A 57,671-nucleotide genomic window follows, 5' to 3' on the forward strand; every position below is an offset into this window, starting at 1 on the left:
ATGATACCAAAATCAAAAAATTTCAACGGCTTGCCCTGAAATGTATTTATTTTCCACATTTTAAGGCTTGTTTCCTACAGTTTTCGATATGCTAGAAGGATTATAGTGGCACTTTGGTATTTTGTTGCCTACGACTTTGCACGGAGAAGAGTCTTGTAACCGTAGATGGCACCAAAAAAATCATTCATCAGGTTTCTCAAACAGAGCAGGGTACTTCTCTCTTAATGCTATTTCACGCTCTGGATCTAATTTTGCATTGTAAAGTGTTTTCACTTTAGAAAGCTGGTCAATTGTTAGATTTTTAGCTCCTATAAGGTCTGTTCCTTCTAGATTAGCATCTGCTAGATCAGCATTTGCTAGATCAACATTCGATAGATTGGCCCATCTAAAATAAGTTCTTTCAAGGTGAGTTCCATTGAGATAAGCTCCTATAAGGTCAGGGAAATCAAGAAAAACACCTTCAAGATGAGCTCCTTTTCTATTCAACAGGGTGTGTATTTTTGTGTCTGTAACCTGTATCTTGTATCGGGTACCCCTGGCCGAAATTCACGGATTAAGTATTCCTATATAGGTATCCAAGAGAATTCAGGCAAACAAGAGTAATGCTTTTTCTCTTAAGTTTAAACTTGAAGGTATAGTCTCAGCAAGGGCTGAAGGTAAAAGAAACAACTGATTAAAATTATCATTTAAATCTTTAAAAATAATTTATTGGAAAAATTCTCGGTAGATATTGAAGCGAAGATCGAAAAATAATATGTGAATGAACTACTATTATCTCTTTTTCCGGCTTTATTATATCCATCTGACTAATATGATATCATCAATATCTCTGGAATACTACCTAAATAACATTAGTTCAATAAGATAACTATTTATAGTAAGTTCTTGTACTTACTATCAAAGTACAATCAAAAAAAACTTTCAGTGGGGAAGAAAAATGAGTGGGAGATATATGAAAAAGAATGAGATATATTTCGGGCAGTTTGACAGCAAAATAGGCTATGATGGTGCTGTAATTCACGGAGGAAACAGCATTGAAGGCCGAATAATGAGAGGTATGGGCTTACTTGGATATTTCCTGTACTTGTTTCTAGCATCACTGCCAATAGCTTACGTGCTGATAAAAATATCCTCAATGGTCTTTGGGAAAATAATGTAAATATGTGTTTCTACGCAAAAACTCTCGATCGGTGGATTAGAGCGAGATTGTGGAGGAAACAATAAAAATGACTTAATTGAAAAATATTTGGGAAGAGCAAAATCAGTAAAAAAAATCTGGACCCGAGTTTCATTGGTGTACTAACATCGTTTTTGGTTGCAGTGGTATCATGCATGGTTATATCCTGAACAAGGAAATGCCTGACTGATCTACCAGGACTAGATATGACCCTCAAGGTTATGCTGGAGATTGGATTGTAAAGCTTATCGATTCCACATCACCTTTATCTGATCTCCAACTTAACATTTTTTTATGTCTTTTATGGAGTATCCATTCTTTGAATTTGTCCTTATGTTCAGCCCAGATATTGTTAAGAGCATTATCGTTTTGTTCATCATTGTTCTGTTGATTTGATTCCTCAGTCAAAGAGAAAGAAATGTCTATCTTATTTGGCTCGTCAAACATGGTGCTTGTGTCGCTTATTCTCCAGCCTTCACACGCGGAGGCCCTGAGTTCGAATCTCAGCGGGCCCACTTTTGTTTTTTGGCTTTATCTTCCTTATTTTTCGATTCAAAGAATATATTGAGCTTTTTTCTAATGCTTCTTATTCTTGCTTCGAGGTCGGGTTTATCTCAGGGTTGTTTAACTTTAAGTTCACAGTTAACCTCTTTTTAAAGAACAATTAAATAAACAGAATTATCGTTTTACTAAGGAGAAAAACAATAATGACTGAAAGAACTGAAAAAGAAAAAGCAACCCAGAGTTTATTATATAATGCAAGCTATGATAAAGAGCTGATCGATGAACGAGCTTATTGTAAAGCACTTTGCTACGAATATAATCGGCTTCATCCAGCAAAAATTGGGGAAAGGACAACTTTAATTCAGAAACTTTTTGGCAAAACCAGCGGTTCTTTTCTTATTGAGCCGCCATTTATATGCGACTATGGCTACAACATAGAAATAGGTAACAATTTCTATGCAAATCACAACTGTATTATCCTTGACGGAGCAAAGATTGTTTTTGGGGATAATGTAATGATCGCTCCACACTGTGGCTTCTATACAGCTGGACATCCGCTTGATGCAGAACGTCGTAATGCAGGACTGGAGTATGCTTATCCAATTAAAGTCGGCAACAATGTATGGGTAGGCGGGAATGTTGTTGTACTACCTGGGGTAACTATAGGAGATAATACTGTCATCGGCGCTGGAAGTGTTGTGACAAAAAATATTCCGTCTGGCGTTGTTGCCTTTGGGAATCCTTGCAGGGTTATTCGTGAGATTATCGATGAGGATAAGAAGTTTTAATCCTTGTTTTTGTTGGCCTGACTCTTGAATTTAAATATAGATCGAAAATATGTGCATTAAATAGGATATTTTCCGTCTCTGCTTCTATACAGCCTTCACACGGCGGAGATCCTGAATCCGAATCTCAGCGAGCCCATTTTTTGGTATTATTTTCCTTATTTTCTGATTTAGAGACTTTGTATACTTCTTTTTCTAATGCTTCAACTCTTGCTTCAAGGTCGGATTACCTAAAGTTTCATACTTTTATGTTTATTAATGCCAAATAGGGGTTATGAAACCTCTAAATAACTTAATATTTAGGTCAAGGAAAAATTAGTGAGAAGATACCTTCCAAGCTTCCCTCAAAAGCTTTACTGAGTCCTTTCTTCTAAAGGGATTTGACTTCTTCTAAAGGGATTTGACTGTTAGATATTACTTAAAAATTATATATTAGTTTATATAATATAAAATAACATAATCACGAAAAGTGAGTATTTATGAGAAGAATAATTAAAAACGCAAAAATCTATACGATGTCAGAGTTCGGAATATTGGAAAATTCAGATATACTTATCGAAGATAATAAAATAGTGGAGATGGGCAGGATAAATGGGGAAGCAGACGATATAATTGATGCAAATGGTAAACTTGTTTTCCCAGGCTTCATAGATGCACACTCACATGTCGGAATTTATGAGGATTCTATGGGTTTTGAAGGTGCAGACGCTAATGAAGATACTGATCCTGTTATGCCTCAACTCAGAGCAATTGATGGAATAAATCCCTGTGATATTTCTTTCAGCGAAGCCTTAAGAGCCGGGATTACTGCAACAGCAACAGGTCCGGGAAGTGCTAATGTTATTGGTGGACAGTTTGCTGCAATAAAAACCTATGGTACAAGAATAGACAATATGATAATTAAAGCACCTGTTGCAATGAAAGTTGCTTTTGGGGAGAATCCCAAAAGGGTTTATAAAGAGATAAATAAAACTCCAACAACTCGAATAGCAACAGCAGCTATGTTAAGAGAGGTCCTTTTTAAGACAGCTGAATATATGTCTAAAAAAGAGAAATCTGCTGCAAAAAATGAAGATGGACCTGAATTCAACATTAGATTTGAAAGCCTGATTCCGGTCTTGAAAGGGAAAATTCCGTTAAAAGCTCACGCGCACAGGGCTGACGATATATATACTGCAATTAGAATCGCCAAAGAGTTCAACCTGAATCTTACATTAGAGCATGTAACTGACGGATACTTGATGCTTGATGAGCTTAAAAAAGAAAAATATCCATGTATAGTTGGACCTAATCTCGCTGGAAGATCAAAGATAGAGCTTAAGAACTTAAGTTTTAAAAACCCAGGGATGTTATCAAAGAATGGCATAATGGTTGCAATTATGACAGACCACCCTGTAATTCCAATTCAGTATCTTGTTTTGTGTGCTGCTCTATCTGTTAAAGACGGAATGGATGAATATGAAGCTCTTAAAGCAATAACCATAAATCCTGCCAAAATACTGGGCATAGATGACAGGGTTGGCAGTATTGAAAAGGGCAAGGACGCTGATATCGTCATTATGGATGGTCACCCGTTTGATACATTTTCTACCACTCACATGGTATTAGTAAATGGTGAAATCGCTTATAAGGCAGAGAAATAAAATGGATAGACGGAAAGTTAAGTATCAAAAATAACTAAGCAGTTGAGTAATCACTTTCCTCTTTCTCCTTTAATTTTTGTGAGGTAAAGTTGCTTTTGTTGACGAGTTAAATATCAAGGGCTTACTACTGACGCAAATTGCAATTAAAATTAGCTTGCGATGCAATAGTTAAATTGAGTCTTCGACAGAGGTCCTGAGTTCGAATCTCAGCGAGCCCACTTTTTTTATCTTTATTTTCGTTTTTAAGTGTTTATTAAGTTTCTCTGATGTCTTCCTTTCTCCGGCATGTTCGTGAATCACTTCAGTATTAATAAATATAATTTGTAACGATTTATCCTTGAAAAAATATTTATATATTTACACAGCCATGTTATTAGTGGGAGGTCTAAAATGATATTCGAAAAAGGATATACGGTTAGAAAAGTGAATACTTCACATGGCCTGGATATGTATATCTCCAGATTTGGAGAGATTGTAAGCATTATGCCATACAACCCAAGAGCTAATATTTCTAACCTGATTAAGAGAATAGAATCAATCAATTATTAAAAGTCGAGAATGCGAAGTTAGAAAAAACTTCCGCTACCTCTTTTTTTCTTCAGGTGCTTTTACAGTCTTTTGATTCACTATATTTGAATTTGCAGGAAATAATTATTATGTGGTTAAGAACCTTTTCATCCGGCTCTGCTATATTCATTTCTTTTTATGCATAAGAAAGCAGTTCATATTAAACTTAGATCCAGAAAAATAATACAGAACCTCTCTCACATCAGATGGTCTATCAATTACTACATCACGTATTCCCCAACCATTAAATAGTAGAAGGCTCTGAGTCGAATTTCAGCGGGCCTATTTTTCAATTAATTATTTCTTTAACTTATTTTTCCAGATTCTAAGAATATATATATCTTTTTTCCAGCTTTTCAATCTTCTTTCAGCATCAAATTTTTTTTCTGATTGTGTAACTTTAATGTGTACTTTTAAAATCATAAATCACTATAAAGACCGTGGTCCAAGTTGAATAACTAGTAAAATTAAACTTCATGTTAAGTTTTGAAGAGCATATAAACACACTAATATTTTTAATATCTATCACTCTATAAATATTAATTAAATATTTATCTTTAGAGGTTATTTTTAACTGAAACAGACTTAAATTAGTGAAGACTTTAGAACAAATATCCTAAGTCCAAATTTATTGATAATGATATTGGTATGAAGAATAAACACTGACCAGGGATAAAAGATGAAAAATAAAATTATACCAGCAATACCGATTGCAACTTTTTCGATTCCACTCCCATCTATGACAATGTCCAGTAAAGCACACAGAGGATATACCATCATAAAATCTTTTGGAATAACGGCACTTGCGATATTGATACTGGCGGGCGTCGCAGGTGCAGCTCCATTTGCATATGTGACGAGTGAGGGGAACTACACAAATAATGGCACCGTCTCTGTAATTGACACTGCCACAGATACTGTTACAGCTATAATTCCTATGGCAGGTTGTTCCTGGGGGATTGTAGCCACATCAGATGATACAAAAGTCTATGTGGCGGACTCGGGATTACTCAGCAGTAATGTCTCGGTAATTGACACATCGACAAATACGGTTAATGCCACAGTAAATGTAGGAGTTTGTCCCTGGGGAATTGCAGTTAACCCGGCAGGAACAAGGGTATATGTGACTATTCATAATAGTACCAATGTCTCAGTAATTGACACAGCCACAAATAGTGTAACAGACACGTTAAGTGTTGGAATTGATCCTTGCGGAATTGCAGTCTCGCCAGATGGAAAAAAAATCTATGTTACAAACGGACGCAATAACACTACTTCTGTTATTGACACGGCCACAAAGAATATTACAGCCGTTGTAAGAGTAGGAAAAGGTCCCTGGGATGTTGCAGTCAGTCCAGATGGAACAAAAGTATATGTAGCAAACGAAAACGACAGTACTGTCTCTGTAATTGACACGGCTACAAATAACGTTATAGCCACTGTAAATGTAGGAAACTATCCTTATTCAATTTCAGTTAACCCGGCGGGAACAAAGGCATATGTGGTTAACCAGGACGATAATACCGTTTCTGTAATTGACACAGCAACTAACAATGTTATAGCTACAGTTCCTGTAGGAGTTAAGCCTATTGGAGTTGCAGTAACCTCGGATGGAAAAAAAGCATATGTGACAAACTATGTCAGCAATAATGTCTCTGTAATTGACACTACCACAAATACCGTTACAGCCACAGTAAATGTAGAAAACGGTCCTTGTGGAATTGTCGGGCATTTTATAGATCCAGTAACAAAATCCAATTCTACTATGGGATCAAACAGTACTCCTTTCTTAAACCCTGTAACTCAAACTGAGAATCAGACAGATAATGCAGGAATGAAAGAAAAAAGCTCTCCTTTCATGAGCCCGATTTTAGTACTTGCAGTAGTATTAGGGACATTTAAGTATGTAAGAAAGACAAAATAATAATTGCACCAATTAGTTTCGATTTATTATGTCTCTCTTTGATAGAAGAACTTCCTAATTTATTAAAAATTGAAGGATTTCACTAAAATAGCAACATTTTACCCTAAAATGTTGCTATTTTCCCTGTTTCAAGGCTTATTTCCTTTTTTTCATATTTTACATGAGTTATCTTTTCTATGACATGTTCATTAATTGCTTCAGTATCAATAACTAGGATATGTAACGATTGATACTTGAAAAAAATATTTATATATTTCAACCACCATGTTATTAGTGGGAGGTCCAAAATGATATTCGAAAAAGGATATACGGTTAGAAAAGTGAATACTTCACATGGCCTTGATATGTATATCTCCAGATTTGGAGAAATTGTAAGTATTCTGCCATACAATCCAAAAGCTAATATTTCTAACCTGATTAAGAGAATAGAATCAATGAATTATTAAATACCGAGAGTGCGAAGTTAGCAAAACTTCCGCTACCTCTTTTTTCTTCATGTTTTTCTATAACTTTTTTATTGTCAATGTAAACCTGCAGGAAATAATTATTGTATGGAGTTTGATCCTTTTTGTCCGACTCTGTTTTACCCAGCTCTTTTTATGCATAAGGAAGCAGTCCATATTAAACTTAGATCCAGGAGAATAACAGGTTAGACATCAATTCGCCTCCTGACCATACTTGCAGATTTTAGACTTTCCGATCACCGACCAAAGTAACCGAAAAGTCCAATATTAATTGGATTCTTTGGCAAAAAACTTATCATCTTATTTTTCAAATTTATTGGAAAGTTTGCAAATTTAAAAATTATCAGGAGCCTGGAAAAATAATGATGTTTTTTGAGTTTACTCTGGTTTTTATTCAGTATTTTATTCGGCTTTTTTACTCGCCTTGAATCGAAACCAATTTTGGAACTTACCTGTGTAATATTACCTGGCTCTGTCTTGAAGAGATTTCTGCCCGGATCTTTCCCGCATCATTCCAGAGGGGCATAAATTTCGGTCAATATCTCTTCAGGCTGAACTTCTCGAGGATCGTTAAGATATACTTCACGGACGGGACCGGTAATTATTTTCCCGTTTTCTGTAATCCAGGAAAATAGTTTTTCATAAGTGAGGGTGCAGTCCTCATAAGGGCCCTTATGAACATCTTTGCCATTTTCCCTCCCGGAAGTTCATATACCTTAATTTCATCATCCCCGGTAATTTCAACAAATTCAGAGATAGGAAATACAACTTCAATATCGGCATTTCCCTCTTCGTCAGCTTTCTGGGCTTCTTCAACTGTAATCTCATGACAGAGAAAAGCAGGATAGGGGGTAATCGGAATATTTTTGCTGAAAGCAAACTCACAAATTCTGGAAAACATCACCGGAATTTCCCGGTAAGAGCCTTTCCTGCGCATACCAAGTACAGGTTGGGGACCAAGTTCGACAACAGTAATCTCGGAAATCAAAAGCCTCCTTAATTTTTTGAAGTATATTAAAGAACTTTGATATAAAGTTAAGGATATTGAACTTTTCAATTAACAGCAGAGATTCTAACTGATAATCTCAGCGGACTTACTTTTATTTTTTGCATTTATCTTCTTCATGTTCTTGTTTTAAGAGTGCATAAATTTTTTTCCCAACGAAAACTCATAAACTGAGCCCAAAAATCAAAATGTTTCTATAAAACCCCGTATCAAATAATCAATAGGTTTCTGATCAAGTAAAACAGTTCTGAGAATTTGCCGATTTAAGAGTAAAATTGATTTAGAATTGGTATATATTTTGAGAGATTAACATATAGTAAATTAAAAAAATATAGAAGGCAAATTTTTAGTTTGAAACCCCTTTATTTCCAGTGGAAAAACCCATATTCTTTTTCTCTTCGATATATTTAGGAATATAAAAAAGAAGATATACATAAATAAATTATCAATGTTCAAAATTTGATATATAATAACAGGTTAAACATTAATTGTTTCCAAGAACACGAAAAAATAAAGTCTGAATGGAAATTTTGGTAAGGCTTCCTCAACTGTAGTCTCATTGCATGGAAGAGATCTTCAATTCGGATTTCAGTAAGCCTATCAGCTTTGTTTTGTGATTTTATTCCACAATACATCTTTAAATACATCTTTATTTAGAATTTTCATTATGAGCGTTTGGGAATATAGTTAACAAAAATAGAAGTTTATGAGAGGACATCAAATTAGAATTTTGATTTTAAAAAATCATCCAGCTATCCTCATATCCTGATAAATGTCACGTAGACAAATCCGGCGGTCATCAGCAGGAAAAATATCAACCCTGCCAGGCTCAGCAGTTTGAGAAAAGGCCCTGGGCGTTCTTCGGCTGGCACGTTACTGCCGTTCATCACCCGATAATTGATATATGCCAGAATTGGCGAAGTAATAAAGCTGACAATGGCAGCAAAGCTTAACAGTTGCAGAAGGTTATCGACAAAGTACAGCACGATTATGCTGGCTGCCACTACCGACAGCAAGATCCAGAGCTGAAAAATTTGCTTGAAATGGCTGGCACAACTTTTGCTGAGCAACGTACAGCTTGCCGCCAGCGAACGCGGATAACCGTCAATACAGGTCAAGGTGGTGCTGAACATTGTGGAAAAAGCGGCCGTTAGAATAAGGGGCTTAGACCACTCACCAATACTGGCTGAGTACAAACTGACAAGCTGCTGGCTGAAGCCTGTGCTTCCACTGACAACTTCCTGGCCGGAACCGTACATTATCAGTTTACCTAGAGCCACAAAGGCCACAGCCATGACCACGGCCATAACATAACCCAGATAAAAGTCAATGGATGTTTCCCGGGTCGTAGCGAAGTGACCGGTTTCTTCTTCACGGCTGAACATCCATAGACTCGACCAGGCAGACAGGTCCACCGGCGCCGGCATCCATCCAAGCAGCATGACCAGAAACGGAAATGCCTGCCATGTCCATGGGCTGGGACTAACAAAGTCTGGAGCTGCAACAGGACCATGGACAAATGCTAGGCCCAGAGCCACTAGTGTACTCAGGCTTAGCAGAGTAACCACTAATTTAGCAAGTTTATCCAGCAGTTTATAATGTCCCAGAAGAACAGTCGCAGTGCAAAGCACCAGAATGCCAAAAGTGAAAGCGGGAATTCTGCTTCCATCAAACCCGTAGCCAGCAAAGAGCGCACCACTGAGCATGGCTACCCCGGCAGTATTGATGATTCCGGTCAGGATATTAATGACCAGAAAAATATATACATAGACAATTCCCTGTCGCTGATACCCCGCCAGAAGACTTTCTTGAGTGGCAGCCGTATAACGCTGACCGTACAGGAAAAATGGAAATTTGAACAAATTAGCCAGTAAAATTAACCCGATCAGACTCCAGCCGTACTGCGCCCCGGCCTGAGTTGACCAGACAAGATGTGAACCCCCAATAGCGGAACAGGCTACCAGAATTCCCGGCCCGATAGCTTTTAACAGATTAGAGCGGTTACCTGGGTGCTCGGCAGCTCCCAGCATGGTAGTCTAATTCGGAGGTTGCACTTCATTCATAAATGTTGTTTCGTTCATGATTATTTCTCGAAGTGTGTTTCAGGAATAAGTTCAACAAACTGTACAACGTTTTTAAAAATATAAATAATTTTTTTATTTTTAGAATGTGTTATTTAGTAGCCCATTTCTCCGGGTGATTTCGTAAATATATCCAGGCTCCCCGATATACCCAAAAAAAGCAATAGACAGGGTATTGTTTTTTAGAATTTCACTTCAATGAGCTCAAAATTATGCTTGTACTCTGGATGGGATGAGAAGAGTTAATGCAGCATGAAAGCTTTCATACGGCAGATTTTGAGTTTAAATCTCAGTGGGCTTACTTTTCTATTTAGTGTTTGCTTTCAATTCTTTCGTTTCTTTAATTACAGGTGGGCCCAGAAATAAGTAGAGAAAGAGCTACAGGATAATAGAATAATTCACTCTGTTTTTTATTCTGTTTTTTATTCTGTTTTTTATTCTGTACTATTTTCTTCTATACAAGAACATACCAAACAAACCAACGATGTCATAAACAATTTCAAAACCCGGAATGCTTTTGCTTGTGCTTTCTCCCTCTTCCGGCTTCGGGTTAACTTCTGATCTTATTTCGAGTTCAATCTCCGATCCTGTGTTTTCTCCTGAAACAATACACATATAAATGTCATTGTTTCCATTGCGTTGATCCCGCCAAAGGATCCTGTCTTTCCAGATATCAAGCTCTCCCCATTGGTTTGATTCATTGGTCGTTATCTGAGTTTCGGTGGAGGTGGAAAGATCGTAAAGGTAAATATCCAGATTTTCCCATCCTTTGCGGTAATCCACCCACACTATCCTGTCCCTGTAGATCACAGGCCCGTATTCCACTGATCCGCTTGTAGTTATTTGAGATTCGGTGGAAGTGGAAAGATTGTACATGTAGATATCCGCTTTTCCATTACGTTCATCAGTCCAGATTATTCTATCCCCGTAGATGGCAGGAGAGTGCTGTGCTGCAGGATCGGTGGTGATTTGAGTTTCCCTGAAAGTAGAAAGGTCGTACATGTAGATATCCAGATTTCCATTGCGGGAATCCTGCCACACAATCCTGTTCTCATAAAGGGCAGGAGCATCCTGCATTGACTCATTGGTAGTGATCTGGTATTCGATGGAGGTGGAAAGGTCATAAAGGTAGATATCCCAGTTTCCAGCCCTATTACCCTCTTTATCCCAACCTCCTCCATTGCGGGTGTCCTCCCACACTATCCTGTCCCCATAGATATCAGGAGAGTACTGACCTGACATATTTGCTGTAACTTGAGTTTCAGCGGAAGTGGTTAAATTATACATGCGAATATCCGCATTTTGATAACCGTTGCAGATATCTTCCCAGACTATTCTATCCCCGTAAATAGCAGGACATCTGTGATCGAAATTGTTATTTGTGATCCGAGTTTCCTCTTGAGTTGAAAGATTGTACATGTAGATGTCCCAGTTCTTTCCGTTGCGCAGATCCTGCCACACTACCCTGTCAGCGTAGATTGAAGGACAGGCTTCATCCGAATTGTTTGTAGTGATAGGAGTCTCATTTAGGGTAAGCCGGTTATTGTGTAGAGAAAATGCCAACACTACAGGAGAAGTTGAAATAAACAAAATAAAAACCAGAGCTATTGAAGCTAAACCTATTAAGTACCGATCTTCTCTATTTTTCATTTGCGACCCTCAACAATGTAATATTTGAACTTCAGGTAATTTTAAATGTATTCATTTGACTTCAAATTTTAAGATAGTTCTTCAGTCCAGGACAAAATTGATCAATAACTTACTGACACGACCAAAAATAAAACTGGTTTTAGAATCAGTTAATATTTTTGAGGTATTTTTGATGCAAAACGATATAGAAAACAAAAAGTATATAGCAAGTAAACTATTAATTCAAAACCCCTTTATTTCCAGTGGAAATTTCGTATCCATTTCCGGTTCAATATATTTACTGTTAAAAAAATATTGAGAGTGGGCATAAGTAAGTAGTCCCACCCAAAATATGATTCAGGAAAATAACAGGTTAAACATTAAGCTGCTTCGAAGAATACTGAGAAATAAGCCATAATGGAGGTTTTGGTAAATGGTTTCAAAATTCCAAAAACAGGGAATTACCTTTTCTTTGGTAATTCGAAGCCGTGAAAGAACTAACCTTTAAATTGCCGTCGAATACCTGAGTGTGACTTTGAGCACGGATGCCAAATTGCCTTTAAGGCATCTGCTGTCTATGGAAATAATTGAGGGAAGTAAGCTAGCAGGAGCAACAAACAAATCTTGAGGTTCAGGTGTCCACAAATTTTTTGCTCGATATTTTAAGAGTTATACTACACAGAACGCATTCTGCAGAGAATTCAGACATGTTTCTCTCACCCCAGGATCATTAACGGCTCAAGCCTTAGTGTTTCTTTTCTTGTCCAGTACCCACACACAGGGCAGTACTGAAAATCTCTAAAGACTTCGTTTTCAATCTCGGAGCCGCACTCTGGACACTTTTTTAATAGTAGCATTTGGTAATCTCCTTTTATTCAAAAAAGACAGAAGATAGTTCGAAATTCGTGCAAAACTTACATTGAAGGAGGTGGTTCAATCTTTCTGTTTCGTCTTGTTTTTCCGTTATTCCACTTGTCTCCAGGTTACTGACCTGCTGACATTAATGAATAGGTGAACTAAAACATAAATTTACTTATAGGGATAAAGAATTTAAAGAGATTAAATTTAAAAAATAAACTTTATAAAGCTTTAAATCATGAAAAAATCTTATGAAATAGGATAAAACACTTATCAGAAGCCTTAAAGTCCGTATACTTGAAAAAAAGGCAATTGTTCATTTATTTTTCGTCATAATACAGGATTAAGCAGGAAAACTCTTTAATAAACAAAGTTGACTTATGTTTCTGCATTTCCAAACCAGATAATGAATTTTGTTCCATGATCCTTTTTGAGTTCGATACAACCATTTATCTGCTCAACAAGAAGATTTACAAGTTGGAGACCAAGGGAATCCGTATGTGGAAACTCTATCTCTTCGGGAATGCCCTTTCCATTATCCGCTACTGTGAGCATATAATGTAAGCTATTTTTTTCCGCACAGGAAGGACCCGAACCGGAACTGTCATAGTTGGCAAGATTTTCTTTTTTGCACAGGCTTATTAGAATCTCACCTGTTTTTCCAGAGCGGAAGGCATGCTTCAGGGAATTTGAGACCAGCTCATTTACAATAATACCGAGAGGTATTGCAACATCCATGTCAAGATTGATCTTTTCAAGGTCAAGCTTCAGGTCGATACTACTATTTACAAGACTATACGAGTCGAAAAGATCTATAGTCAGTTTTTTAAGATAATCTGCAAAATCAAGGGTATCCAGTTCGTTTCCTTTATAGAGTTCTTCGTGAATCAGGGCCATTGAAGCTACACGATTCTGGCTCTCCCTGAAAGCTTCAAGCATTTTTACATCACTGAATTTATCAGCTTCAAGGCTGAGAAGAGATGAGATTACCTGCAGGTTATTTTTGATTCTGTGATGGATTTCTTTTATGTGGGTTTCCTGTATTTTTTCCAGAGCTTCTTCAGCTTTCTTGCGGTCGGTAATGTCCTGAATTATTCCCATGGCTCGAACAGGGATATTATTCTGATCAAAAATAACTTCTCTCTCCGCATGGACTGTACGTTCTTCCCCATTATCCCGGATGATCCGATAATCAATACCATGGAGTTTCCCTGTTAAGCTCTCCTTAATTGTATTATTCACATAATCCCGGTCATCCGGGTGCACATAGTTTAAGAGCTCGTCATAACTTGCACCGGGTTTTTGAGGTTCGCGTCTAAAAATGTTATAAAGTTCATCAGACCAGTGAACTTTACCGGTCACAAGATCCCAATCCCAGCTTCCAATGTGTGCTATTTTTTGGGCTTCAGATAGGCTTTTCTCGTTTTCTTTCAATGATTTATAAGCGTTTTCAAGCTCTGCTGTGCGTTCTCTAACCAATTTCTCTAAATTGTTGTGTGCTTTTTTTAGAGCTTTTTCTGCCTTTTTAAGTTCTGTGATATCACGTGCAGCAGCAAAGACTCCTATTACCTTGCCAGATTCGTCCTTATAAACTGAGGCATTATACAAGACAGGAGTTATATGTCCATCCTTATGCTGAATCTCAAGAGGATAATCCCGTACCAATCCTTCCTGGAATACATGCTGATAACCTTCTTTGGCTTTTTCAGGCTCGGTAAAATAATCTGAGAAATCAGTGCCTATGAGTTCATCTCGGGAATAGCCGGTAACTGTTTCAGTGGAATTATTGACATCGGTTATTTTTCCGTCCGGCCCTATAGTTACAAGAGGATCCAGACTGGCTTCAATCAGACTGCGGTTATAAATGTTTGAGATCCGCAGAGCTTCTTCTGCTTTTTTGCGCTTGGTGATGTCTTGCGTTATGCCGAAACCGCCAGTCACAGCTCTGTCTTTGTCACATTCAAGATATGCTTTTTCACGTACCCACCTGATCTTATCGCCTACAATAATGCGGTGCTCGATGTCGTATGGTTTACCCTCCAGCCCTGCCCTCCATTCTTTATCAACATATTCCCTATCATCCGGATGAACCGTTGAAAGAAAAGTCTCATAGGTCAAAGGGGTGCCTTTTGGGATGCCGAAGATACGGTGATTTTCATCGGACCATGTCAATTCATTTTTACGCACATCCAGACGCCAGCTTCCTATATTTCCCACGGCCTGGGCGCGGCTGAAATCTTCCCTGTTCTCCTGCAACGCGTCTACAAGGGCGTCTCGTTCCGCTAGCGATTGGGCCAACTTGATGTTGCTGTAGCTCAGCTGCGAGGTCATGTTGGCAAACGTCATGAGGAAGGACATGCCTGTGTCCACAGCCTCCCTGCTCAACCGTGGAACTTTTTCAAGCGCTGCCATATATTCCTTTTCATCGAAGCCGTATTTTCTGGCCTGGGATCGGAAAAGTTCATAGTCCAGAGGCTCGTCCTCAAAAAAGAACTGCCCTGAGAAGATATAGCCGACGTGCTGGCCGCCCACCATGATGGGAGTCACTATGTCCCACATATTGTTCTTGCATCTGTACAGCTTAAATTTTCCCGGGGCAACACCCGTTGATAACTCTGTATCGCTTTCCACACAGTGCTTGCAGGTTTCGGGATGAACTCTGTGGAATCTGGTGCAGATATCCTGCCACCCTACACCTGCCAGAACACTCCCTTTAAGATCATTTAAGCCTATGGGAATGTGAGTAAGTTTATAGAAATTCTCCATTAGAGGCTGGATAGCCTGGATATCAATGACCTCCGCCAGCTCCAGGCTCTCCACCGTCTGAGCAGGCAAGAGATTATTTTCCAGCTTCAGCCTGAAACATTGTTCACTCTGGTTCAGAACTTTTTTTATTCGCTTTCTATCCATGCCAGAATTTCTCAGGTTTGCTTTCATCACATATCTTCTCCAACCAGGAAGAGTTCACTTTGTATGTCGCATCAAGCAGGAAAATCCAATTATCTATTCTCCAGAAAGATTGCATCTGCTTGCGGTTGTTACGTATATTATTTATATGTTTTTATATAGGAATAATATATAAGTATATTCAGCAGATGTTAATCTAAAAATTGCTATAAAAAATAGTATACTTTCGATGAATTATATCGAAAATAGGAAAAGATAGTCAACCACTCTCGACTGAAGTCGAAAGCTTGTAAGTAACCATTACTAAAATCACGGGTATCCTGCTTATTTGTCATGAAAAACTGCAGTTCCAACGGGCAGGCTTTCATCACTTGAGAACTCGACCTTTATTGGGCTTTAAAATGACAATCCCTTTCGACATGATGGTTGGAGTCGTCTCGAGCATTGGCAGCTCTGCCAGTGCCTTGATGATATGCCACTGCCCCGGGTTCTGTTCCCAGCTCAATTGTGTCCACTTGACAGTGCCACTGCCTGTCCAGGCGCTGTGGACCTCGGCATCCTGCGGGTACAGTATAGGCTGGCTCAAATCAGCTCCTGGGCCGCCGACTCTGGGAATATAGCGCCATCCAAGGGCATTAATCGTGGCTGCGGAGGTCTGCATCTGTGCCAGTGTTTTCCAGTCCACAGGCTTTGCCCCAAGCATTTCCAGGCGCAGAAATGTATTACCTTCATAACTTGCAGTTGTGTAGTAATTAGGTTGAATGATGTGGAGGTCCTCGATGTCAGCATAGATTTTTGGAATACCGGTTTCCTCTCTTCCCCCAAGAATCGGCCAGGTTTTATTTTCCCAGACCACCAGAATAAACTGTCCTTCCAGCTGATCACGTTTGCCGTTGTAACGAGCTGGTACGCTGACCTGGACAAGATTATATCCCCCTCCGGCCATCCAGTCGATTTCTCGGAACTGACTATAGGAGATGTTCAGTTCAGGGCGTACCAGCTCAAAACCTTCAGGCACATAGTTTGCTAGCTGGTTTTCATCCGTGGTATACGCAAAAGTTATAGAAACCGCATCCCTGTAATACAGTGCTGCTTCAGGACCAGGGCAATCAAAACCGCCAAAGTGGGCTGGCATCCTATAACATTTACTTTCATCAAATCGAAACATGATCAAACCTCCGTACTCAGAGCAGACTATTATGCGACAGAATATATGTAATATATACAATATATATCATACATACAATTTGTTTTATATAATATTTGAATTAAGTTGATAAACGTAATATCAGGAATAATAGATTCGCAGATATAGCAACAAAAAAGGGGAGCAAAAAGGAGGTTAAAAAAGTACCACAACAGACCTGGAAGACATGGAATCTATTGTTTTATTGTAGAATTTTACTGGGAATCTTTGTCTTTTTATAGAGAAGTTTTTGATTTCGCCGTATCCGTTTCGCATAAAATGGGGGGAAAAGATGAGTGCAAGGAATGAAAGTAATCCTAAGGGTGAAATTGTAAACTCACAGCTGGGGAAGATAAAAGTCGATTCTGAGGGATCACCGGTCGCTGGCAGCAGGATGGACACCTCAAAAGCCTATTCTGGAGTCCCGGGTTTGCTCAAGAAAGTAATTAATGAGAACGATAAAGCAGCCTGGGCGAAGATAGTCGAAAAAGTAGATTATATTTATTCCAATCTTGATTATTCCCTGGGCGGGCTGGACCGTGAGACAGGTTTTGCCAGCCAGGTGAAATCACAGATCCGTGCCGGCAAGAAATTGTTATTCAAACCCAACCTTGTAGGCCCGGTTGCCATCGATGCCGGAACCCATTGTGAAGGTCTGGGTGCTTCTATCTGTACAGAATGGCCCCTGATAGCTGCTCTTATGAGGTGGTTCCATGACAGGCTTGATATTAATTATTACCAGATGGCACTGGGGGAGGCTTCAACTTCCGCCCTGCTGATGACAGTCTCTTTCAGGTTAGCCTCCGGAAAAGACATCACCACTGAAGCACTTTTTGAAGGAAGGAGTGAAGATTTCTACGGAGGCTGGGGTTTTTTCTTCGTCCGCAGGTACCTGTCCGAACGCCATCCCTCCTCCCATGAAGACGACCCTATGAAAGGTTACGAGGATAGCGTTGCCGGAAAATTTTTCCCACCTGGCAGGTCCGGAGACCAGTTAATGGTCTATGATCTGAACAAACTCGACGAAGATTTATCCAGGGGGAGGACGGTCGAAGTCCCTGATGGAGCCAACTACAAAGAGATCACACTACATAAGGTGATAGTCGGTGGGGATCCCGGTGATAGTGAAGACCTTAAAGACTACCCGGGCTGCATCCTTATTAATGTCCCCAAGCTGAAGATCCATGCTCAGGACCTTATCACAAATGCTACCAAGAACCTGGGTATCGGGCTTTATCCCACGCAGGCTCCCTGCGAGACTGGCGACGGTGAAACAAAATGGAAATATGCATGCCCGTCCAGATCGGTCCCGTCTTACAAAGGTGAGCTGCCGCATATGCCCTGGATCGTAAAGATGGACGACAAAACCAACCTGCCTGTGAAGGATGAGAACGGGGAATACATCACAACAAAAACAGCAGGAATGCCAGGGACACAGGCGGATGTTATCAGGGCAGTGCAGAACCAGAATGTATTCATGGTGCATGTCAGCGATGGAATCGATATGATTAATATCTGCCATAATCCGGATGGCAGAGCTGTAAGAATTCCCGAAGGTTATGTCTGGGCATCCCTGGATTGTGTAGCTCTCGACCTCCTCTGCGCCAGATACTGTTTCAAAACGGTGTCTATGCGTGAAGCATTGAAGCTCAAGGAAGAGAACGGCTGGCCCACGGAGTTTGTTCACCACGTACCTGTGGCAAGAGTTGACGGAACAAACATAGCAACAGAAGAAGGCCTCGATTCACCTCTTTTCAGGTATAACCTGTACCGTTATGCTGAAGCAAGAGGTGTGGGGCAGCAGAAATACTATGTTGTTGGCTGGGACGCCCTGACGGAAACACCAATGGTTTCTCTAAAAGGTCATCTGGGCAGGATAGAGGATGATAAATTTCTTGAGCTGATGACGAAAACGATGTATTATAACCCTTCATGCATGCTCTGGGACATGCAGAAGACCCTCCTTAGCTATGCAGAAGCCCATGATAAGCTGACCGGCTCCTCACTTTTAAAGGAATTTATGGATGGCTTTGATGAGAACAATGACGGGATAATAGATTACGATGAAAACGGGAGGAAAGGATTCTGGACCCCGGGTTTCAGAATACTGAATCATTCCTATGATATTATGCTAACCGAAAAGTATGGCCAGCTCAGAGGGGTTTTTTATTCTATTGCCGATTTCGGCCTCAAGCCTTCCCGCAAAGGTTGGAATTCTCAGGGGCATGATTTCATGCAGGAGTATGCGCTCGTAATGATAGCAACCCAGGCCTTTGATATGTCACGATCCGAAGAAGGAGGCGAGGATCCCTTCATTCCGGGAATGAAATGGGGCAAAGGCATGTGGCCGAGCTGGCAGCTGGCTACCTATATCCAGCTCACTAACGGAATCTATGGTTCTCAGTCTCCCGATAGTATCAACTTCCAATCTCTATATGGTACAGCGTTCCAGTACGCAGATAAGACCCGAAACGGAGGTGCCTATACCGGTAGTACGGATCAATTGACAAGTAATCCGTCTTCTATTAAAAACTACCTCCAGGCAGTCTCTGATGGCGCAGACCCTCTCAATTTCACGTTATACGTTCCCGCAGGATACGGAAAATTGAAGGCACACAGGATACCGAATGTGGAGGAGACAGATGATCCACGCAAGGTCTTCACTGCCCACTTTGGCAGTGGAGTGGAGGTATGGTAAGTCTGAGCTCGATTGATTCGTATATTCACAAACAGGCTCTGATAGCTGCCCTGATTAATATGGTGGTAAACCCTCTCCTAGTGTTTCTCATCAACAGGAATGCGGAAAGCGTTGCCTTATCCGGGATTCTGATTGATACGATAATAACCTCAATAATTATGACCTGGCTTGTGACGGTTTTCTCGGCATCTGATATTAACCGTCAGCTTCGCTCAGGCCGTTTTAAAGATGAAAATTTGCCCCGCCCAGGACCGGTTCTGTCACGGTTGCCAAGGCGAGGAGTATTACTGGGCACTGTACTGTTCATCTGTACGGTATTGATAATAGTGACTTTAACCGTTTCAATGTTCTCTCTATTCGGCATTACAGAGCTTGCCGTGGACAGACTGGCACTGTTTAAGGTTATCTATACCGGCCCGGTTGCTTATGTTGTAGCCCATCTGGCAATGATTCGGCAGCTCGGACCTTAACTAGGATGTGAAAGTAAACCAACCAAAAAGAATCGATCAAAACAGAACTTATGAAAAGTAGAAGGGGGAGTGAAAATAGGGGTTGAAGAGTATTTCAAGGATAAATGTTGTCTGGTAACCGGTGCAAACTCCGGAATCGGCTATGCGATAAGCGAAGCGCTGCTGGAAAAAGGAGCAATAGTTTTCATGGCTGGCCGAAATGAAGAAAGCCTGGAGTCAGCGGCTAAGAATCTTGACGCATATGCATGACAGATTCGTATTCTGCTTGTTGATGTGACAAAACAACCTGAAGTGGATAAGGCTGTTCAGGATATGGTCGCCCAAGAAGGCAGAATTGATTTTTTATTTAATAACGCAGGGATCGGGGGAACAATGCCGACCGTTGACGCCACGCTTGAGCACTGGAAGTCTATCATTGATGTCAATCTCTGGAGTGTAATATACGGCATTAATGCCGCACTGCCAATTATGCGTATTCAGGGTGGAGGACACATCGTTAACACGGCTTCCATTGCTGGATTGGTACCGTTCCCATTCCAGGCTCTCTATTGCGCCACAAAATATGCAGTGGTCGGGATGAGTGAAAGCATGCGGTACGAATTTGCAGAAGAAGGCATTCATTTCTCGGTGACATGCCCCAGCGCTGTCGTTTCGCGCATCTGGAAAAAGCCGATACTGGGCCCGGTCCATGAAGAGGTGGAAGCCCCTGAAGATGCAATTCCAGCGGAAGAAGCTGCGCTGATAATCCTTGAGGGCGTTGCAGAGAAAAAAGGAATCATTGTGGTGCCTGAAGAGCCGGGCGGCTGGCTTTGGCATGAATATTGTAATTCTTCTGAAGCCGCAGAGGATTTCCTGATGAAAATGGCTCATGAGCGGAGGATAGGATGGGCAAAAAGGCAGAAGGTATGAGAGAATAGAAACTATGCTGAAAAAGAATCAAGGAGATCATTTTGAGGAAAGTCTCTTCTGTGCAAGGATACCAATTAATGTGACAATAATTCCACTAATTACCGCAATAATAAATTCTATTATCGGACTCTCTTCAGTAGTTTCTATAGCAGGATGCTCTACCAGTAGTGTCAAAGAAGATGATGTGCTGGGTCTAAATCTATTATCATTGTCTCTGTATCTTGCTATTATTGAATGCGAGCCAACCGAAAGGGGAGAAATTGTTAAAATTGCCTGACCGGAACTTAAAGTCTCAGTTCCTATGGATGTGTTTCCCTCAATAAAAGTGACTGTGCCTGAAGGCCTCTCTGTTCCCTGAGATGTTGTATTAACTGTAGCAGTAAGCGTTATTGGGTCTCTGGTTGAATAATGGTCGGGTGAAGAAGTTAAAGTGGTTATGGTTTCTATCCGGGATCCCGGAACAGAACAAATGAACTGACCTAAACCAGAGGGACACATTCCCACATCCACCTTATCTATAACGGTATTGGTTTTTGTGCTAATTACAGAAACAGTATTACTGCCGGAATTTGTCACATATACCTTTGTTCCATCCCTATTGACTGCGACTCCGCAAGGGGATGTTCCTACAATTATTGTATCCGTAACATTGTTCGTGGCCGCATTAATCACAGAAACTGAACCGATAGGAGTATTATGGTTCGCCACGTATACCCATTTTTCATCCGGGGTAACTGCAATTCCGTGAGGATATCTTCCTACGCTTACATCGGCTATAACCTTGTTAGTTAAAGTATCAATTACAGAGACATTGTCACTATTCATGTTCGTTACATATACTTTTGTTCCGTTCTTGTTGACTGCAACTCCATAAGGAGCTTCTCCCACATTTATATTAACTGTAACATTATCTGTCGCCGTATCAATTACAGAAACAGTATTATCGCCTCTGTTCGTCACATATACCCTTGATCCGTCAGGAGTGATTACAACTCCAAAGGGATCTTTTCCTGTATGTATATCAAGAACACTGCTGGTTATCAGGTCAACTGCACGAACTTTTTCATTTAAAAATTTTGCCACATATAGTTTTTGTCCATACGGATAAACCGCAATTCCAGAAGGTTTACCTGGTTTGCCTTCTTCTACATTCATGGGTGTAACCTCTTCGGTAACTGTGTCAATTATGGAAACAGTGCGTCCCGGAATTTCATCGTTACCGAAGTTAGTTACGTACACCTTTGTTCCATCAGGGCTTACTGCAACTCCCACAGGAACATTTCCTACAGTCACCGTGGAGACAACAGTGTTGGTTGTTGTATTAATTACAGAAACAGTGTTACTTTTCTCATTTGGAACATATGCATATTCAGCAGACAGGTCATTCTGCGCAGTAACTGCGGACCCGGTAAGTGAAAAGACAATTAAAAGCGAGAGAAGAACTATTGAAACTAAAAGTAATGAATGTGCTCTGTTCCCCCCTTTCATCCTCATAAGCAGGAGACTCCCTCCTCGGAGGGTGCAGCCCTACAGGTGGGAGAGGAATGTGTCAACTCTACCGGGATTATTTTTCTGTTCAATTAGGGTAGTTGTCCTGGCCCTCAATCGTTCACAGTTTCGTTTTACATTAACACTATTATGAATCTTATTTCCAAAAATGTCAGTTATAGCAAAATAGCCAGTAGATCTTTTACCTTTTACAATACCAGCTCCGTATTCAGTTTTAATCAAATCGAATTTTCTTAACCCAAACAATTTACCAGTTGGAATCTTCTTTTCTGATCTTTTCCCGTTCTCTGCTGATAATCTCCTTTACTAACATGTTTTTTCAGGTAGAAAATATCTTCAAGTTCCACTTTTTGATCGTTACAGCATATTGAAACAGCATCGAAATAATGTGTTTTTGGAAGCTCTAACATTTGTTCTCTTTTGTATTTAGTTTCGTATCCAAAAGTTTCTATGAAATTCCAATCTGATTTCTTAATTTGGGATTTGATAATTCCAATTTCAGTTGCATGTTTTGTTTTCGATCTTTTTACGGATAGTTGAAACTCTCCTCTATGTAATGCATCATGACAGGTATTACATAGACAAATCAAGTTTTTAGGAGTATCCGTACCTTTCTGTGATCTAAAAATAATGTGATGACAATGTAACTTAGGATCTTTTGATTTGCCTTTGCAATGCTGGCAAGTATGTTTGTCTCTATTAAGGATGTATGCCTTCAAATTGTAGAACCCTTTTTGATCTCCATTTTGATGCTCAATACCTGAAACACTTGGATCTGTTATCTTATGAATATCAAAGGAAGCAAGTTCCACTCCCCACTTTGTTACAGGCAGAATCGATTCAACAAACTTCTTTTCTCTGAAATGAGATTCAAGTTTGCTTCGAATAGAAGGTGGTATTCGTCCTTCTCTTAACGAATTTCTTCTATTATCAAATCTTGCAGGTCTGTATCTGGTCTTTCTGCTTCTTCGAGTTCTCCTGTACATAGCTCTCTGTTTCATTTTTGCGGATACATCTTGTCTGATTTCAGCTTCAGATTGATACAATACTTTTCCATTTCCAACTGCAGCACAGCCTATTTTCTTGGAGCCAGAATCCATTCCTGCAACAACAGGTTGAGTATAACCCTTACTGTTATAAGTTAACTTAATAGTAAATGGAATTCTACTGACCACTTTTGCTTTACCTGCTTTAAGCAAAATTCTTGCTTTTGCAGGATTAGTTGGCATCAGCGGTTTTTGATTTTTGTTAAGTACAAACACAAATATTTGTAATTCCTCCTATTTCTAGGGGTTATGCGTATCAAGTTTTGTGGAGTCAAAACCTGAATTCGGCTTCCTCTCGATCGGATGTTAGAAGGTTTAATGACACAGGCACCGTCCCTACCCTTCAGGACTTTTAACCTGTATCCTCAGAGCTTCAAACTGAGGCGACATTTGAAGGTAACTATAGATTCTTCCACATCGTCTACCAATTTTCTTTACTCCTATTGGTGATCTGGTCAACCAGGGCTATCTTTCAAGCTCATTCCTCGACCGCATCGGCGGGCAGGGAGGGGTAGTTGACTTACATTTCACTCCTTAGATGTATGAATATAGCCGCATACTGTGTGAACGGAAAGAAATCAGTGACTAAATTATAATGTTCATGGAGTATAAGGTTGAAGATTCAGTCACTAAATAAATTTGTAAGGGATAAAATCAAATTTGATCACAAAAGGATATATTTCTAAATATATAATGATGCGCAATATTAATATATAATAATAGGTGAATTCTCAAATCATTCTTTTGAAACAAGTTATCCTGGAGAAGAATTTGATCGCATTAACTTTTCTGTCATTTTTTGGCAAATATTTTTGTATGTTGTAAAAAAATGAAAATCTAGTTTAACGTGATAATCTTGGATAGAGATATTGAGAACTGTTCCTTAAAGATGGAACTAAATACAGCCATTAATAGAAATACAAATATTTTCTATAATTTTTTCCATAATTCGTTAAGCTTAGCTTAACTGCCATATTTTGACAGCAATACTCGATCCTATAAGCTATAGCATTCATAAGAGAGAAAAATTAATGGAGTATTAAAAAGAGAGAATTAAAAGGGCTACAGTACCGAAAAAAAACTAAAACCGGATAAGAAATCCAAAAAGAAAGAGAAAGGAGATGACTTAATGGTAAAATTTTTTATTTCTCAGAATTTTGGTCTTGTTGTTTACTGATCCGGTAGTAGAGTTTTCATCTGGTCACTCAGTTCTCCAGAACCAGATAGAGGAGGTATATTTGATACTTAGCAGGTAATACAATTTGAGGTGAGGCTGTTCGGTATGTTTCGGGGTGCTTATCTTTGAGTTACCTTGAAAAGGGATGGGAAGATGAATCCTGGCATCATTCCTTTCCGGTTTCCCCTATCATCTCCTTTCTAACTTTCCATCCTTTCAGTTTTTTATCATCTCCTGTTTACTTTTTAACTTTTCATATCATTTTGTCAGATGTTCGGATCTGTCAAAACTCAGGCTTCAGTGCTATTATCTGCACTGTTTTCAGGTATCTTTCCAGGACCCATGGGACAATCAGAGCCTCCGTGCTGCATCGGACCTCTAACTCCCATCCCGGGCATTCCCTCGGAAGAGGATATAAGTTCCATGAGGTCTTCAAGAGACTCTGCTCCGTTTATCTCTTCTATCAGAGCATTGAGTTCCGTGATCCTGCTACTAAGGCTTTCACTTATGTTTTCATCGGTTGAGTTTTCGTTGTTGCTCACCATTTCTTCGAGGTGTCCGATTTCCATTTCGAGTGAGTCAACAGCCTGGGCCTGTATATAGGTGAATACAACGTCCTGCAATTCTTCTGCACCGGAAGCCGCACTTATTTCACTGGATAGGGTTTCAAGCTCAGTTATCTGTTCATTGAGCATCTCAGTCATATTTTCATCAGTAGTGTTATCCAGCTGACTGTTAAGCATTTCAGTCATATTTTCAAGGGCATCAACCATTTCTACCTGGGCATCGGTAAAGTTTTCCTCAGTTAAGTTTTCAATCTGGGCGAAGCCGAATAATCCGGGCATCCCAAAGGTCCCGTGATTCATTCTAGCCTGTCCCATATTCATTCCATCAGGCCCGCACCTATTTGCCGGCACACGGCTGGACAGAACTTCTTGAAGTTCGGAAGCACCGGATGCTTCACTTACATTAGTATAGAAGCTTTGAAGTTCGGCAATTTGTTCACTGATAGAGTCGAGCATTTCTGCCTGAACATCTGCGAAATTCTCATCAGTTATATTCTCTGCAGGAATAAATGCAGGTTTATTTTCTGAAGCAAAAGCTCCTGAAGGGAGAATGAATAATACCAACATTACCGCCGAAAAACGGTAAATTGAATTTAGTACCTTTGTTTTTATTTTCATAGTTATACTTCCGTTACTGATCTTTAACTCTGATCTTTAACTCCGTTTTTTCGTTTGTCTTGTTTTTGAGTTGTTTTTGTCCTGTGTTGATCTATTCTATTTGTCTTGCAGGCTCTCAACCTGCTGACAATCATGAAATAAGCAGGCTTAGATATAAACATACTTTCAGAAAATAAGGATCTAAATCGATTTAATTTAAAAAAGAAGCTTTATTTTAGCTTTTAAGACTTAAGAACCCTTAAAAAACAGGATTGAAACTTATTAGGCTTCTTAAAAGTCTTGTACTTGAAAATTAGCTACATAGAATCAAAAAAGTACTTTCAGGATATGATGGAGAAAATCTCATACCCTGTATTGCGGACTGAATATTCAGTGTCTATTTAAGTTCCTTTTTCTGTTAAAATCCTGAGGTTTTTCAGAAGATAGTTGACTGTTTTTCTTTTCTCCCGAGACCTTGAAGTTCTCCAATAAAGAGTCAACTGTTTTCTGGGCAAGCACGCTTACATTCTGCACTGAAGTACTAACCTGTTGCATTGCAGCTGTCTGTTCTTCAATAGCAGCTGAGGTTTCTTCACTGCTTGCGGCGTTTTCTTCAGCTGTTGATGCAGTCTCACTGATGCTTTTCTCAATGTTTTCAATTATACCCAGGCCTTCTTCTGCAAGCCTGTCCAGTTCATCAAGCATGGAGTTTATAGTGGCAACTGCAGTGGCAATTTCATGGCTTTTATTCAACGCCTGTTTAATGTTCTTGCTTCCGGTTTTAGCCTGACCGTCTGCGGTGTTAATAGCTTCTGTCACTTTCTTGGTCTCTTTCTGGACATTTGTGACAATCCCATTAATTTCATCGGTACTCTTTCTCGAATCGGCAGCAAGTTTTCTAACCTCATCAGCAACAACGGCAAATCCCCTGCCGTACTCGCCGGCTCTTGCAGCTTCGATGGCTGCATTCAGGGCAAGAAGGTTAGTCTGGTCAGCAATGGACTTGATTTTCCCTGTAACGGCACCGATATTATTCACCGCATCGTCGAGAGAGTGGACGATATCTCCAAGTTTGGAAATTTCTGCAACAAGCTGCTCCACTTCTTCCAGAGCCATATTGCTGAGGCCCTGGGCTTCGTCGCTGGTTTTACCTGCCTGGGAAGCATAACTGGAGGATTTGGTGGAAGAGTCGCTAAGCTTTCTGAAGATTTCCTGGGAAGATTTTATATCAGAAGCTGCTGTACCTGCATGCCTGGAAAGGTTCTCCGAACCGGTTGCAATCTGCTCTGCAGCAGTTGAAATCTGCTGCATGCCCATATTCATCTGACTGACGGCTTCTTCAGACTGCCGGGCATCTTCCAGAGTAGTAAGCATGTTTTCAAGAATGTTTTCTATGACTACTTTCAAATTAGTAACAAGCCTGTTGAATTCATCAAAGGTATCGCCAAAGTCATCATCCTTGATCTTTTCGAGATGAGTATTAAGATCGCCTTCCCTAATTCTTCTGATGCCATCTCCAAGACTCCTCAAACAATCGTTGGTATAAGCTAGGAGGTCCTTAACCTCTTTTTCCCTGTCTTTCAGCTCGGTCATATCAGTTATAACCATGAGACTGCCAACAATAGTTCCAGTCTCGTCTTTTATTGGCACAGCTGAGATCACTGTAAACAGAGGTTTATCTAAAGACTTGAATTTAAAGGATTTCTCAAGATTATAAATGCCTTCTCCTGTTTCCATTACTTTCTCAGCAAGAGTTCTTCTGGAATTAGTCTCTAGTAATTCAGAAGGAGATCTCCCGATGGCTTCATCCGCACTCTTAAATTTGCAGACTTCCAGAAAGTAATCATTAATGTACTTTATTTTTCCAGAAATATCTACATAAAGTGCAAGTGATGGAGCTGGAATGCTGCTGACAATTGCTCTTTGGGATTCTTCTCTTCGTCTTATTTGCGGAGTTACATCCAGGAACATACCATCAATATAAACCATGTTTCCATGCTCATCGTTCACTAAATGAGCCTGTTCCTGAACGGATACTGTTTCACCATTGGATTTTTTGATTCTGTATTCAACCTGATAAGGATTTCCGGTTTTCATTGCTATTTCTATAGCCGCATCGATTTGAGGAATATCTTCCGGAAAAACGATATCTGACCAAGTTAATCTTTGAGAAAGAAAGTCCGTTGTAGAGTAGCCAGTGAGTGTTTCTACACTTTTGCTTATGTAGTGTATAGGCCACGAAGACTCATTCGAAACTCTAAAAATAGTTACTGGAAGATTATCAATTATCCAGCTTATTTCTTTTGCCACCTGATCAATATCATCAATAAATTTTTTTTTGGAGTCTGCCCGCTCCACTTTTTCCAAATCGCCATTTAGTAAAGCCATGACCAATCTAATCCCTAATTAGTTATATATTAACTGCTATTATAAATGGAAGGAGTATTTAAGTGTATAGGGGATATAAAAACCTTTAACCCCATAATCTGAATGCGACTACGTAAATATTTATAGGAAGATTGCCTATTCTAAGTATGTTTCAACTTGATACCGAATCAAAGGTATTAGGGATCTGTCTACTTATGCTCATTATCTATGTTCTATACAGATTGATTCCTATTTTATCGGTTAACAATTAAAGGTATGGTTACTACAGAGCCATTTGCTTTCCCGATTGCTTTATGATAGTAAATACTATTGGCAAATGGATGTGCAGCTTAAAACTAGCATCCAGAGCAGGCAGAGATTAAGAAGAGTTTTCTTCAAAGTATAAGCGAGCTATGTAGAGTTAACTAAAGCTGTATGTGTTCAGCTTTAGTATCCAGCTCTTTAATTTTTAATTATGCAGGTCCTGCAGCAAACTTAATAATGTACTCTGTCCCGTTATTTCTGTTAAGCCTGACATTTTCATCCAGCTGATCCGCCAGGACACGTATGAGCTTAAGTCCAAGACTTTCAGATTTTTCGAGATCAAAAGTTTCGGGAATTCCCACTCCATTATCCGAGACAGTAAGGATAAAACTTGCATTCCCTTTGAAACCTTGATTTTTCCTTTTACTCCAGTTATTGCGCTCAAGTCCTCTTTCTTTTTCTCTTACGAGTCTTATACGAATTTCTCCGGATTTTCTATCCGGAAAGGCATACTTCAGAGAGTTGGAAAAGATCTCATTGATTATAATCCCCAGAGGAACCGCGGTATCGATATCAAAAAAATTTTCTCTTCAATTTCCATATATATAAATTGATCCTGAAATCTCTAATTTCGTAAGCATCCAGAAGATTTTCAGCAAGCACTCGAAGATAGGTCGAGAGATCAACATTGCTTAACTTCCTATTCCTGTAAAGTTCCTTGTGGATAAAAGCAATCGACATTATTCGATTCCGGCTTTCCCTGAGAATCTCTTTTGTTCGTTCATCTTCCAGATTCTCAGCCTGAAAGTCAAGCATAGATGAAATTACCTGCAAGTTGTTTTTTATCCTGTGGTGAACCTCTTTTTTTCGAGCTATCTCGACCTTTGCCAGGTTTTCTTCAGTTTCTTTTCTCTCAGTGACCTCGTATATTATGCCGTTATACACATCTGGCTTCCCTTCCTTACCCGGGACTTTCTGGTAAGTCTTATGCATCCATTTTATTTTCCCGTCCCTGTACCTTTCCCATCCCTGCACCTGATCCTGTAGTCAAGCTCTCCCTTATAGTAGCCTGAACACTGCTTTACATTATATTCTTCATCTCTGAAGGAGCGCGGGTCTTCAGGCTCAATCAGCTATGGCCATAATTTTGAAGAAACGAGCTCTATTTGATAAAGATGCTGTCCAGTCCGTAAGCTTAACAACTCAAGACTGAGATTCGACTAATTTTTTTTCTGAATGCAGTATTCTTTAAACCCTTCTCTGTCAAGGGTTAGAACTCTAAGGAATCCTTCATTCTGGCTTTCATCGCATAAATTGAATGTTCTGCCATTTTTTATCGGAAGATTATCAGGGTTTCTATGGCCATGGATCTGATATGCGTTCTCATTTGTGTTTTTGTTAAAATTTTCAGCGATCAGAAACGCATGCTCAGGGTCTCCCACTCCTTTAATCATCTGTTCGGTTCCCACAAAAGTAAGGTTTTCAGGAAGGTTACTAAGTCCACCGTGTGTTACGAGCACGTATTTATTACAAAATTCGTAATAAACGCAAGGTACTGCTTTCCGGTATAGTTCAAGGATGTCCTTCTCAGAAGTTCCTGCCTGTTCGAGTTCTTTCAGAAGACATAAAGTGTCCGCGAACTCTGATATACGGGACTGCTCTTTACCGGCTGCCGGAATACAAAGGCATTTTTCATTATCCCCTTCAAGCAAAATTACATTATCTCTGCACAGAATTGAGATCAGGAACTTAATGACCCTGGCATTTCCGGTGCCTTTGCCTGCGTAATCTCCAAGGAAAATATACAGATCACTGTCGTTCAGTCCGCACGTCAGATATTTCATAAGGGCTGTATAACTGCCATTTATATCTCCGATGTGATGGATTTTTTTATAATGGGAAAAATCAGTAATTCTGTACTGTAATTTCTCAGAAAATTCATGAGGTTTTATCACCTTTACAAATGAAGGCACACTCTGCCTTTCTATTATAGAGTACATATCCTCGATTACAGCCTCAGGTACAATCTCATATGCAGGCCTTTTCCTGTTTCTTTCCTTTGCAACTTCAAGCGGCACATCCGTAAAATCGACACAGAAAGTCTCATACCTGTAAGTTTTGACAAGCTGCCTGTACTTTGCAATATCTGCGTTTCCCGCATTGGTTGCATTCAGGATTGTGAGCTCTCCCTCTTCCATGCGGCATTTAATAAGAGAGTAGATAAGTCCCCAGGCTCTACGATTAATTTTCTGGGAGATAATGGTTTGTCCGGTAACAGACAGTATCGGAGGCTTTATAAGAAGCCTGACCTCATCTGAGGAAATGGTATAAGGCTCAAGCCTGTTTTCTTTAACAAAGGTCGATTTGCCTGATCCGGGTATTCCTCTTAAAAATATTAAGTACCTCATATAACACCCACAGCCAACTTTGAAAATATTTGATTCAATTTCAGTTAACGTGTCTAGTTTGATCAAACTCGTCCGAGGCAGATAAATCTTAAAATTCCAGTCTTTTTTGATTAACTCTCCTTAACGAAGAATATCTGAGTTAATAATACCTGAGTTAATATTACTATTAGTTTTTATAACATTTAATTGGATAATTTTATGGTATCTGTTTGAGGATAGATGTTGGGGAACACCTTTAGCAAAGTGGTTATACGGAACGTGAACAAGCTCCTGATAGTTATACCGTCTACTGGGAAGGCAGTTCCATGAGAAAAACTCACGAGGTGCAACCTTAGAAAATAGTACGGTGACCGATATGGCAGATCAAAAGGAAACTGGTTATACTCTTCCCGGCAGGGCAGAATCTTACTGGAAGGCTACTATGCCAGAGTCAAAATATCCTCCTCTTTCCGGAGATATTCGTGTAGATGTTGCAATTCTTGGGGGTGGAATAGTAGGAATTACGTCTGCCTTCCTTTTGAAGGAAGCAGGTGTGCAATCCGTGGCAGTGATCGAAGCAGACCGCATTCTGACAGGGGTGACAGGCCACACCACAGCCAAAATTACATCCCAGCACCACCTGATCTACGACCGCCTGCTCTCAAAATTCGGGAGAAGGCAGGCACAACAGTACGCAGAGTCCAACCAGGCAGCCATAGAGAAAATAGCTTCCATAGTAAACTCAAGGAAGATAGACTGCGATTTTGTCCGTAAACCTGCCTACGTTTATGCAGGCTCTGAAGATTCGGTTGGGAAAATACGAAATGAGGTCCAGGCAGCCCAGAAACTCGGGCTTCCGGCTTCGTTTGAAGAAAACCTGCCCCTGCCCTTTGAGATATACGGTGCGGTCCGTTTCAATCATCAGGCGCAGTTTCATCCCACAAAGTACCTTGGTGCACTGGCAAGGGAGATTCATGAGGACGGATGTCACATCTTTGAGAACACAAGAGCATTGAAAATAGAAGGGGAGAACCCCATAAGCATAAAAACGGATAGAGGAACCGTAAAAGCGCAGAAGGTTATCCAGGCAACTCATTTTCCAATTCATGACAGACCCGGGCTGTTTTTTGAGCGTCTTTACCAATCTCGCTCATACGTGCTCGGAGTTCGCATTGGTGAAGCTTTCCCAGAAGGAATGTTCATAAACGCCGAAGAACCTGTCAGGTCTCTCCGGGCACAGCGCACAGAGGGGGAAGAACTTGTGCTTGTGACCGGAGAGGGACATAGAACAGGAGAGGGAAATCATGAAACTGATCACTACCAAAACCTCGAGAAATGGGTAAGATCTATCTATTCCGTCAATTCCATTGATTACCGCTGGTCGACTCAGGATACCATAAGTATTGACCATGTTCCTTACATTGGTCAGCTGACATCAGGAAGCGAAAACTCGTATCTGGCAACGGGATTCCGAAAATGGGGCATGACCACAGGTACGGTCGCAGCAATGATTCTTACGGATATGATCCTTGGGAAGTCCAACTCCTGGGAAGAAGTGTACGATCCTTCGCGATTCAAACTGGTTGAATCGGCAAAAAACATCCTCTCACAGGTTGCTGAGGCTAGCAAAGCCTTTGTAGGAGATAGAATACTCCCTGTTCATAAAGAGGCATCGCAGATTATACCTGGAGAGGGTGAGATTGTCAAAATAGAAGGCGAAAGAGTAGCAGCATACAGAGATCGGGAAGGAATGCTCCACACTCTTGACCCCTCCTGCAGACACCTGGGATGTATCGTATCCTGGAATGACGCCGAAAGGACCTGGGACTGCCCCTGTCACGGCTCCCGCTATAAAGCAACAGGAGAGGTTATTCACAGTCCTGCCGTTTCCGGGCTTTCGGAAAAGAAAGTTGAGGAATGAGTCACTGCACTATAAATTAGAGAATAAAGGAAGGGGGAATAGAAATGCCGAATAGGAATGAAACAGGATATACTCTCCCTGGAAAAGCAGAGTCTTACTGGGTGGCAACTACTCCGGAATCAAACTATCCTGCTCTTTCAGGAGACATTAGGGTTGACGTAGCGATAATTGGGGGAGGGATAGTTGGAATTACCTCAGCCTTTCTTTTAAAGGAAGCTGGAGTATCCGTTGCAGTTATTGAGGCAGACAGGATTCTCAGAGGTACAACCGGGCACACGACTGCAAAAATCACCTCCCAGCATAACCTTATCTATGACAGCCTTATATCGGAGCTGGGAAGAGGGCAGGCAAAACAGTATGCTGATTCCAACCAGGCAGCAATCGATAAGATTGAATATATTGTTCGTTCATGGAATATTGACTGCGACTTTTCTTACAAACCTGCTTATGTCTACGCAGGTTCTGAGGCTTCCGCACAGAAGATCCTGGACGAAGTTCGTGCAGCCCGGAGCCTTGGCATTCCGGCTTCATTCGAGGGAGACCTGCCGCTTCCTTTTAAAACCTATGGCTCGGTACGGTTCAGCCATCAGGCCCAGTTCCATCCCAGAAAATATCTCTGTGCCCTTGCAAGAGAAATTGAGGGTGACGGCTGCCATATCTATGAGAAAACCCGGGCTCTCGGTATCGAAGGGGAAGGGCCCGTTATTGTAAAAACAGATAGAGGAAACATAAAGGCGGAGAATATAATTCAGGCAACACGTTTCCCGATTGTGGATAAGCCTGGAGAGTTATTCAAAAAACTTAAACAATCGATGTCATATGTACTAGGGGCATATATAGAAGAACCGTTCCCTGAGGGCATGTTTATTAATGCAGAGGAACCAGCGAGGTCTCTGCGCTCGCAACCTACAGAAAAAGGCGAGATGGTACTCGTAGTTGGGGACGGACATCATGCAGGATATGGGAACCCCACACATGAGCACTACGGGCATCTTGAGGATTGGGTAAGATCGGTCTATAGGGTACGGTCCATCGACTACCACTGGTCGACCGAAGATGTCGTGCCTGAAGATAATGTTCCACTTATTGGCAGGCTTACTCCGGACAGCGAGCATCTGTATCTGGCAACCGGATTTAAGAAGTGGGGGATGACTGCAGGCACTGCTGCAGCAATGATTCTTACGGATACGATCCTTGGAAGGGACAACCCATGGACTGAGGTATACGATCCTTCAAGATCCAGACAGGAATCTCAGTTTTCTATGGAAGATGTATCCGGAATTGAACCCGGACAGGGGACTGTTATTGAAAAAGGGGAAGAAGAAAAGGTAGCGGTATACCGGGATCCGCAGGGAGTACTCTATACGCTCAATCCTGCCTGCAGACATATGGGATGTACTGTTTCCTGGAACGATGCTGAGAAAACCTGGGACTGTCCCTGCCATGGTTCACGCTACAACGCCAGGGGAGAAGTTATTTACAGCCCTGCAGTGTACGGACTTCTTGAAAAGCGCATCAGAGGGCAGGACAAAAAACCATATTCGTACACTAGAGATACTTCATAATTCCTATTTTTATATGACGAGATCAAAATAATAATTTATGCCATCAGAAAACAAAGATTCCGATCCCTTTAAAGAATTAAAGTGGAGTGACCTGCAGGACTGGGCAGGAGGGAAGGCAACTGCAAAGGGAATAAAATACCAGGAAGAAGGACGGGTAAAAGAGCTTCAGCTAACCACTGAAGGCAGCCTCGTAGCCCGTGTAGAAGGGACAACTGATTATTTCACAGAAGTTACCCTGAAACAGGGAAAGTTGAGTTCTATCTGCACCTGCCCTGTAGGACACAACTGCAAACATGGGGTTGCAGCCGTACTTGAATATCTCGAACTTGCAGAGCAGGGAGAAAAGGTTCCCCTTGCTTCCGAAGAAGATCCTTTCGTTGCAAAAGCCAGACAGGAATATACTGGAGCTGAAACTCATGTCCACAGAGCTGAAGAACCCTCAGCCATGGCTCTCCGCGAGTACCTTGAGCAGCTGACGAAAAAAGAACTGATCGAAATACTGGTGGCGTTTGCAGAAAAAGATGATCTTCTTGGCAGGTACCTTCGAGATAGGCAGAGTCTTGCAGCAGAAGATATAGAAGGTATTGTAGGGGAAGTTTATTCCGAACTTGACGAGCTTCTGGAAGAAACCGGGAACTTAGATTATGCAAGTTACGAAATTGACATGCCTGATTTTTTAGATGTGCAGGTAGGATTAGAGAGCTTGCTTGACGCGGGACAGCCTGATGAACTGCTTGATATCGGAAAAGAATTGATGAAAAGGTACGAAAAAATAGCGGAGTATGATGAAGAAGGGGAGATAGGAACAAAAATATCCTTCTGCATGGACATCGTGTTTGAGGCTCTGGCTCGATCCTCCCTCCCTGCCCACGAGAAAATGCTCTATATGCTCGAAATTGAGTTAAGAGATAACTACAACACTCTTAATGAACACGCTTTTTGGGAAAAAGATTTTACTCCTGAAGAATGGAAGCGTTTTGCAGAAGCCCTGAAAATCAAGCTGGAGGAAGCTGACAGGATAAAAGATACTATCTACAGTCTATCCTGGCAAAGGGACTACGCAGTTGACAGGCTGATTGATGCCCTTGGAAAAGCCGGGATTTTTGAGGAGATAATTCCCATCTGTGAAAGTGAAGCCGAAAAAACAGGAAATTATGTCCGGCTTGTCAGGGTGCTGCTTGACTCGGGGCAGAAAACGAAGGCAGAAGAGTGGATTTACAGGGGAATCAAAGAAACCAGGGAATTTGAACCCGAAACTGCTTATCAGCTCTGGCAGATCCTGCTCGAAATCAAAGAAAAAGAAGAGGACTGGCTTTTTGCGGCTGCCCTTGAAACAGAAGAGTTTTTCAGGTCTCCTGAGATTGATCGTTATCTCAGCGTACGGGAAACATCAAAGAAGGCAGGAAAATGGCAGGAAATCCTGGAAGCTATTCTAAGATACCTGAAAAACGGAGAGCTACCAGAGGGGCAGGCTAAAACAACCAAGGTCAAAGCCGGGAAGTTCAAAACTGAAGAGGAAGCTTCAATTCTCCCCGGCACTCTCCCGAAGACAGGACTTCTGGAATCCGGCTCATTAAAGAAAATCAAAACCCCAGCCTTTGATCTTTTAATAAAGATAGCAATTCAGGAAGAAGACCAGAAGGAAGTTGTCCACTGGTATGAGGAACTTAAAAAAAGCGGAAAAGAATCCGAAGAATACTGGCACCTGGTCCCAGGGAATGAGATTGCAAACTCAGTAAAGAAAAAATATCCTGAAGTCGCGCTTGAGATATGGAAAACACTTGCAGAAAGGCTGATTTCAGAAACAAAAGTGAGTTCATATGAAGAGGCGTCCGCATACCTTCGGAAAATAAAGGAAACCCTGGAAGCCAGCGGAAGAAAAGAGGAATGGGAAGCCTATTTCTCTGAGATAAAAGAAGAAAACAGACGCAAAAGGAGGCTGCTTGAGATTCTGGAGATGCTTGGACAAGATCGAATAATAATGGGTGAAAGAAAAGTGAGTTAAAAGGAAACAAAAAGGTAAAACAGATTGGAACAGAAAACGAAATTGGAAAAAAATAGAAAGAACAAGTTTACGTATAAGTTCATCCCGAAAATCAAAATTACTTTTCTAAATCTCGAACCTGGAATAATCAATTGATTCCGTAATCATGAAAATAGCTCTAAACTTCTTATTAATCTGAGAATAAAATTGGTTTTGGGATGAACTATATAAATGTCAATTGTATCAAACTTAAGAGAGTAACTTCACCAATTTCAAAATATATATTTTTCGAAAAGGTGGGAGCCACTGTCTAAATAAATTTAATAGGATTCTATAAATCATATGTATCTCATTTATAAATACAACAGTTTACATGCCTATAGTTCTTTTGCAGAAAAAAGGTAGCTAAGGATATAAATCAGTCAGTTAACAATAGCTCTTGGGGAAATTTTCATTCTCGTAGCAAGTTACAGGGTATTCAAACGAAACGAAAGGCTTATTTCAAGCTTACTGTGTTGTTTCATTCATTTCAGATATCTTTTCCCCTTACTTCTGGTGATATAAGATCTGCTCTCTTCATCGGCATCTGCATTTAAAGAGGTTTCTCTAACCCGATAAAGTATCAGGCAGCATAAATACCATGAAGTTTCAGATTTATTGGTTTTCAAGATAGCTATACTGCACTTGAATTTATCTATATTCGTTTTTTTGCTTAATTTTAGCTTTTCAGAATGAATTTTTATCAGCATTTGAAAAATAAATTGAAATATTTTTTAACCAGTTATTACTCAGTTCCCATTTTTTGTTCAAAAAAAGAGCTGCGGTATACCTTTAAGAAGAAAAGAGGATAATTATTCTATAACGGCTGAGTAACTTGCTATATATCTCCGAGTAAAACTAAAGTACTAATTTTATACAGAAAAGTGTTAAATAATTAAGGAGATTACTAATCATGGGTAAATTTAGACTAGATAGGGATCAGATAGGAGACTTAGGGAAGAGGTAGAAGCATTAAATAGAATACTTTCCTTTCTGAACTTGTAAACCCATCGTAGCCTATAGATATATATTTGAGTGGAAAAATTTGAGGTGTTTAACTAAATCTTGATACTGATAGCTTGCCTGGTCGCGTTTAGTTGAGTTGCAGCAGCGTATCCTGTAAGTGTAGAACTAACAATATAAATCCCTGGTTACTGGAAAAAATGCGGATGAGTTGTCTACACTTTTTTCCCAAGTAAGAAGGGCGTTTTATCGAGACAGATTAGTACCCAGTAGATACTGTATAGTGTATCTGAGCCTGTTAAAGAGACAAATCTAGACTTACTTAAAGTGACTGCTGCCTCTAAATTAGATGTGCTGTTTATCCGAAAATGTTTCACATTGACGATATTGATCACAATCGATGAGAGATTGTGAAGCTTAACGAAAGAAAGATCCATTAGATTGCCGCTCAAAAATCGAAATTATTCAGGATAAAACAGATGCTAACTATCATTTAAAATTATATTAAAATGTCCTTTTAATGCCTGTTATCGATTAAGCAGTCAGCTGAAGTAGGACGTGTGGGGGATTATGTATAATGAAGAAACATATCGGAGATTTTGTAAAATTCCAAAGGACAAAAGTGATACATCAGCCAGATATTATATTTGCTCGAAAAGAGAAAAACGAGAAAAAGTTTACGAGTTCGTCCAGCAGTCGTATTATAAATAAATGTATGCCGATTGTCTCATTACTTTTGGCGGTATTAATCACTCTCTCAATTGGATTATTTCTTTACACGGGACTTAATCACTTAAACGGCGGTACTCCCGGAAGTATTACTATTCTGGAAGAACCAGAGCTCCTTGATTCATTGAAGGACGCGCAGGATAGAGGAGTTCTTATGGGAATACACGGATGGGCACATGAAAATTATTCTATCCTAACGCCATTGCAGACAAAAGAAAATATAGAAAAGGGGAAAGAAGTCTTTGAAAAAGCCGGAATTGTTCCTGTGGCATTTATCCTTCCAGAAGAACCCATCAATGGAATAGTAGATGAATCGTTAAAACAGAAAATAGAGAGTAATGGAATCTCAACACAGTTACCCATTCTCGAAACGAGCGGATCCAATAGAAACGAATATACCTGGGAGTGGCGTACAATGCAAAGCTTTGACGACCCCCGGTACCAGGAAGCTTCAGAGCAAATCAGGGAAGAAAATCCAGAAACCATTCTGCTCCATGTACAGGACTGGAATCCATACACAAAGCAGTTTCTCACTGATTACTTATCATCGACTAACGAGATGAATATCACCGTCAGAGTAGACGATATTGAGGTGAATACCCGACCAGAAGTAGTCTCCGACATGGCCAAGTTGACTCAGTATGAATCAGTAGGACAGGTTGCATTTTCAGTTATCCCTGCAGGATCAAGGAAAGGTGACAACCCTACTATCGGAAATATAAATGTAAATAAGATAATGGAGATATATTTCGGGTTCTTTATCATAACCTCATTACTGCCACTTTCATTCTTTGTGATATGGAAGTTGTTATCTGAGTGTCACAAGAAAAGAAAACAAAATAAATACTTACTTGAAGATGGTCGAGATCCGAAAGATCCTGACGCGAAAAGTCCAATGTTAGTCTCCATTATCGTTCCTGCCTACAATGAAGAGAAAGCAATAGGCAAATGCCTCCAATCCATCCTTGACCAGGACTACAAAGGAGAAATGGAAATAATCGCTGTTAATGATGGTTCCAGTGACAGAACTGCAGAGATTATTTCAAGATATCCCGTAAAACTTCTCGATCTTAAAGTGAACGGAGGAAAAGCAAACGCTCTTAATGAAGCGATTGAGATTGCAAAAGGAGACATCCTGATCTTTACGGATTCAGACTCGTATATGGCACCGGATGCTGTGAGCTCTTTAATGAAATGTCTCAATGAGAATAAAGATGCCCAGATGGTGGCAGGAAATGTGTATATCCACGATAACCGCAGAAAGAAAGGACTCATGAAATACTTCCAGATGATAGAATACCGAACAGAACAGGATATTACCCGTCACCTTCAGAGTTTGTCCGGCAGTATTCTCGTATGCCCTGGCCCTCTTACCGCTGTCAGGCGCAAAGTATGCGATGTAGTTAGATTCAGTAACGAAACTATCGTTGAAGACGCAGACTTTACAATCAAAGCTCTTAAAAACTCCGTTAAGATTATTCAAGAACCAAAAGCAATAGTTTACACAAACGCACCTGAGACTCTTCGAGGGTGGTATAAACAGAGAAAGAGATGGTGGTACGGCAATCTCCAGTTATGGAGGCTCCACAAAAAATGGGCAATAAAGAACCCATGGATGATATTCAATTACTCAGGATATATTACTGGAATTTTCTCCATACTCCTGATCATGTCAATACCGTGCTTAATACTTCAATATGAGAACATCCCATTGATATTGATGAGTGGAATCCTCTGTCTTGCATTCTCCATAATGCTGTACATCATATACATCGGCCCATTGTTTGCCACAGACAAAAGATTATTAGTAATGTTGATACCATATGTATTGATCTATGCAACAATAAAGGTGGTAGTAATCAGCTGCCTTTTCCTCTGCTACCTGACAGGTAAAGGAATAAAGGTTAAGTTCGGTGCAAACACCTTTGTGGTGAGATAATGGAAAAAGATTACAAAAAGTATGTCTTAATAGGGTCAATCCCCTTATTTTTTATAACTCTACTTTGTTTATACTTGACTACCGAAGGACCTCCACAGTCTGAGTGTTCAGAAGGGGTATGGAATAATTGCAATTTTACAAAGCCTGCTGAAGAGTGGTCTGCCGCTGCCAAGAGATTTGGAGGTGAGAGTGGAGTAGTTGACCTTGTCGTTGCCCAGGCACATGAAAGTAATCTCACTTACCTGCCATTTCCTTTTGAACAAAGGGAAAACATTTACAGTTACAGTCAGACTGATCAAGTGGAACCCTACCTGAAAAAATTCGATGAAGACGGCTTGAAAGTGATTCTTTCAATTCAGCCTAATGGAGCTGACATACCTGAATTGATTGACATTATACTTTCAAAGTATGGTCATCATGAGAGCATAATAGGCGTAAACATTGATATAGAATGGAAATTAACCGGGGAACCTTATCACGTTAGCGATGATGAACGTGATCTCTGGTTAAGCAGAATTCAAAGATACAATCCTGAATTTAAACTGTTCCTGACTTATTTTAAAGATTATACCTACTTTCCTGGCGATGCGCAGGATATAATCATCCTATATGATGGCGATAAAGCTACTCAGGATTTACTCATGAGAGAGTACGAGAAGCTAGCAAGCCACTACACATCAGTAGGGATATATACGGGATATTCTTCAAGCACTCCGCCAACAGCATCTTATGAAAGTATTATAGCTGCAGCTCCGAACACAGAGTATATCTTGCATATAGTCTGATGAAATATTGAACGAACTTATCCCAAAATCAATTTTACTTTTACTTATTAACTTTCAAGAAACTGTTTTTATGCTCCTGAACTTGAATTACGAGACAGTCCCTCATAGAGTGAAAAGAGAAGAAATCATCAGAAAGATAAGAAAGGGAAAAGAGATAACTGTGAAATAAAAGCAAATTTTTATATATAAAAAAGGATGAATAAAAATAGAGTTTGGTGGGTTAACTGAATCCTGAACTCTAACTTCAATTCATAAAGTACTGATCCTAACAAGATAAAAAGAAAAATGAAAAGAGGAGTTGAAACTAATGGCAGCAAAAGTCAACAAAGAAGAATGTACAGGCTGCGGGACCTGTGTGGAAGAGTGTCCTGTAGAAGCAATTATAATTGATGAGGATGAAGGCTGTGCGGTTGTAGATGAGGATGAATGTGTAGACTGCGGAGCCTGCGAAGAAGCCTGCCCCATTGGAGCTATAAAGACTGAATAATACTGAAACTGGAGTTCACTAGATTCGCCCTGTGGACGGAAATCACAGTAACGAGTTAAAGGGAAAGAGTGGGTTGGTTGGAAAGGGCAGCTTTTAACGCTTCAGGGTAATTTCCCACTCAGATTCCCTTATTTTTAAATTTCTCCGGTTTATTCCGCTTGAAGAGGGCAGGATCTTTGTTTTATAGCCCATTGCTCTCAGAATCGGTTCATATTTTCCTGATGTTTTACCATTAAAACATACCAGTTTTAGCTCTGGCGCCATCTCTTTTAATATTGAAAACTGATTTATCTCCTCTTCTCTGATGTTTGAGTCCTGACTTCCTTCCCTTCTCCCGGTTTTAAAAACATCCCAGAGCCCTATTTTATTGCGTTTTAGAGTCTCAAGCCTTGTTTCATAGTCCATGTCCTGAAGACTCTCTCCGATGGCATTGCCGACTAGCCTCCAGAAGTCATTTCCAGGGTGCCCATAGTACTGCCGCCTCCTTAAGGACTCATCTCCAGGAAGAGAACCCAGAATCAGGATTTCAGTATTTTTATCAAGAACAGGAGGAAAACCTCTTTTTATCATGGTAAAGAGACTGGGTTTTAAGGCTACTTTAGTCTTTAGAATCTAAAAAAATGGATTTATATATGTGATTAAAAGTTTACAGACAATTCAAGTTTTTGTAATCCTGAGATTTGCAAAACTTCAGAGCTTGCAAACCTCAGCTTAAACATATCTCATACCTGCATAATCTGTTCAGACATGTCCCTGTAATAATTGAAAAGTTCCTTACCCCATTCAAGGGCGCTTTTTTCAAAGCTCACCATCTCGTGGTTATAGTATCTTCCGTCTTTTGAAATCATAGATAAAGAGATAAAACGGTCAGTAACAATACTGGAAGCGAGCTCAATTTTATCGTCACAAACAAAGAGACATGTATTTTCCATATTTATGAATTCCTCGACCTCTTTTCTGTAGTCGCGGACCAGTTTCCCGTATATTGATCTTTCAAGAACAAGAAACACTTTAATCCCTCTTTTTGCAAGATCCAGATAGAGACCCGGATATCCCGGACGGAAAAACGAAGATATTTCCATTACTATTTTAGACCTGTAAAGCGGGTCCATAATTTCTGGCGGGTAATCGAAAATATGAGTTCTCTCAGGTACGAGTTCCTTACATAGACCCAGTTCTCCGATTCGGTCCAGAAGGTGAGGAGGAAGGGTACGCAAATTATGTCTTGCCCAGTAATCGTGATTGTCATCAAAGACCTTAAAAGTAGAAAGAAGAGGTTCCATTTTGGGAACTATAAGCTTCCCTTTTACAGAAAGTTCGTAAATATCCTCTTTCTGCACCAGCAGTCCATCTTTGAGCAGGATGCGGACCTGAGCCATAATAGGGCTGGAACTGACTTCAAGTTCGGTCTTGATTTCTTCGATCGTTTTTGGCCCGTTCTTCAGGAGCAGAAGTAAATTTTTCCTTTTGTCCGAAAAGAAAATAGTATCTATTAACTGCAGTTCCATACTCATTCTATTTAGCCTCCCTCCGGAAAGGAGTTAAGATTCAACAGGGGTGATTTAGATTATCCGGAGTTATTTCAGACTGAAGAAGAATTACTTTTCCGTTCTGAAGAGTTTCAAGTTGCTCTGGAAAGTTCCAGTTACTCGAATAATTGTAGTTACTCCGGGTAATCATCTCGCTCAGTTGTTTTGGATTAAAACCTATAAGCCAGTATTAAACCTGTTGATACAATCAGTATACTTAGACACATCAGTATGTTAGCTTAAACACACAGTATGCTAGACAAATCAATGTTGTAGATGCATCAGTATCTTAGATACATCAGTATGAAGATTTAACATTTCAGACTCAAAGAAAGTTCCATTCTCTGATGTGCATATAAAACTGTCAATGCTTTTCTCACCCTCAACCTTTAATGCCCTTGATTTATATAAATCAAAGAGCTCTCTTGCCCAGGAAATAGCCTGAGGCTCGGAACAGTACATATATTCATGATAGAACCTTCCCTGGCTGTCAAAAAGAGAAATCATCATCCCACGATCGGAGACGATAAGCTCGGCAATTTTCACACCATCCTTACAGACAGAAAGTTCGGTATTTTCCATTGTGGCAAATTTCCGTATTTTCCTTTCGTAGTTATGCAGGAATTTCTCGAGTACCGATTCCGTAAAAATAAGAGAGACCTCTGACTCAAGTCTTGCGAGCTTTGAATAAAGGGGAAGGAACTCAGGCCGGTAAAAGGAAGAAAATACCATGAGATAACGAGAAGAGGAAAAGAAATTCAAAAGTTCAGTGTTCGGTTCGAATATCTGGCTGGGATCGGCTTTAATGAGATTACAGTCCTTAATATCTCCTATCCTGTCTAGAAGGTACTGAGGGATTCCGTCCAGGTCGTGTTCTATCCAGTAATTATTTTTTTCAACAAGAGTAAGGACGTCAACAAGAGACCTGACTTTTTTGAACACCTGCTCTCCCATGTCTGTCAATTCATAGCTGCCATTTTTTTGAATAACCAGGTTACTGTCTGTAAGTCTTTTGATCTGGGGCAAGATAGCTGTGGGAGACACATCGAGGAGGGTTTTAATTTCTTCCATTGTTCTGGGTTCTTCCCCCAAGAGTAAGAGGAGATCCCTTCTTTTCTGGGAACGAAATACTACATCTATTAACTCAGGTTGCATTCAAACCACTTCTATCTCTTTTTTTGTAAATATAGGATGTCTGTATCTTGCGGCACTGTAAATTTTCTTGCCGCGGCGAATGAAAATTTGAGGCCTCATTGGGTTCTCTACGGCTTAACAAGAGGAAGAGTTTGCGCCATATTTGGAGATAACCGATAAGCAGAGATATATAAAAGAGTTTGGATGAATAATTTAAAACGTAAGAGGATCTAAATAGTATAATTATATAAGTTAGGGAGTTGGGAAAAAATTAAAAAAAACAATAGCATTAGCCAGATTCAAAAAGAAAATACTATTTTAAGATTTTGCATTAATTTTATATGTTGGACTGATAGGGCAAATATGATCATTGAAATTTTTGACAGGCTTTATCTAAATAATGTCATTGTTCAAAAAAGATTAGATTGTTCCAAACCACCAACTTAAGAAAAAATATTGACACTGTTATTTGGAATTTGCTTTAAAAATTTAGAGTCTATTTATTAAGAGAAAAGATCCAAAAAAATTCGGATTCAAGAAGTTGCACAATAGCCTCAAAATTTCGGACCCCGTGTTGCTTAGAAAAAATCAGGAAAAAATTTCCGCCGGTTATGGTATATGGGATGATTTACCCTAATTATGCTGTAAACACATGCCAGCATGCTGGTGTGAGATGCACTTAAAAAAGGAAAAGTTCCGGAAACAGGAGAAAGAAAATTCTTTCATCGGTACGTGTTGCAGAAATCTGGAATTTAGCCCTTCAAAGATAAATAAACTCCAGATATTTCTTAGAGTGCTACCACAGAAAGAAAAAAGCTTTACAAAGGTAAAACCGGAACCTCCCGTGCCATATAAACCGGTAAACTGCAGATCCGGGAAGGCAAGGACCTTTCTGTTAAATCTAAATGGAGGTTTAGAAATATGTTGGACTTTACAGAGGCAAGTCTGAAAAAGGTATTAACCAGATACAATGTGGCTCTGGAAAAGGCAATGACGCCTGAAGATGCCGCAGAAGAGCTCTATCCTAAGGACGAACTTATTTACCCGATTGCAAAAGCCATCTTCGAAGGAGAAGAAGATGACGTGGTCGAGGGTCTCCAGGCAGCAATTGATGCAGGCGAAGACCCAATTGCACTCATCGACGATGCCCTCATGGTCGGTATGGGTGTTGTCACCAAGCTCTACGATGAAGGTATCATTTTCCTCCCCAATGTCATGATGTCTGCTGACGCCATGCTCAACGGTATCGAATTCTGTAAGGAAAATTCTGAAACTGCCCCTGTAACAAAGGGAACTGTTGTCTGCCACGTCGCAGAAGGTGACGTTCACGACATCGGCAAGAACATCGTTACCGCTCTCCTCAGAGCAAATGGCTACGATGTAATTGACCTCGGGAGGGACGTCCCTGTTGACGAAGTTGTTGCATCCGTTGTTGCAAACAAGCCCCTCATGGTCACAGGTACTGCACTCATGACCACCACCATGTATGCATTCAAGGAAGTTAACGACAAACTCCTCGAAAAGGGAATCAAGATCCCATTCGCATGCGGTGGCGGAGCAGTTAACCAGGACTTCGTGTCCCAGTATACACTCGGTGTGTATGGTGAAGAAGCAGCCGATGCCCCCAAGATTGCTGACGCAATCATTGCAGGTACCACAGAGATCGCAGCATTAAGAGAGAAATTCCACAAGCACTGAGGTGAGTTAAATGGCAGCAAAAAGATACACTTCAATGGCATACGCAAGCGCAGACGAAATGACCTTCGGCGTATCCAAGCACCCCGTAAAGGCAGGCCTTGGCCTTGAGATCGGTGCAGGCTACACAATTCCTGAAGTTAACTACGCCCCCAGACCTGAAGCCGGTGCATCCAAGGAAAAACTCGTAAAGGAATACGAGAGGATCACCACCGACATTATGGCCAGAATGGTCCAGGTCGGTTTCCCGGCAGTAATCCTCGAAACAGAACACGTTCAGCAGATGTCCAACAACCCCTCCTGGGGAGCAGAAGTCGCACACGCCCAGAAGACCATCATGGAAGAATACCACGATGAATACGGCATAAAGTGCGCCCTCCGCCACACAATCGGTGACATCCGTGAGAACAGGGACTTCCTCCAGCTCAGAGGCGACAAGTACTCCGTCTTCCTCGAGGCTTTTGAACAGTGCGCAAAGTCCGGTGCTGACCTCCTGTCCGTTGAATCAATGGGTGGTAAGGAAGTATTCGACCACGCAGTTCTCAGGAACGACATCCCTGGTATGCTCTACGCAATTGGCTGCCTCGGTTCCATGGACATGGAAATGATCTGGTCTGACATTGCAGCAATTGCACAGAAGACCGGCACTGTTGCAGCCGGTGACACCGACTGTGCCCAGGCAAACACCGCAATGTTCATTGCAGGCGGTCTCCTTGACAAGAACCTTGCCCACACCCTCGCAATCCTCGCAAGAGCAATCTCTGCCCCCAGGTCTCTCGTTGCATACGAATGCGGCGCAATGGGCCCCGGAAAGGACTGCGGATACGAGAACATCATCATCAAAGCCATCACAGGTAAGCCGATGACCCAGGAAGGTAAGACTTCCACCTGCGCCCACTCTGACGTAATGGGTAACCTCATTATGCAGTGCTGTGACTGCTGGTCCAATGAGTCTGTCGAATACCACGGTGAATTCGGTGGTACCACCGTTCAGTGTTGGTCCGAGTCCCTTGCATACGACTGCGCTCTCATGAACACCGCTCTTGAAACCAAGAACGAAAAAGTTCTCAGGGACCTCCTTATGCTCTCCGACAGGTACAGAGACCCCCAGTCCTACGTGCTTGCATACGACAACGCATACAAGGTCGGCCAGGCAATTGTTAAGGACGGAGACAACATCTACCTCAGAGCAAAGAACGCAGCAGTTGCATGCTGTGACATCGTCAGCGAAGGTGCTGCAGGCAAGCTCGAGCTCTCCAGGTTCGAATCCAAAGCCCTCGCAGACGCAAAGGCATCCCTGGACTCCCTCACAGACGACATGGACAAGTTCATGGACGACTGCCTTACAAAGTACAAGAGCGAAGTTAAAGTCTTCCTTCCAGAGAACTACGGCTTCTAAGCCCCCAGTTCTCTCTTTCTTTTTTTCTTTAACTTCACGTACTGCACTTTTATCCTCATTTTTTCAAGCTGTCAAATTAACCATTTTTTCTATTCTGGAAACCAGAGGCTTTTCAGCTCTCATGTACATATAGGCAGGAAGTCCCGAACGGGAAAAATTCTGGAAAAATTTCATTGCCAGCCCGTTAATTCTGGGAAATTCTCTTATCCTCCCATTTGCAAAGAAACCTATAAGCCTGTCAAAAGTCCTCACATTTGTGGTAAAACCCGCTTCTCCCCTTGCATTTCGGTCCATGGAAAAGACAAGTTCGACCCAGGCGTTCAGTTCCTTTGTAAGGTGCCGACTGGCTCCTCCTTCGACTACTATATGAGATCTTCCATTTTTGATATTACCAAAGTATTCTCTGAAAGAATCTCCTTTTGCAAGCGTATAGACTGCACCCATGCCTCCTGTGTGGCTATCCGTAGTGGCAACAAGCCCTTTGCCGTACTTTCGGGCAAGGGCAGCCGTAATCAGGTTTTTTTCCGTTAAGTCCTGCATGTTATATTCAACTACAGGAAACTGTTTTATAAGTTCAGGCACAGCCCGGAGATTGGGGCGGTCTCCTATCGCAAACCAGAAAGGGTGATTGTATATATGGGGCAGGTCATGAACCCTGAGATAACGGATAAAATTTTTGAAATCATGTTCCTGATTGGCGATAGCCTCAAGTTCTCCGAAATCTTCCGAGTCAAGATCAAAAACATTAATGTGAAGAGTATGTCCCACGTTTTCCGGGTCTTTTATTGAAATCTCAACCCCAGGAACCAGCCCCTCTTTATCCCAGCCGAGCAGGTCATATGCTTTGACAGTATCATGGTCGGTAAAGGTCACAAAATCAAGTCCCTTAGCCTTTGCTTTTTCAAAAAGAACTGCAGGGTGCATTGCCTTTGCCGGAGGGACATCATAGGAACAGGAGGAGTGCACATGCAGGTCCATCTTTTTCCATCCCTCCTGGTGCAGGGTTTCTGCAAGCTCAGAACTTACAGTTGTTTTAGGATTGTTTTCGGGTTTTCCTTGCATAAACAAGCACGACCATTTTATTCGGATTTCTTTCTGTGCAAAATATAAAGAAATTCTTATCCAGTTAAAAGAATGAAGGCAGAAATATAAAGATATTTCGCTAAAAAATATATTTTTCATAATTAATACATAGATAATTGAAGAAATGAGATAGTTAGATAGAAAAGACAGAGATAAAAAATCAAGAGAAAAAGAGTCCTTAAGAAGAAAAAAGCAGAAAAGAAGGTAAAATCTGAGAATATTATTTACCTTACTGCATGGATGGAATAAATAGTAAAAGAACGATCGGAAATAATCCAAAGCGCATACGATCTTTTTTGTAAAAAACCCTCTTTTTAGAGTATAAATTCTTTGTAAAATAACCGAATCAAAGGTGGTAGGAAAAGTGAGAAAATATTGTTTTCTAAGACAAATAACAATACTTAAAGGAATTGTTACATAGAAAGAAGAAAAAATATATATACAGGAGGTGAGTATCTACTAATTAGTAGCGTGGGACCAAAAACACCAATACCCAAATTATACGAACAGACCAAAAAGCATGCCATCAGTAAAGAGCTTGTTAAAATCTCCCTCCCATGTTACTCTCTTTTAAACAAATTTTACCTCGAATCTCTTTCTTTTATTTTTTTGATTATGCAGACAGTTTTTGAAGCTATTAAACTCGTTTTTAAGGCTTTTGGAGCCCTGCAAGCAATGGTTCAATCCATGAAAAATATTTATTTCTACAGATTGCGGCAGGGTAGAGAGGCACGGATATGAAAATTTTACTGTTTATATGCGGAGAAGGGCTTGGACACACCGGCCGCTGTCTTGCGCTGGGGAGAGAGTTTCTGGCGGCAGGGCATGAAGTGAACTTTGGAGCTTACGGTTACTCAAAGGAACTGGTGCAAAAAACAGGCTATTCGGCGCATAAGATTCTTCCGGAAATCAAGCTGGTTGGAGAGGCCGGGACTTTTGACATTGGTAAATCCATTAAAGAAACGCTGAGTAATCTTTTCCCTTCCGGGTTCAGGAAGCTCCTCAAACTGATTGAAGAACTGGGCCCTGACGTTGTACTTTCGGACGGGTACTACTCAGGCATCCTTGCTGCACAATCAAAAAAAGTTCCTGTTTACTTTATCGGGCATCAGTTCAATATGGAAGAGTTTTTTCAGAAAAAGGGACCTCTTTTAGGAACGGCAGGAAAGCTTGTTAAAAGGTTTTACAATTACATATTCAGCAGCGTTAACGGAATAATAGTTCCTGATTACCCGCTCCCTTACTCCGTAAATAGAAAAAATTTCGCGATCTCAAGGAGCATCAATGACAATATCTTTTTCAGCGGCCCCCTTATCCGATGCAGGTATCGGGAAGCCGGGGCAAAAACCCTCAAGCACCCTAATGTCCTTTCAACACTCGGAGCTTTCGGGTACAGGGCAGCCATATTCAAAAATGTGCTTGAGGCTGCGAAACTGGACCCGAACATTCACTATACCTTTATCTCAGGTCCCGAGATAGACCCCGAACAGTTTCCTGAAATCCCCGACAATGTGGAATTTACGGGTTTTACGGACAATCCCTTTCCTTATTACAGAGGCTCGGACCTGGTGATTACTGCAGGCGGGCACGGAACCATTATGGAGAGCCTTGCCTTTGGGCTTCCTGTACTTTCTTTTCCAGACGAAAAACATATAGAGCAGGAAAACAATGCCGCAATCCTTGAAGAAGCAGGATACGGAAAGCGAATGAGTTATCTGACGCCCCCTGAGGTAATTCTTGCCTGTATCCGGGAAGTCCTGGAAGATGAGAGTTACAGTAAGAAAACCCGAAGGCTAATGGAACTTGCCGAAGTGCTGGACGGGCCTGCAGCTGTCAGAAAGTTTCTTGAGGAAAAGATTGAAGGCAGACCTGCGGAAAAAGAAAACTCAAAGGAAGAAGCTTGAGGTCAGGGAGAAAAAGCAAATACAAATAAAAACATCCTGAAAAACGAGGATAAAGGATGAAAATAATGATTTTTATATGCGGGGAAGGGCTTGGCCATACCAGTCGCTGCCTTGCACTGGGAAAAGAGCTTCTAGCTGCAGGGCATGAAGTTAAATTCGGGGCTTACGGCTATTCAAAGGACCTGATCGAAAAGACAGGGTATAAAGCCCAGGAAATCCCCTCGGAAATAAAACTGGTTGGAAAGGCTGGAGGTCTCGATTTAACAGGATCGATCGAAGCAACCCTCAAAAGCGCCCAGCTCCTCGGAGGCCCCAGGCTTCTCAAGCTGATCAGAGATTTCAAACCGGATATTGTGATTTCGGACAGCTACTATCTGGGGACTCTTGCAGCCATGGTCCTTAAGCTTCCTGTATATCTTATCATCAACCAGTCGAATATGGAAGAGTTTTTTAAGAACAGAGGAGTTCCGGTCAGGATTATTGGGAAGCTGACAAAGAAGTTCTACAAAGAAGTCTTTGAAAAAACCGATAGAATAATTATTCCTGACTATCCTCTGCCCTACACCGTCTGCAGAAAAAATCTGAGCTTTGCCCCCAGACTTCGGGAAAAGCTATTCTACAGCGGCCCTCTTGTAAGGGCAAAGTATGAAGAAATAGACAGCATCCCTCTGGAAAAGCCCCATGTCGTTTCTCTTATTGGAGGTTTCGGATACAGGGAACCGATTTTCAGAAGAGTGCTCACCACTGCTGTGCTTGATCCCGGAATTAATTATACACTCATTGCAGGCCCTTCCCTTGACCCCTCAAAGTTCAGAGAAATCCCAAAAAATGTTCAGATTCTCAGGTTTGTTGAAGACACTTATCCTTATATCAAGAGTTCGGATGCCGTAATAGCTCCAGGCGGGCACAGCACAATCATGGAGGCTTTAAGCTTCGGGGTTCCCATCCTCTCTTTCCCGGACGAGGGACATAGCGAACAGGAAAGTAATGCTACAGTGGTAGAGGAGGAAGGCTACGGAAGAATGCTCAGCTATTCCACCCCTCCCGAGGTCGTTCTCGAATGCATAAGGGAAGTTCTTGAAGATGAGGCATATAGAAATAAAGTGGAAAGACTGCAGCGGCTTGCAGGGGAACTGGACGGGCCAAAAGCGATCCGAGAACTGCTGGAAAAAGAAATAGGGAAGAAAACTTCCTGAAAAGCTTCTCCGATATCTCTGGAAAACCTCTATTTGTCAGCACAGACTGGGAGAAGGGGTTTTCGGAAAAAGTTTGGGAGAACTGTTAGAAAAATTCAAAGTTATTCGGCATGAGGCTCTGCAGGTATAAGGTTCTTCAGATAATCCAGCAGAGCAGCGTGTTCTTCGAGCACGAGGTCTGCATGCTGTACTGCCTCAGGTTCGAGCATACTTGCAACTGCAACACAGTAAAGTCCTGCCCTTTTGGCAGCCGTAATTCCAAGAGGTGCATTTTCAATTACAATGCATTCGTTTTTTGTCAGGTTAAGCATCTCAAGCGCTTTAAGATAAGGGTCAGGATCAGGTTTCCCGCGTTCCAGATCGCTCCCGTTAACAACTACATCAAAATAGCCTGAAAAAAACTTATCCACCACTTTTCCTACAGTTATACGGTTCGAGCCGGAGACCATGGCGAGCTTGAAATGTTGTTTCAATTCATTCAGGCACTCCGGAATACCTTCAAAAGGTTTTATTCTGTCAAATTCCAGAAACTCGCGTTTCCTTTCAGGTAACTGCTCGAAATGCTCGGGCTCAGGCTCTTTTCCGGCTTTTTCGAAAACCGCTTTAATTAGCCTTGTATCGTTTGAGCCTTCAAGCTCATAAATGTCTTTCCTGGTGATAGTAATACCCACTTCCTTAAACGCTTCAACCCAGGCGTCTGCCTGAAAAAGCATGGAGTCCACAAGAACTCCATCCACGTCGAAAATAATTGCTTTTAACATGTATTCAATAGATTGTTGTGCTCCATAATAAATTTTATGAAAAACTAGAACTCATTAAAGTTTCTATATAGAAATATCCGGATCTCAATGAAGCTTTAGTGAAAGTTGAAGTCGATTTTCCAGATATTTTTCAGGTTATTTCCAGATTATTTCTCAAATTATTTCTCAAACTATTTCACAAATTATTTCACAAATTATTTCCTGTTACATTTTCCATCAAGTTTTCATCTCAGATATTTATCATAAAGATATCCACCCAACCAGTATCCAAAAAAAGCAAATATAAGAGTTCCAGGCGCGTAAATAGGATACCCAGCTTCTTCAAAACGGAATAAAAAATTGAAAAAAACAAGATAGAGGATCAGAAAAACTAAAAATCCTCCAATTTCAGTATGCCTTTTCGTAAGGTTCAAGTTTACAATGACCTCCTTTTCCTGATCTAAAGCTACCCTGAAGCTCGAAACTGGAACTCTAATACCCTTTGTACTTAAGAATTTTATTCTTTACCTCTTTTCCTGTCCTGCTTCCTCTTCCTCTTTGAAATCAAGAGAAACAGAGTTAATGCAGTAGCGCTTCCCAGTTGGTGAAGGTCCATCCTCAAAAACGTGCCCGAGGTGACTTCCACAGCGAGAGCAGACCACCTCGATTCTATTCATAAAATAGCTGGTATCTTCCTTAAGCCGGACCCTGTCACTGGAAATTACGTCATAGAAACTTGGCCAGCCGGTTCCGGATTCGAATTTGGTATCCGAAGAAAAAAGTTCCTGCCCGCAGGCAGCACAGGTATAGACTCCTTTTTCCTTATTATAATACAGGTTGCCGGAAAAGGGTCTTTCCGTACCTTTCTGCCTCAAAACATGATACTGTTCAGGAGTAAGAACCTTTTTCCACTCTTCTTCAGACTTCTCGACCTTGTTCTGTGTCAGTCGCAAAACCCCCTTTAAGTATGTGACCTTATTTAACTTAATTATATCGGAAAAATTATTTTTCTGCAGCTCAGGAAAGATTTTGACTTCCCCTCAAGGAAGAGCATTGTATAATAAAGGGAGAGCACTGCGAGTTATTAAAGTACTGCACGCCAGATAAATATAAATTGCGGCAAATAGTATTCAATTAAAGAAAAAAAACATAATATTCGAAATAACCCACAAGACAAGAACTCATTAGTTTGAGGGGCTATGGAGGAAAACTGGGAGAACAGAAAAGATCACAGCATAATAACAGCTGCCCTTATATTCCTTCTTCTTGCAATAGTATTTGGCCTGATAGTCTCAAGGCAAATTTATATTGGAAAGTTTATTCTCCCGTTTTATCTCCTTGTCACAGGAACGTTTCTCTTTGCCACTTCCCTGGAAACGGAGAACAACATTGGAGAATGGATTGCCTCTTTCAGCTGGACTCTTAATATGTTCGGTCTGGTTCTTTTTTACCAGTACGGAACAGGAGACTGGGAAAGCTGGGTTTATGCCTGGACTCTTATATTTCCTGCAGGGCCGGGCCTGGGGCAACTGAGTTACGGGGCAGTGAAAGCACGGAAAGATCCTTTTGAACGGGGGAAAATTCTTGTCCAGATAGGGTTTGGGCTGTTTTTCCTGATCTTTATAGTTTTCAAGCTCTTTTTTCAATAATTCGGATAATTCCGGAGTTTATTCTACCTGATTCTACCATCTTACTTTTTTGCTTTATTACCTTACTTTACCTTTTTTACCTTGCCCTTCCTTATCCAGTCTTATTCGTACCTTAGAGAGTCCACAGGCTTCATTTTTGCAGCTTTTCGTGCCGGGTAGACGCCAGAGATAAAGCCGACTGCAACCGCAACAATAAACCCGGCAGCTATCAGGCTTAAAGGGAATACTACGGGAAGGGAAAGAAGGCTTTCAACGCTGTATGCACCTGCAATTCCAACAGCACCTCCGATAATGCCCCCGAAAACTCCAAGAAGGATTGACTCGATCATGAAAAGAAAAAGGATGTCGAAACCTGTGAAGCCGAGAGATTTGAGCACTCCTATCTCCCTTGTCCTTTCGGTAACGCTTACGAGCATGATATTCATGATCCCTATGGAGCCTACCAGAAGGGAAATCAGGGCAACGGCTGTCAGGAAAGAGCTGAGGGCTGCTGCCATCATATCAGTCTGTTCTAAAATTTCAGCCTGATTGACGATCATGTAGGGTCTCGAATCTTTATCCTCAAGATCCCTTTCGGAAATCCCGAAATTCCGGGCAAGGCGTCTGTCCACTTCATCCGAGGTCTCCTGAATAGCCGCAGGGTCTTCAGCCATTGCAAAAACTCCTCCATAGTCCGTTTCGCCAAGGATCTCGTTCATTACATTGACAGGGATAAGGACAGCCTCGTTATCGTTATAAGCCTGGATCATTGTGTTTTCAGGATTCTGGATTACTCCCTTAACCTTGAAGGTTTTTGTGATTTTCTCATTTTCCCCTATCCTGAAGGTTATGTCTATGGAGTTTCTGACTGAAATATTTCTGCCGAATTTTTCATTTGCAATATCATGCCCTATAATTGCTACATACCCATCATTATCATTAATAAAGGAGCCTTCCCGGAGCTGGGTATTTGCAACCTCATCATAAGCCTCCCCTACCCCGCTTACCATGATGCTTTTGGTTTCGGACATATACGTAACTTCAGCAGTCTGCGACTTTAAAGGCGAAACTCCTGAAATTCCTGGCGTGTTTTCAACTATTTTCATCTGGTTGTCGTAGAAAAGCTTTGGCTGCATTCCCTGAATATAAATGAAATTTGAGCCGATATTGGTTACCTCATTTGTAAAGTGCTGGTTAAAACTTGCCCCAAGGGACACGTTTGCAATCACAGCAGCAACTCCGATGACAATTCCAAGAACCGTAAGGGTTGAGCGCATCTTTGCGCTTGTAATGCTTCCAAGAGCTATTTTTCCTGCACTTAAAAGGGGGATCATGAATGGGGGCTCCATTTTTCACTAAAATCTGATTCACCAATTGACCAAGATATACGCAATATATACCTCTAATATATTAAAACAGATGAACAGCCCATAAGATATTGCGAATTGATGTGACCAAATAGTCAAACAAAGATATGAATAGAAAACTAAATCGATAAATGGATATTAAAGTAGATAGAAATTATAAAGTCATTATGATACTAATTTTACTTGATTCTTGGCAATGTGGTATTCATGATAGAAGAGAAACAAATATTCCTGTCCTATTCTCACAAAAACATGGATTTAGCAAATGAAATTGATAATACACTTCGTATAAGGGGGATTAGAGTAACAAGGGACATAAGAGGCGTAAAATGTTCCCAAGGCTTTAAAGAATTTATGAAAAGTATCGGAAGCCACGACCTCGTTTTGATGTTGATCAGTGATCAGTATCTAAAATCTCAAGCTTGCATGTTTGAGGTCATAGAGTTTATGAAAGAATCAAACTACAAACAGAGAGTAATACTAATTGTCAATGATGATGTAAATTTTGATTTGAAAGGGATACTATATCTCAAGTACTGGGAAGAAAAAGGAAAGTTAATCGAAGAAACTATAAAAAAACATCATCGAGAAAAAGTAAAGCCTCTGGAAGAAGAAAGTGATGAAATAAAACTTATTGAAAACAACATTATAGAATTTATTGCCACAATTCGGGATCTGAAATATATAGCATTCAAAGAATTGAACAAAAGTTATAAAGAATTATATGAAAGAATTGGACTAAAAATAGATAAAAGCGAAGCAAATTATGATACTATTACTGAAGAAGATGTTAGCTTCGGACTTGCGAGAAGGTACTCTACAAATGTTTTAATAAATAAGGATTATCCCAAATGTGAAATTAAAGACGCGTTGGGGGAAATCGTATTTTCTTTGAAAGCAAATAATGATGTTATCTGGATATTTGCTTATAATAAGCTAGACGACATTTCAAATGTTAATTGGTTTTGCCGAAGCTACTGGGTCTCACCTGATTTAGATCAAGAATGGAGACCAATGAGAATAAAATCTAACGATGGAATTGAGGATATTGAGATTGAATGGAATAACGAATACGAAAAATATAGAGAATTCTATAAATCTCATTCTGGAACTAAAAGTGAGATTATAAAATGGTCAGACACATTATTGGAACAAGTAGTTCCAATAGCAAAAACTGCGATTGAAAAATTTATTCAATTCCAAAGTAGTGAAATTGATGATGAAGAGTTTCTGGAGCATATGCATAAAAACCGCAAAACTGTGCAGGAATTGTATTTACAGTCTGGAAAAAGAAAATATCCACCTTATGAATGTAGAGAGTATATTCAAAAGTTTGACAATATCTTTGCAATAGTCGACAATATATTCTTGTTTCATTCAAAAGAAAACATGGATACATGGCCTGAAAAGACCAGGATAATAATGACTGAACAAGAAAAAAATAGATTTTACAAAGTGTTAGAAGAATTAAATTATGAAAGAAAGAAACTAAATTAACTTGTAGTTAAAGAATAAAAAGACTAAAAGGTTCAACAATATCCCTTAAAATTCGCCCCGAAACTCCCTCCGACTATCCCGCAATAACCGAAGTAAACGACCTTGCCTTCGGACAGCCTGCCGAAGGAAAACTCGTTGAAAACCTCAGGAAAAACCCAAAATTCATCCATGAACTTTCACTTGTAGCTGAAGCTGATGGAAAGATAGTTGGTCATGTACTCTTCTTCCCGATAAAAATCAAACCTGCAGAAGGAAAGGAAAAGGAAACAATCTCTCTTGCACCGGTTGCAGTCCTTCCTGAGTTCCAGAGGCAGGGTATAGGAGGCGAACTTATAAGAGAAGGGCTAAAAGCCTGCGAAAAAATAGGGTATGACTCTGTTATAGTCCTCGGACATCCTGAGTATTATCCTAAGTTCGGATTTGAACCGGCAGAAAAATGGCGAATTACAGATCCTTTCGGAGCTCCGTCTGAGGCTTTTATGGCGGTGGAGTTAAAAGAAGGATCTCTTGAAGGTTCAGGCGGAGTAGCGGAGTATCCTGATGAATTTCTCGAGGTTTAAAGAAGAAAAAAATAAAGAAATTTAAAAAAGAAAAAGGCGAAAAAAGAGAACCTTCTGACAGAAAAGTTTAGATAGATGGTGTCAGGCTTGACTCTACTCTTCTATACCTCGGGCCCGGAAGGTGAAAAGCCGAAATCAGTTTCCCTAGGTCCCTGGATTTTTCCAGTAACCTGGGCCTGAAAGTAACTTCAAGATTATCCGTGCCTGCTGCGATGATTGTATCCAGAATATCAAAACCCAGATAGTAAAGAAGACCCGCTGTATATTCGAAATAGGGTTTAAAGGCATCCCTGTCCGGAATTCCCTGAGTGAAAACAAGAATTAGTTTTTTATTGTCAAGCCTGCTTGAGAAATCAGACCTTAAGAAAGCTGTCATGCGGTCAATAATGAGTTTTGTCTGGGCTGTCATCTGCCACATATATACAGGAGAACCGAGTACAACAGCATCTGCTTCTTCAATTTGTCGGTAAAGTTCCTGCATGTCATCATCTATAACACAGCAGCCATTCTCCTGGCACCTTTGGCAGGCGTCACACCCTTTGATGTTAAGAGAAGAAAGATTATAGATTATGGTTTCTGCCCCATTTTCTGCAGCTCCTTCGAGAATTGCATTCACAAGTTTTGCGGTATTACCATCAACTTTAGGACTACCCACCAATCCGAGAATTTTAATGCTAGAACCCCCATTCAAATTTTGAATATTGGATATTAAACATTTTTACACAAAAGTATAAATGACAGATCAGAATAAAAACGTTTCTCTTATTTAAAAAAATAAGTCAGTTTCTATGAAAAAGTCTTAAAAA

The 57,671-nt window shown here is 40.6% G+C and carries 42 protein-coding genes and 2 pseudogenes; 22 read left to right on the top strand and 22 right to left on the bottom strand.

The features are described 5' to 3' along the window. Positions 1-180: 180 nt before the first annotated feature. Positions 181-486, bottom strand: a complete 306-nt coding sequence (locus MSHOH_RS19815; protein WP_052730945.1) for a pentapeptide repeat-containing protein — start codon at positions 484-486, stop codon at positions 181-183. A 466-nt stretch (positions 487-952) separates the two neighbouring features. Here MSHOH_RS19815 and MSHOH_RS19820 point away from each other — a divergent pair, with 466 nt between their 5' ends. After that, positions 953-1,159 carry a hypothetical protein gene (locus MSHOH_RS19820; RefSeq protein ID WP_048143683.1) on the top strand — a complete coding sequence of 69 codons (207 nt, stop codon included), beginning with the start codon at positions 953-955 and terminating at the stop codon, positions 1,157-1,159. Between the two features lie 237 nt (positions 1,160-1,396). Here the strand turns inward: MSHOH_RS19820 and MSHOH_RS24440 are convergent, their stop codons facing one another. Continuing rightward, positions 1,397-1,693 carry a hypothetical protein gene (locus MSHOH_RS24440; protein ID WP_162197670.1) on the bottom strand — a complete coding sequence of 99 codons (297 nt, stop codon included), beginning with the start codon at positions 1,691-1,693 and terminating at the stop codon, positions 1,397-1,399. 191 nt (positions 1,694-1,884) lie between these two features. Here MSHOH_RS24440 and MSHOH_RS19830 point away from each other — a divergent pair, with 191 nt between their 5' ends. From MSHOH_RS19830 to MSHOH_RS24125, 5 genes are all read left to right on the top strand, one after another. Then, positions 1,885-2,469, top strand: coding sequence for a sugar O-acetyltransferase (locus MSHOH_RS19830; protein WP_048142282.1), 585 nt, complete (start codon positions 1,885-1,887; stop codon positions 2,467-2,469). A 476-nt stretch (positions 2,470-2,945) separates the two neighbouring features. Further along, on the top strand, positions 2,946-4,109 hold the full coding sequence (locus MSHOH_RS19835; RefSeq protein ID WP_048142284.1) for an amidohydrolase: 1,164 nt from the start codon (positions 2,946-2,948) through the stop codon (positions 4,107-4,109). A gap of 390 nt (positions 4,110-4,499) precedes the next feature. Next, complete coding sequence (locus MSHOH_RS24120) at positions 4,500-4,658, top strand: hypothetical protein (protein WP_158024246.1); 159 nt, start codon at positions 4,500-4,502, stop codon at positions 4,656-4,658. Positions 4,659-5,355: 697 nt separating this feature from the next. After that, a complete protein-coding gene (locus tag MSHOH_RS19840; protein ID WP_239451073.1) occupies positions 5,356-6,600 on the top strand; it encodes a cytochrome D1 domain-containing protein in 1,245 nt (414 codons plus the stop codon). 287 nt (positions 6,601-6,887) lie between these two features. Beyond that, positions 6,888-7,046, top strand: a complete 159-nt coding sequence (locus MSHOH_RS24125) for a hypothetical protein (RefSeq protein WP_158024247.1) — start codon at positions 6,888-6,890, stop codon at positions 7,044-7,046. Positions 7,047-7,573: 527 nt separating this feature from the next. Here MSHOH_RS24125 and MSHOH_RS19850 read toward each other — a convergent pair. From MSHOH_RS19850 to MSHOH_RS19870, 5 genes and pseudogenes are all read right to left on the bottom strand, one after another. Then, positions 7,574-8,001: pseudogene (locus MSHOH_RS19850) on the bottom strand (GyrI-like domain-containing protein). 827 nt (positions 8,002-8,828) lie between these two features. Further along, a complete protein-coding gene (locus MSHOH_RS19855) occupies positions 8,829-10,100 on the bottom strand; it encodes an NRAMP family divalent metal transporter (protein WP_048142287.1) in 1,272 nt (423 codons plus the stop codon). 495 nt (positions 10,101-10,595) lie between these two features. After that, positions 10,596-11,801: a PGF-CTERM sorting domain-containing protein gene (locus MSHOH_RS19860; protein ID WP_052730946.1), complete on the bottom strand. Its 1,206-nt coding sequence runs from the start codon at positions 11,799-11,801 to the stop codon at positions 10,596-10,598. Positions 11,802-13,016: 1,215 nt separating this feature from the next. Then, on the bottom strand, positions 13,017-15,575 hold the full coding sequence (locus MSHOH_RS19865) for a PocR ligand-binding domain-containing protein (protein WP_048142288.1): 2,559 nt from the start codon (positions 15,573-15,575) through the stop codon (positions 13,017-13,019). A gap of 337 nt (positions 15,576-15,912) precedes the next feature. Next, entirely contained in the window at positions 15,913-16,713 is an 801-nt protein-coding gene (locus MSHOH_RS19870) for an acetoacetate decarboxylase family protein (protein ID WP_048142290.1), read from the bottom strand. A gap of 310 nt (positions 16,714-17,023) precedes the next feature. Between MSHOH_RS19870 and MSHOH_RS19875 the strand changes: the two genes are divergently transcribed. The 3 genes and pseudogenes from MSHOH_RS19875 (at position 17,024) to MSHOH_RS19885 (ending at position 20,808) form a co-directional block, all read left to right on the top strand. Beyond that, a complete protein-coding gene (locus MSHOH_RS19875) occupies positions 17,024-19,429 on the top strand; it encodes a DUF362 domain-containing protein (RefSeq protein WP_204245355.1) in 2,406 nt (801 codons plus the stop codon). Beyond that, on the top strand, positions 19,423-19,899 hold the full coding sequence (locus tag MSHOH_RS19880) for a hypothetical protein (RefSeq protein ID WP_048142292.1): 477 nt from the start codon (positions 19,423-19,425) through the stop codon (positions 19,897-19,899). Before MSHOH_RS19875 ends, MSHOH_RS19880 begins: the two co-directional genes overlap by 7 nt. A gap of 69 nt (positions 19,900-19,968) precedes the next feature. Continuing rightward, a pseudogene (locus MSHOH_RS19885) lies at positions 19,969-20,808 on the top strand (SDR family NAD(P)-dependent oxidoreductase). A 36-nt stretch (positions 20,809-20,844) separates the two neighbouring features. On the opposite strand, the gene MSHOH_RS19890 reads toward MSHOH_RS19885, so the two are convergent. From MSHOH_RS19890 to MSHOH_RS19915, 7 genes are all read right to left on the bottom strand, one after another. Then, on the bottom strand, positions 20,845-22,302 hold the full coding sequence (locus tag MSHOH_RS19890) for an Ig-like domain repeat protein (protein ID WP_052730947.1): 1,458 nt from the start codon (positions 22,300-22,302) through the stop codon (positions 20,845-20,847). A 248-nt stretch (positions 22,303-22,550) separates the two neighbouring features. Then, positions 22,551-23,546, bottom strand: a complete 996-nt coding sequence (gene iscB, locus MSHOH_RS19895; RefSeq protein ID WP_239451075.1) for an RNA-guided endonuclease IscB — start codon at positions 23,544-23,546, stop codon at positions 22,551-22,553. Between the two features lie 1,284 nt (positions 23,547-24,830). Continuing rightward, on the bottom strand, positions 24,831-25,724 hold the full coding sequence (locus tag MSHOH_RS19900) for a hypothetical protein (protein WP_048142294.1): 894 nt from the start codon (positions 25,722-25,724) through the stop codon (positions 24,831-24,833). Positions 25,725-26,093: 369 nt separating this feature from the next. Continuing rightward, positions 26,094-28,091: a methyl-accepting chemotaxis protein gene (locus MSHOH_RS19905; RefSeq protein ID WP_048142296.1), complete on the bottom strand. Its 1,998-nt coding sequence runs from the start codon at positions 28,089-28,091 to the stop codon at positions 26,094-26,096. Positions 28,092-28,543: 452 nt separating this feature from the next. Then, complete coding sequence (locus MSHOH_RS23260; RefSeq protein ID WP_082089434.1) at positions 28,544-28,906, bottom strand: ATP-binding protein; 363 nt, start codon at positions 28,904-28,906, stop codon at positions 28,544-28,546. 1 nt (position 28,907) lies between these two features. Further along, entirely contained in the window at positions 28,908-29,369 is a 462-nt protein-coding gene (locus tag MSHOH_RS22410; RefSeq protein ID WP_052730948.1) for a sensor histidine kinase, read from the bottom strand. A gap of 185 nt (positions 29,370-29,554) precedes the next feature. After that, positions 29,555-30,742, bottom strand: a complete 1,188-nt coding sequence (locus tag MSHOH_RS19915) for an AAA family ATPase (RefSeq protein WP_048142297.1) — start codon at positions 30,740-30,742, stop codon at positions 29,555-29,557. 355 nt (positions 30,743-31,097) lie between these two features. Here MSHOH_RS19915 and MSHOH_RS19920 point away from each other — a divergent pair, with 355 nt between their 5' ends. The 6 genes from MSHOH_RS19920 to MSHOH_RS19950 all read left to right on the top strand — a co-directional run bounded on the left by MSHOH_RS19920 (position 31,098) and on the right by MSHOH_RS19950 (position 41,133). Then, positions 31,098-32,642: an FAD-dependent oxidoreductase gene (locus MSHOH_RS19920; protein WP_048142299.1), complete on the top strand. Its 1,545-nt coding sequence runs from the start codon at positions 31,098-31,100 to the stop codon at positions 32,640-32,642. A 44-nt stretch (positions 32,643-32,686) separates the two neighbouring features. After that, entirely contained in the window at positions 32,687-34,207 is a 1,521-nt protein-coding gene (locus tag MSHOH_RS19925) for an FAD-dependent oxidoreductase (RefSeq protein WP_048142301.1), read from the top strand. 37 nt (positions 34,208-34,244) lie between these two features. Beyond that, the gene (locus tag MSHOH_RS19930) at positions 34,245-36,212 is read left to right on the top strand and encodes an SWIM zinc finger family protein (RefSeq protein ID WP_048142302.1); all 1,968 of its coding nucleotides are present in this window, start codon (positions 34,245-34,247) and stop codon (positions 36,210-36,212) included. 1,558 nt (positions 36,213-37,770) lie between these two features. Then, a complete protein-coding gene (locus MSHOH_RS19940; RefSeq protein WP_239451076.1) occupies positions 37,771-39,861 on the top strand; it encodes a bifunctional polysaccharide deacetylase/glycosyltransferase family 2 protein in 2,091 nt (696 codons plus the stop codon). Next, entirely contained in the window at positions 39,861-40,646 is a 786-nt protein-coding gene (locus tag MSHOH_RS19945) for a hypothetical protein (protein WP_048142308.1), read from the top strand. The genes MSHOH_RS19940 and MSHOH_RS19945 overlap by 1 nt, the downstream gene beginning before the upstream one ends. A 307-nt stretch (positions 40,647-40,953) precedes the next feature. Next, positions 40,954-41,133 (top strand): 4Fe-4S binding protein, encoded by a 180-nt coding sequence (locus MSHOH_RS19950; RefSeq protein WP_048142310.1) that lies wholly within the window; start codon positions 40,954-40,956, stop codon positions 41,131-41,133. A gap of 93 nt (positions 41,134-41,226) precedes the next feature. Here the strand turns inward: MSHOH_RS19950 and MSHOH_RS19955 are convergent, their stop codons facing one another. From MSHOH_RS19955 to MSHOH_RS19965, 3 genes are all read right to left on the bottom strand, one after another. Beyond that, the gene (locus MSHOH_RS19955; RefSeq protein WP_048142312.1) at positions 41,227-41,703 is read right to left on the bottom strand and encodes a DNA-deoxyinosine glycosylase; all 477 of its coding nucleotides are present in this window, start codon (positions 41,701-41,703) and stop codon (positions 41,227-41,229) included. 152 nt (positions 41,704-41,855) lie between these two features. Further along, on the bottom strand, positions 41,856-42,647 hold the full coding sequence (locus MSHOH_RS19960; RefSeq protein WP_048142314.1) for a helix-turn-helix transcriptional regulator: 792 nt from the start codon (positions 42,645-42,647) through the stop codon (positions 41,856-41,858). A 279-nt stretch (positions 42,648-42,926) separates the two neighbouring features. Continuing rightward, on the bottom strand, positions 42,927-43,817 hold the full coding sequence (locus MSHOH_RS19965) for a helix-turn-helix transcriptional regulator (protein ID WP_204245358.1): 891 nt from the start codon (positions 43,815-43,817) through the stop codon (positions 42,927-42,929). Between the two features lie 900 nt (positions 43,818-44,717). Between MSHOH_RS19965 and mtaC the strand changes: the two genes are divergently transcribed. Then, positions 44,718-45,494, top strand: coding sequence for a methanol--corrinoid protein MtaC (gene mtaC / locus MSHOH_RS19975; protein WP_048142319.1), 777 nt, complete (start codon positions 44,718-44,720; stop codon positions 45,492-45,494). Positions 45,495-45,504: 10 nt separating this feature from the next. Continuing rightward, positions 45,505-46,890, top strand: a complete 1,386-nt coding sequence (gene mtaB / locus MSHOH_RS19980; protein WP_048142320.1) for a methanol--corrinoid protein co-methyltransferase MtaB — start codon at positions 45,505-45,507, stop codon at positions 46,888-46,890. 63 nt (positions 46,891-46,953) lie between these two features. Here the strand turns inward: mtaB and MSHOH_RS19985 are convergent, their stop codons facing one another. Next, complete coding sequence (locus MSHOH_RS19985; protein ID WP_082089435.1) at positions 46,954-47,952, bottom strand: PHP domain-containing protein; 999 nt, start codon at positions 47,950-47,952, stop codon at positions 46,954-46,956. A gap of 758 nt (positions 47,953-48,710) precedes the next feature. Between MSHOH_RS19985 and MSHOH_RS19995 the strand changes: the two genes are divergently transcribed. Both MSHOH_RS19995 and MSHOH_RS20000 read left to right on the top strand, forming a co-directional pair. Next, positions 48,711-49,877, top strand: coding sequence for a UDP-N-acetylglucosamine--N-acetylmuramyl-(pentapeptide) pyrophosphoryl-undecaprenol N-acetylglucosamine transferase (locus MSHOH_RS19995; protein ID WP_048142324.1), 1,167 nt, complete (start codon positions 48,711-48,713; stop codon positions 49,875-49,877). A 56-nt stretch (positions 49,878-49,933) separates the two neighbouring features. Next, complete coding sequence (locus MSHOH_RS20000) at positions 49,934-51,073, top strand: UDP-N-acetylglucosamine--N-acetylmuramyl-(pentapeptide) pyrophosphoryl-undecaprenol N-acetylglucosamine transferase (protein WP_048142326.1); 1,140 nt, start codon at positions 49,934-49,936, stop codon at positions 51,071-51,073. Between the two features lie 101 nt (positions 51,074-51,174). On the opposite strand, the gene MSHOH_RS20005 is transcribed toward MSHOH_RS20000, so the two are convergent. Both MSHOH_RS20005 and msrB read right to left on the bottom strand, forming a co-directional pair. Next, positions 51,175-51,834 (bottom strand): HAD family hydrolase, encoded by a 660-nt coding sequence (locus tag MSHOH_RS20005; protein ID WP_048142328.1) that lies wholly within the window; start codon positions 51,832-51,834, stop codon positions 51,175-51,177. A 503-nt stretch (positions 51,835-52,337) separates the two neighbouring features. Beyond that, positions 52,338-52,760, bottom strand: coding sequence for a peptide-methionine (R)-S-oxide reductase MsrB (msrB, locus tag MSHOH_RS20015; RefSeq protein ID WP_048143697.1), 423 nt, complete (start codon positions 52,758-52,760; stop codon positions 52,338-52,340). A 252-nt stretch (positions 52,761-53,012) separates the two neighbouring features. Here msrB and MSHOH_RS20020 point away from each other — a divergent pair, with 252 nt between their 5' ends. Next, complete coding sequence (locus MSHOH_RS20020; protein ID WP_048142331.1) at positions 53,013-53,462, top strand: hypothetical protein; 450 nt, start codon at positions 53,013-53,015, stop codon at positions 53,460-53,462. A 101-nt stretch (positions 53,463-53,563) separates the two neighbouring features. On the opposite strand, the gene MSHOH_RS20025 is transcribed toward MSHOH_RS20020, so the two are convergent. Beyond that, positions 53,564-54,775 carry an ABC transporter permease gene (locus MSHOH_RS20025; RefSeq protein ID WP_048143699.1) on the bottom strand — a complete coding sequence of 404 codons (1,212 nt, stop codon included), beginning with the start codon at positions 54,773-54,775 and terminating at the stop codon, positions 53,564-53,566. A 240-nt stretch (positions 54,776-55,015) separates the two neighbouring features. Between MSHOH_RS20025 and MSHOH_RS20030 the strand changes: the two genes are divergently transcribed. Both MSHOH_RS20030 and MSHOH_RS25785 read left to right on the top strand, forming a co-directional pair. Then, positions 55,016-56,305, top strand: coding sequence for a toll/interleukin-1 receptor domain-containing protein (locus tag MSHOH_RS20030; RefSeq protein WP_048142333.1), 1,290 nt, complete (start codon positions 55,016-55,018; stop codon positions 56,303-56,305). Between the two features lie 83 nt (positions 56,306-56,388). After that, entirely contained in the window at positions 56,389-56,865 is a 477-nt protein-coding gene (locus MSHOH_RS25785) for a GNAT family N-acetyltransferase (protein ID WP_275425597.1), read from the top strand. Between the two features lie 67 nt (positions 56,866-56,932). Here the strand turns inward: MSHOH_RS25785 and MSHOH_RS20035 are convergent, their stop codons facing one another. Further along, positions 56,933-57,556, bottom strand: a complete 624-nt coding sequence (locus MSHOH_RS20035) for a flavodoxin family protein (RefSeq protein WP_082089437.1) — start codon at positions 57,554-57,556, stop codon at positions 56,933-56,935. Positions 57,557-57,671 lie beyond the last annotated feature (115 nt).

Source organism: Methanosarcina horonobensis HB-1 = JCM 15518 (assembly GCF_000970285.1).
Taxonomy (GTDB): Archaea; Halobacteriota; Methanosarcinia; order Methanosarcinales; family Methanosarcinaceae; genus Methanosarcina; species Methanosarcina horonobensis.

What these genes read in the sequence shown, in the direction of transcription:
- MSHOH_RS19855 (WP_048142287.1), bottom strand. Translation starts at nt 10,100, where the DNA reads ATGCTGGGAGCTGCCGAGCACCCAGGTAACCGCTCTAATCTGTTAAAA.
- MSHOH_RS19915 (WP_048142297.1), bottom strand. Translation starts at nt 30,742, where the DNA reads ATGAGGTACTTAATATTTTTAAGAGGAATACCCGGATCAGGCAAATCG.
- MSHOH_RS20030 (WP_048142333.1), top strand. Translation starts at nt 55,016, where the DNA reads ATGATAGAAGAGAAACAAATATTCCTGTCCTATTCTCACAAAAACATG.
- MSHOH_RS19995 (WP_048142324.1), top strand. Translation starts at nt 48,711, where the DNA reads ATGAAAATTTTACTGTTTATATGCGGAGAAGGGCTTGGACACACCGGC.
- MSHOH_RS19865 (WP_048142288.1), bottom strand. Translation starts at nt 15,575, where the DNA reads ATGAAAGCAAACCTGAGAAATTCTGGCATGGATAGAAAGCGAATAAAA.
- MSHOH_RS24125 (WP_158024247.1), top strand. Translation starts at nt 6,888, where the DNA reads ATGATATTCGAAAAAGGATATACGGTTAGAAAAGTGAATACTTCACAT.
- MSHOH_RS19875 (WP_204245355.1), top strand. Translation starts at nt 17,024, where the DNA reads ATGAGTGCAAGGAATGAAAGTAATCCTAAGGGTGAAATTGTAAACTCA.
- MSHOH_RS19965 (WP_204245358.1), bottom strand. Translation starts at nt 43,817, where the DNA reads ATGCAACCTGAGTTAATAGATGTAGTATTTCGTTCCCAGAAAAGAAGG.
- MSHOH_RS19890 (WP_052730947.1), bottom strand. Translation starts at nt 22,302, where the DNA reads ATGAGGATGAAAGGGGGGAACAGAGCACATTCATTACTTTTAGTTTCA.
- MSHOH_RS19870 (WP_048142290.1), bottom strand. Translation starts at nt 16,713, where the DNA reads ATGTTTCGATTTGATGAAAGTAAATGTTATAGGATGCCAGCCCACTTT.
- MSHOH_RS19985 (WP_082089435.1), bottom strand. Translation starts at nt 47,952, where the DNA reads ATGCAAGGAAAACCCGAAAACAATCCTAAAACAACTGTAAGTTCTGAG.
- MSHOH_RS20005 (WP_048142328.1), bottom strand. Translation starts at nt 51,834, where the DNA reads ATGTTAAAAGCAATTATTTTCGACGTGGATGGAGTTCTTGTGGACTCC.
- MSHOH_RS24120 (WP_158024246.1), top strand. Translation starts at nt 4,500, where the DNA reads ATGATATTCGAAAAAGGATATACGGTTAGAAAAGTGAATACTTCACAT.
- MSHOH_RS19880 (WP_048142292.1), top strand. Translation starts at nt 19,423, where the DNA reads ATGGTAAGTCTGAGCTCGATTGATTCGTATATTCACAAACAGGCTCTG.
- MSHOH_RS19955 (WP_048142312.1), bottom strand. Translation starts at nt 41,703, where the DNA reads ATGATAAAAAGAGGTTTTCCTCCTGTTCTTGATAAAAATACTGAAATC.
- mtaB (WP_048142320.1), top strand. Translation starts at nt 45,505, where the DNA reads ATGGCAGCAAAAAGATACACTTCAATGGCATACGCAAGCGCAGACGAA.
- MSHOH_RS20025 (WP_048143699.1), bottom strand. Translation starts at nt 54,775, where the DNA reads ATGATCCCCCTTTTAAGTGCAGGAAAAATAGCTCTTGGAAGCATTACA.
- MSHOH_RS20000 (WP_048142326.1), top strand. Translation starts at nt 49,934, where the DNA reads ATGAAAATAATGATTTTTATATGCGGGGAAGGGCTTGGCCATACCAGT.
- MSHOH_RS19900 (WP_048142294.1), bottom strand. Translation starts at nt 25,724, where the DNA reads ATGAAAATAAAAACAAAGGTACTAAATTCAATTTACCGTTTTTCGGCG.
- MSHOH_RS19960 (WP_048142314.1), bottom strand. Translation starts at nt 42,647, where the DNA reads ATGAGTATGGAACTGCAGTTAATAGATACTATTTTCTTTTCGGACAAA.
- iscB (WP_239451075.1), bottom strand. Translation starts at nt 23,546, where the DNA reads ATGCCAACTAATCCTGCAAAAGCAAGAATTTTGCTTAAAGCAGGTAAA.
- MSHOH_RS19905 (WP_048142296.1), bottom strand. Translation starts at nt 28,091, where the DNA reads ATGGCTTTACTAAATGGCGATTTGGAAAAAGTGGAGCGGGCAGACTCC.
- MSHOH_RS20020 (WP_048142331.1), top strand. Translation starts at nt 53,013, where the DNA reads ATGGAGGAAAACTGGGAGAACAGAAAAGATCACAGCATAATAACAGCT.
- MSHOH_RS19820 (WP_048143683.1), top strand. Translation starts at nt 953, where the DNA reads ATGAAAAAGAATGAGATATATTTCGGGCAGTTTGACAGCAAAATAGGC.
- MSHOH_RS19945 (WP_048142308.1), top strand. Translation starts at nt 39,861, where the DNA reads ATGGAAAAAGATTACAAAAAGTATGTCTTAATAGGGTCAATCCCCTTA.
- MSHOH_RS19925 (WP_048142301.1), top strand. Translation starts at nt 32,687, where the DNA reads ATGCCGAATAGGAATGAAACAGGATATACTCTCCCTGGAAAAGCAGAG.
- MSHOH_RS19950 (WP_048142310.1), top strand. Translation starts at nt 40,954, where the DNA reads ATGGCAGCAAAAGTCAACAAAGAAGAATGTACAGGCTGCGGGACCTGT.
- MSHOH_RS19940 (WP_239451076.1), top strand. Translation starts at nt 37,771, where the DNA reads ATGAAGAAACATATCGGAGATTTTGTAAAATTCCAAAGGACAAAAGTG.
- MSHOH_RS19835 (WP_048142284.1), top strand. Translation starts at nt 2,946, where the DNA reads ATGAGAAGAATAATTAAAAACGCAAAAATCTATACGATGTCAGAGTTC.
- MSHOH_RS19930 (WP_048142302.1), top strand. Translation starts at nt 34,245, where the DNA reads ATGCCATCAGAAAACAAAGATTCCGATCCCTTTAAAGAATTAAAGTGG.
- mtaC (WP_048142319.1), top strand. Translation starts at nt 44,718, where the DNA reads ATGTTGGACTTTACAGAGGCAAGTCTGAAAAAGGTATTAACCAGATAC.
- MSHOH_RS19830 (WP_048142282.1), top strand. Translation starts at nt 1,885, where the DNA reads ATGACTGAAAGAACTGAAAAAGAAAAAGCAACCCAGAGTTTATTATAT.
- MSHOH_RS19840 (WP_239451073.1), top strand. Translation starts at nt 5,356, where the DNA reads ATGAAAAATAAAATTATACCAGCAATACCGATTGCAACTTTTTCGATT.
- MSHOH_RS19920 (WP_048142299.1), top strand. Translation starts at nt 31,098, where the DNA reads ATGGCAGATCAAAAGGAAACTGGTTATACTCTTCCCGGCAGGGCAGAA.
- MSHOH_RS19860 (WP_052730946.1), bottom strand. Translation starts at nt 11,801, where the DNA reads ATGAAAAATAGAGAAGATCGGTACTTAATAGGTTTAGCTTCAATAGCT.